General features: G+C 59.1%; 51 protein-coding genes and 6 pseudogenes (1 of these 57 running past the window's edge). 26 read left to right on the plus strand and 31 right to left on the minus strand.

The window, feature by feature from the left end; all coding sequences use genetic code 11:
- The 3 genes from NKI96_RS14380 to NKI96_RS14390 all read left to right on the plus strand — a co-directional run.
- A partial coding sequence (locus tag NKI96_RS14380) for a TadE/TadG family type IV pilus assembly protein (RefSeq protein ID WP_352804907.1) occupies nt 1-386 on the plus strand: 386 nt, incomplete at its 5' end.
- Nucleotides 387-1798: 1412 nt separating this feature from the next.
- A complete protein-coding gene (locus tag NKI96_RS14385; protein WP_023708224.1) occupies nt 1799-2044 on the plus strand; it encodes a hypothetical protein in 246 nt (81 codons plus the stop codon).
- 703 nt (nt 2045-2747) lie between these two features.
- The gene (locus tag NKI96_RS14390) at nt 2748-3122 is read left to right on the plus strand and encodes a VanZ family protein (protein WP_023709574.1); all 375 of its coding nucleotides are present in this window, start codon (nt 2748-2750) and stop codon (nt 3120-3122) included.
- A 659-nt stretch (nt 3123-3781) separates the two neighbouring features.
- Here NKI96_RS14390 and NKI96_RS14395 read toward each other — a convergent pair.
- Nucleotides 3782-4054 (minus strand): hypothetical protein, encoded by a 273-nt coding sequence (locus NKI96_RS14395; protein ID WP_023708226.1) that lies wholly within the window; start codon nt 4052-4054, stop codon nt 3782-3784.
- Between the two features lie 62 nt (nt 4055-4116).
- Nucleotides 4117-4266, minus strand: coding sequence for a hypothetical protein (locus NKI96_RS14400; RefSeq protein WP_245261115.1), 150 nt, complete (start codon nt 4264-4266; stop codon nt 4117-4119).
- A gap of 496 nt (nt 4267-4762) precedes the next feature.
- Between NKI96_RS14400 and NKI96_RS14405 the strand changes: the two genes are divergently transcribed.
- The 3 genes from NKI96_RS14405 to NKI96_RS14415 all read left to right on the plus strand — a co-directional run bounded on the left by NKI96_RS14405 (nt 4763) and on the right by NKI96_RS14415 (nt 7942).
- The gene (locus tag NKI96_RS14405) at nt 4763-5005 is read left to right on the plus strand and encodes a DUF982 domain-containing protein (RefSeq protein WP_023708228.1); all 243 of its coding nucleotides are present in this window, start codon (nt 4763-4765) and stop codon (nt 5003-5005) included.
- 1210 nt (nt 5006-6215) lie between these two features.
- A complete protein-coding gene (locus NKI96_RS14410) occupies nt 6216-7094 on the plus strand; it encodes a YihY/virulence factor BrkB family protein (protein ID WP_352804910.1) in 879 nt (292 codons plus the stop codon).
- A 563-nt stretch (nt 7095-7657) separates the two neighbouring features.
- Entirely contained in the window at nt 7658-7942 is a 285-nt protein-coding gene (locus tag NKI96_RS14415) for a hypothetical protein (protein WP_023708229.1), read from the plus strand.
- Nucleotides 7943-8076: 134 nt separating this feature from the next.
- Here NKI96_RS14415 and NKI96_RS14420 read toward each other — a convergent pair whose 3' ends face one another.
- The 3 genes from NKI96_RS14420 to NKI96_RS14430 form a co-directional block, all read right to left on the minus strand.
- Nucleotides 8077-8304, minus strand: coding sequence for a KTSC domain-containing protein (locus NKI96_RS14420; protein ID WP_081731378.1), 228 nt, complete (start codon nt 8302-8304; stop codon nt 8077-8079).
- Nucleotides 8305-8347: 43 nt separating this feature from the next.
- Entirely contained in the window at nt 8348-8542 is a 195-nt protein-coding gene (locus NKI96_RS14425; protein WP_155921714.1) for a hypothetical protein, read from the minus strand.
- Nucleotides 8543-8729: 187 nt separating this feature from the next.
- Nucleotides 8730-8918 (minus strand): DUF3606 domain-containing protein, encoded by a 189-nt coding sequence (locus tag NKI96_RS14430; protein ID WP_023822765.1) that lies wholly within the window; start codon nt 8916-8918, stop codon nt 8730-8732.
- A 124-nt stretch (nt 8919-9042) separates the two neighbouring features.
- On the opposite strand from NKI96_RS14430, the gene NKI96_RS14435 reads away from it, so the two are divergent.
- The 4 genes and pseudogenes from NKI96_RS14435 to NKI96_RS14450 all read left to right on the plus strand — a co-directional run bounded on the left by NKI96_RS14435 (nt 9043) and on the right by NKI96_RS14450 (nt 13642).
- Nucleotides 9043-10023, plus strand: coding sequence for an ATP-dependent DNA ligase (locus tag NKI96_RS14435; RefSeq protein WP_352804913.1), 981 nt, complete (start codon nt 9043-9045; stop codon nt 10021-10023).
- Between the two features lie 1327 nt (nt 10024-11350).
- The gene (locus tag NKI96_RS14440) at nt 11351-11563 is read left to right on the plus strand and encodes a DUF768 domain-containing protein (protein ID WP_023822769.1); all 213 of its coding nucleotides are present in this window, start codon (nt 11351-11353) and stop codon (nt 11561-11563) included.
- A 194-nt stretch (nt 11564-11757) separates the two neighbouring features.
- Nucleotides 11758-12460, plus strand: a pseudogene (locus NKI96_RS14445) (IS30 family transposase); the annotation flags it as partial.
- A gap of 642 nt (nt 12461-13102) precedes the next feature.
- Complete coding sequence (locus tag NKI96_RS14450; RefSeq protein ID WP_023822772.1) at nt 13103-13642, plus strand: hypothetical protein; 540 nt, start codon at nt 13103-13105, stop codon at nt 13640-13642.
- Nucleotides 13643-13662: 20 nt separating this feature from the next.
- On the opposite strand, the gene NKI96_RS14455 is transcribed toward NKI96_RS14450, so the two are convergent.
- The 10 genes from NKI96_RS14455 to NKI96_RS14500 form a co-directional block, all read right to left on the minus strand.
- Nucleotides 13663-14256 carry a hypothetical protein gene (locus NKI96_RS14455; protein WP_023708243.1) on the minus strand — a complete coding sequence of 198 codons (594 nt, stop codon included), beginning with the start codon at nt 14254-14256 and terminating at the stop codon, nt 13663-13665.
- On the minus strand, nt 14253-14852 hold the full coding sequence (locus NKI96_RS14460; protein WP_031198865.1) for a L,D-transpeptidase: 600 nt from the start codon (nt 14850-14852) through the stop codon (nt 14253-14255). The genes NKI96_RS14455 and NKI96_RS14460 overlap by 4 nt, the downstream gene beginning before the upstream one ends.
- A complete protein-coding gene (locus tag NKI96_RS14465; protein ID WP_023822774.1) occupies nt 14836-15999 on the minus strand; it encodes a CpaE/TadZ family protein in 1164 nt (387 codons plus the stop codon). The genes NKI96_RS14460 and NKI96_RS14465 overlap by 17 nt, the downstream gene beginning before the upstream one ends.
- Nucleotides 15996-16631 (minus strand): TadE/TadG family type IV pilus assembly protein, encoded by a 636-nt coding sequence (locus tag NKI96_RS14470; protein ID WP_023822775.1) that lies wholly within the window; start codon nt 16629-16631, stop codon nt 15996-15998. The genes NKI96_RS14465 and NKI96_RS14470 overlap by 4 nt, the downstream gene beginning before the upstream one ends.
- Nucleotides 16625-17122: a TadE/TadG family type IV pilus assembly protein gene (locus NKI96_RS14475; RefSeq protein WP_023822776.1), complete on the minus strand. Its 498-nt coding sequence runs from the start codon at nt 17120-17122 to the stop codon at nt 16625-16627. The genes NKI96_RS14470 and NKI96_RS14475 overlap by 7 nt, the downstream gene beginning before the upstream one ends.
- Before the next feature lie 4 nt (nt 17123-17126).
- Complete coding sequence (locus tag NKI96_RS14480) at nt 17127-18605, minus strand: TadE/TadG family type IV pilus assembly protein (RefSeq protein WP_031198868.1); 1479 nt, start codon at nt 18603-18605, stop codon at nt 17127-17129.
- A gap of 70 nt (nt 18606-18675) precedes the next feature.
- Nucleotides 18676-18957, minus strand: coding sequence for a hypothetical protein (locus NKI96_RS14485; RefSeq protein ID WP_023822778.1), 282 nt, complete (start codon nt 18955-18957; stop codon nt 18676-18678).
- A 4-nt stretch (nt 18958-18961) separates the two neighbouring features.
- Nucleotides 18962-20407, minus strand: coding sequence for a type II and III secretion system protein family protein (locus tag NKI96_RS14490; protein WP_352804919.1), 1446 nt, complete (start codon nt 20405-20407; stop codon nt 18962-18964).
- A 53-nt stretch (nt 20408-20460) separates the two neighbouring features.
- Entirely contained in the window at nt 20461-21498 is a 1038-nt protein-coding gene (cpaB, locus tag NKI96_RS14495; RefSeq protein ID WP_023822781.1) for a Flp pilus assembly protein CpaB, read from the minus strand.
- A 96-nt stretch (nt 21499-21594) separates the two neighbouring features.
- Nucleotides 21595-21807 carry a Flp family type IVb pilin gene (locus NKI96_RS14500; protein ID WP_023822782.1) on the minus strand — a complete coding sequence of 71 codons (213 nt, stop codon included), beginning with the start codon at nt 21805-21807 and terminating at the stop codon, nt 21595-21597.
- Nucleotides 21808-22347: 540 nt separating this feature from the next.
- Here NKI96_RS14500 and NKI96_RS14505 point away from each other — a divergent pair.
- From NKI96_RS14505 to NKI96_RS14525, 5 genes are read left to right on the plus strand one after another with little or no spacing between them, the layout of a single operon-like run.
- Nucleotides 22348-23730 carry a TadA family conjugal transfer-associated ATPase gene (locus NKI96_RS14505; RefSeq protein ID WP_031198870.1) on the plus strand — a complete coding sequence of 461 codons (1383 nt, stop codon included), beginning with the start codon at nt 22348-22350 and terminating at the stop codon, nt 23728-23730.
- Nucleotides 23730-24701: a type II secretion system F family protein gene (locus NKI96_RS14510; RefSeq protein WP_023822784.1), complete on the plus strand. Its 972-nt coding sequence runs from the start codon at nt 23730-23732 to the stop codon at nt 24699-24701. Before NKI96_RS14505 ends, NKI96_RS14510 begins: the two co-directional genes overlap by 1 nt.
- Before the next feature lie 18 nt (nt 24702-24719).
- A complete protein-coding gene (locus NKI96_RS14515) occupies nt 24720-25670 on the plus strand; it encodes a type II secretion system F family protein (RefSeq protein ID WP_031198871.1) in 951 nt (316 codons plus the stop codon).
- Between the two features lie 55 nt (nt 25671-25725).
- Nucleotides 25726-26274 carry a tetratricopeptide repeat protein gene (locus NKI96_RS14520; RefSeq protein WP_023822786.1) on the plus strand — a complete coding sequence of 183 codons (549 nt, stop codon included), beginning with the start codon at nt 25726-25728 and terminating at the stop codon, nt 26272-26274.
- A gap of 9 nt (nt 26275-26283) precedes the next feature.
- Nucleotides 26284-26823, plus strand: coding sequence for a prepilin peptidase (locus tag NKI96_RS14525; RefSeq protein WP_023822787.1), 540 nt, complete (start codon nt 26284-26286; stop codon nt 26821-26823).
- Between the two features lie 99 nt (nt 26824-26922).
- Here the strand turns inward: NKI96_RS14525 and NKI96_RS14530 are convergent, their stop codons facing one another.
- From NKI96_RS14530 to NKI96_RS14560, 7 genes are all read right to left on the minus strand, one after another.
- Nucleotides 26923-28122, minus strand: a complete 1200-nt coding sequence (locus tag NKI96_RS14530) for a phosphatase PAP2 family protein (protein ID WP_155921715.1) — start codon at nt 28120-28122, stop codon at nt 26923-26925.
- On the minus strand, nt 28088-29206 hold the full coding sequence (locus NKI96_RS14535) for a phosphatase PAP2 family protein (protein ID WP_352804926.1): 1119 nt from the start codon (nt 29204-29206) through the stop codon (nt 28088-28090). The genes NKI96_RS14530 and NKI96_RS14535 overlap by 35 nt, the downstream gene beginning before the upstream one ends.
- Before the next feature lie 356 nt (nt 29207-29562).
- On the minus strand, nt 29563-30768 hold the full coding sequence (locus NKI96_RS14540; protein ID WP_023822790.1) for a TadE/TadG family type IV pilus assembly protein: 1206 nt from the start codon (nt 30766-30768) through the stop codon (nt 29563-29565).
- 182 nt (nt 30769-30950) lie between these two features.
- On the minus strand, nt 30951-31874 hold the full coding sequence (locus NKI96_RS14545; RefSeq protein ID WP_023822791.1) for an alpha/beta hydrolase: 924 nt from the start codon (nt 31872-31874) through the stop codon (nt 30951-30953).
- Between the two features lie 87 nt (nt 31875-31961).
- Complete coding sequence (locus NKI96_RS14550; protein WP_196815276.1) at nt 31962-34139, minus strand: CapA family protein; 2178 nt, start codon at nt 34137-34139, stop codon at nt 31962-31964.
- A gap of 225 nt (nt 34140-34364) precedes the next feature.
- A complete protein-coding gene (locus tag NKI96_RS14555) occupies nt 34365-34817 on the minus strand; it encodes a hypothetical protein (protein WP_155921717.1) in 453 nt (150 codons plus the stop codon).
- 16 nt (nt 34818-34833) lie between these two features.
- Nucleotides 34834-37011 (minus strand): ATP-grasp domain-containing protein, encoded by a 2178-nt coding sequence (locus NKI96_RS14560; protein ID WP_352804931.1) that lies wholly within the window; start codon nt 37009-37011, stop codon nt 34834-34836.
- Nucleotides 37012-37254: 243 nt separating this feature from the next.
- On the opposite strand from NKI96_RS14560, the gene NKI96_RS14565 reads away from it, so the two are divergent.
- The 3 genes from NKI96_RS14565 to NKI96_RS14575 are packed head-to-tail and all read left to right on the plus strand — an operon-like array spanning nt 37255 to nt 41866.
- Nucleotides 37255-38844 carry a hypothetical protein gene (locus NKI96_RS14565; protein ID WP_023822794.1) on the plus strand — a complete coding sequence of 530 codons (1590 nt, stop codon included), beginning with the start codon at nt 37255-37257 and terminating at the stop codon, nt 38842-38844.
- A 14-nt stretch (nt 38845-38858) separates the two neighbouring features.
- Nucleotides 38859-40547 carry an ATP-binding cassette domain-containing protein gene (locus tag NKI96_RS14570; RefSeq protein ID WP_031198874.1) on the plus strand — a complete coding sequence of 563 codons (1689 nt, stop codon included), beginning with the start codon at nt 38859-38861 and terminating at the stop codon, nt 40545-40547.
- The gene (locus NKI96_RS14575) at nt 40544-41866 is read left to right on the plus strand and encodes an HlyD family type I secretion periplasmic adaptor subunit (protein ID WP_023723907.1); all 1323 of its coding nucleotides are present in this window, start codon (nt 40544-40546) and stop codon (nt 41864-41866) included. Before NKI96_RS14570 ends, NKI96_RS14575 begins: the two co-directional genes overlap by 4 nt.
- Before the next feature lie 123 nt (nt 41867-41989).
- Here the strand turns inward: NKI96_RS14575 and NKI96_RS14580 are convergent, their stop codons facing one another.
- Both NKI96_RS14580 and NKI96_RS14585 read right to left on the minus strand, forming a co-directional pair.
- Nucleotides 41990-42211, minus strand: a complete 222-nt coding sequence (locus tag NKI96_RS14580; protein WP_023708273.1) for a hypothetical protein — start codon at nt 42209-42211, stop codon at nt 41990-41992.
- A gap of 137 nt (nt 42212-42348) precedes the next feature.
- Nucleotides 42349-42738, minus strand: a complete 390-nt coding sequence (locus NKI96_RS14585; RefSeq protein ID WP_023822796.1) for a hypothetical protein — start codon at nt 42736-42738, stop codon at nt 42349-42351.
- 201 nt (nt 42739-42939) lie between these two features.
- Between NKI96_RS14585 and arsC the strand changes: the two are divergent.
- Both arsC and NKI96_RS14595 read left to right on the plus strand, forming a co-directional pair.
- A pseudogene (gene arsC, locus NKI96_RS14590) lies at nt 42940-43393 on the plus strand (arsenate reductase (glutaredoxin)).
- Between the two features lie 64 nt (nt 43394-43457).
- Nucleotides 43458-43798 (plus strand): annotated as a pseudogene (locus tag NKI96_RS14595) (NAD(P)H-dependent oxidoreductase); the annotation flags it as partial.
- Between the two features lie 2 nt (nt 43799-43800).
- On the opposite strand, the pseudogene NKI96_RS14600 reads toward NKI96_RS14595, so the two are convergent.
- Nucleotides 43801-43953: pseudogene (locus tag NKI96_RS14600) on the minus strand (arsenical resistance protein ArsH); the annotation flags it as partial.
- A gap of 26 nt (nt 43954-43979) precedes the next feature.
- Between NKI96_RS14600 and NKI96_RS14605 the strand changes: the two are divergent.
- The 3 genes and pseudogenes from NKI96_RS14605 (at nt 43980) to NKI96_RS14615 (ending at nt 46947) form a co-directional block, all read left to right on the plus strand.
- Nucleotides 43980-44300: an ArsR/SmtB family transcription factor gene (locus tag NKI96_RS14605; protein ID WP_023673340.1), complete on the plus strand. Its 321-nt coding sequence runs from the start codon at nt 43980-43982 to the stop codon at nt 44298-44300.
- Between the two features lie 43 nt (nt 44301-44343).
- Nucleotides 44344-45676 (plus strand): annotated as a pseudogene (locus tag NKI96_RS14610) (NAD(P)-binding protein).
- A 44-nt stretch (nt 45677-45720) separates the two neighbouring features.
- A pseudogene (locus NKI96_RS14615) lies at nt 45721-46947 on the plus strand (MFS transporter).
- A gap of 281 nt (nt 46948-47228) precedes the next feature.
- Here the strand turns inward: NKI96_RS14615 and NKI96_RS14620 are convergent.
- The 6 genes from NKI96_RS14620 to NKI96_RS14645 are packed head-to-tail and all read right to left on the minus strand — an operon-like array spanning nt 47229 to nt 53295.
- Nucleotides 47229-47591, minus strand: coding sequence for a EutQ-related cupin domain-containing protein (locus tag NKI96_RS14620; protein WP_023822801.1), 363 nt, complete (start codon nt 47589-47591; stop codon nt 47229-47231).
- Nucleotides 47592-47594: 3 nt separating this feature from the next.
- Nucleotides 47595-49028, minus strand: coding sequence for an NAD(P)/FAD-dependent oxidoreductase (locus NKI96_RS14625; RefSeq protein ID WP_352804936.1), 1434 nt, complete (start codon nt 49026-49028; stop codon nt 47595-47597).
- Nucleotides 49028-50206: a M20 aminoacylase family protein gene (locus NKI96_RS14630; protein ID WP_023820703.1), complete on the minus strand. Its 1179-nt coding sequence runs from the start codon at nt 50204-50206 to the stop codon at nt 49028-49030. Before NKI96_RS14630 ends, NKI96_RS14625 begins: the two co-directional genes overlap by 1 nt.
- Nucleotides 50203-51012 carry an ABC transporter permease gene (locus NKI96_RS14635; RefSeq protein WP_352804939.1) on the minus strand — a complete coding sequence of 270 codons (810 nt, stop codon included), beginning with the start codon at nt 51010-51012 and terminating at the stop codon, nt 50203-50205. The genes NKI96_RS14630 and NKI96_RS14635 overlap by 4 nt, the downstream gene beginning before the upstream one ends.
- The gene (locus NKI96_RS14640; RefSeq protein ID WP_023820706.1) at nt 51009-52208 is read right to left on the minus strand and encodes an ABC transporter permease; all 1200 of its coding nucleotides are present in this window, start codon (nt 52206-52208) and stop codon (nt 51009-51011) included. The genes NKI96_RS14635 and NKI96_RS14640 overlap by 4 nt, the downstream gene beginning before the upstream one ends.
- Before the next feature lie 31 nt (nt 52209-52239).
- A complete protein-coding gene (locus NKI96_RS14645; protein WP_023683358.1) occupies nt 52240-53295 on the minus strand; it encodes an ABC transporter substrate-binding protein in 1056 nt (351 codons plus the stop codon).
- A gap of 121 nt (nt 53296-53416) precedes the next feature.
- On the opposite strand from NKI96_RS14645, the gene NKI96_RS14650 reads away from it, so the two are divergent.
- From NKI96_RS14650 to NKI96_RS14660, 3 genes are all read left to right on the plus strand, one after another.
- Nucleotides 53417-54751, plus strand: a complete 1335-nt coding sequence (locus NKI96_RS14650; protein WP_352538258.1) for an aspartate aminotransferase family protein — start codon at nt 53417-53419, stop codon at nt 54749-54751.
- Nucleotides 54751-55488 (plus strand): GntR family transcriptional regulator, encoded by a 738-nt coding sequence (locus tag NKI96_RS14655; protein ID WP_352538259.1) that lies wholly within the window; start codon nt 54751-54753, stop codon nt 55486-55488. The genes NKI96_RS14650 and NKI96_RS14655 overlap by 1 nt, the downstream gene beginning before the upstream one ends.
- A gap of 77 nt (nt 55489-55565) precedes the next feature.
- Nucleotides 55566-56486, plus strand: partial view of an ABC transporter ATP-binding protein gene (locus NKI96_RS14660; protein ID WP_352804944.1) — the 5' portion only. The gene runs 108 nt beyond the window's last position; only the first 921 of its 1029 coding nucleotides appear in the window; it begins with the start codon at nt 55566-55568; its stop codon lies off the right edge, out of view.

Consider the following 56486-nt stretch of genomic DNA (forward strand, 5'->3'; position numbering starts at 1 on the left):
GGTGGCGCCGTGACTGCTCCGGCGCAGCCGGGCTGGAATTCGCCTTGATCGCGCCTTTCCTGGTGATGCTTTTGTTCGGAATCTTAGCCTTCGGCTGGGCCATGAATGCCGTGTCGACCGTCCGCTATACACTGGAAACCTCTTCCCGGGCGCTGCAGCTGAACAACACGCTTTCGCAGAGCGACATCCAGGCCATCGCCACGCAGAAATTGGTGAACCTGGGTCTGCAGAACGTCATTGTGTCGATCGCGATCGATCCTGCCAGCGGCGGCTTCAAGATGGCGCATCTGACCGCCAGCTATGCCTTCGTCATCGCTTTCCCGTATTTCGACCAGTATCCGATAAATTACGCCACGACCGTCACGGTGCCCCTGGTTGCCAGCTAGGATACGGCCGGCTTGGTTGAGTTGGCGGCCCTGTATTCAGCTTCCCAAGGCAATGCGTCGAATTCGGGCTTGTGCCCCGCTTCACGGTAGGCGGCCTGAGTGAGGAAACCTGCTTTGTCCCGCTCCACAACGCAGACAAACGGCGGATTCCCCGGGCACCTATAGACGCCTACAGCTTTTTCCATGCAACAGGTGTGCTACGGGTGCTCGAAGATGTCCTCCTTCATTGCGATGACAGAACAATAGAGAAGATCTAGCGGTCCGGCATCACTGAAGGGTGCGGGTTGGTAAATTCGTACAACTCTTTTCATTGCGGAGAGAGTTTCGGCGAGCTTATTAATGTGTCGTTTGCCATTGCCTTTTCTGGGAGGCTGCGATGGTTGCAACGCCCATAGATATCGCTCGAGCGGCCACTACGGCCACCTTGCTGATGCGCCAGAAGTCCATGGCGGAACCCGCCACATTTCGCCGGGACATATCAATCGCGCAGGGCCATCCGAGCCTCACGCGAACTGCTGAAGCGCCTTCGTCAACGTCGTCACGACGTGGCGCGAGGCTGGGAAGATGCCGACCCGTCTACTGTTGCCGTCTCCGCGTTTCAAGCCGACGTTCTCCGCTCTGCATTACGAGGCCTAGTAGGGGAAAGGGGTGCGCCTGAGTGTCAATGGCGCGATTTCGCTAAGGCCCTGGTGCGCGATTTCACTGGGTGCGAGCTGATCGAAACTGGCTTGGTGGATTGGATCGTCAGCAAGTAGCCGCTGCCCGCCAGCGGCCCAGCAGCCGTCTGCGGGGACTTTGCAGCGGGCGCGCTGGGCCTGACCGGTGGGGCGGTGTGGAATCCGCCGGCTGGCGAACGTATGCGCCTCCTGCCAACGCCAGCGAAACATCCAAACGAACGAGGCGATCTAACCGCGATCCAAGGCTAACACATAGGCCGATAGCAAAGGCTTATAATCGCTGAGAGAACGAAAATGGCCGACGCCATGGTTGGGGAACCCGGGTGGGTAGGCGCCGGCCACAAGCGGAACAGGCCCGCCGCACCACACACATGGCTGATTTGTCATCACGTGGTTATGGTGTGATCGCGTAGGGCTAGACCAGCGGAACCTAGTAAACGCCGCTTAGTAAGCGATCCTCGACGCGATCGTTCATCGCCACGACGACTTGGGAAACTTGACGGTTGCAGCCCTCTGCCATGTCGAGCTCAAGTCATGAACAGCGGCCCTCCGATCATGAGCAGGCATGCGCCCATCCTACCATATCGCGCTCCCGGTTTCGCAAGGCGCAGCAGCAAGGGGGAGGCGACCAGAGCCGATGTGAAGGGACTAGCCAAGCTAATATTCGCTTGCGCTAATTTAAATGTGCCGTAACGTCATGCTCAGCATTTTTGGGGAGGAGCAACGGTGGGGAGTATGATGAGAGTAGCTGTGTTTTGCGCGGCGATCGTGATCGCTGGGACTGGTGTCGCTATAGCCAAGGAGAAGAAGGTGGTGGTGAGTGACGCCACGGACCTTTGCTCTACGAAGCACTCTGCCAAGAAGCAGGTGCTCGAACTGGACTGCAGGCCGACCGGAACCGCCAAATTGCCGGCCGGTGGAACGCCGGAAAAGCCGCGCCTCGGATACGACACCGATCCGTGGCTGGTTAAAGGCCTTTAGACACCAGGCGACGGCAACACAGTGCGGCTAACGGGAATGTGCGCTGGCGGTGAAGCCTTCTTTGTTCTCTCGTCGGTGGAACATTGTCGCCTGGAAACGCTTCGGACGGTGCACTGCCCCATCAGTGCAACGTTCCCTTCCTTGTTTGCACTGGCCGGCTGCCGAAAGGTGGCCGGCTTTTTTGCATATAACCGCGACCTGATGTTTGGAGCTTGTTGATTGGACAGCAGCGAGTGGCCGCTGCTGGCTTAGCGTCCAGGATTGGAATCTGTAAAGGCGAGATCACCGAGGCAGGGATGACCAGTTTCGTCTGTTAGCCGCGACGCCGACGAAATTGAATTCAGAAGGGCGTCGGCCGGGCTGCACAGCCGGGCCAAGGCTGGAAAGAGTTCCGCTCCCGCCCAGCCGTGGCCAGCACGATACGCATCGCACCTGCGCGCAAGCCGTACCAATGGCCCGCCTATTCCGCCGCGCCTTTTCGGCAGGAAACCCTCGGCCTCATCACAATGGAGGGCGAAATTCGCACCGCCCTATGGAACCATCCAGAGTGACATAGGCTGTTTCATGGAACTTGCTGATGACATCAGGAGGCCCTGTTAAGCATGCCAGTTGTTCGCGCTCGAAGCTCAGATGCAGGTTGGAGCTCTGCCTACTGCACCAGTATGGCAAGCGAGAACTAGGAACCGGGAGTGCTACGAATAGATTGCCGCAGTCGAGCTTTTATCAGAGCATGGCAAGGGCTGCCTTTCTCTCCACGTTGGCAGTCGTCCTGCTGCTCGCGCTATTGCCAGACCACTTGCTGCACGCCCTCGGATTGGCCTTTACGTCTCATCACGACAAGCTCAACCACGCCGCCGCGTTCGCCACCTTGTCGGCTTTGGGTAGCCTCGGCTGGCCCCAACAGGTGGTCCGGCTGGCGGTTCTACTTGCTTTAACGGGCGCAGCGATCGAAATCCTTCAATGCGTCACAGGGCGTGACATGAGTGTCTTCGACTGGTTTGCCGACTGCGCCGGAATGGCATACGGGCTGAGAACCATGAGCTGGCTAAAGGAGATTCTAGGGGAACCGGTTATTTGATCGCCACAGGCTCCGCCTTACCGCCGCCGTCTTGGCCCACTTGCCAGCCTCACGCCCGGGGCCGCCTTCGAACCCTCGCTATTTTCAATTTCCGACGCAAAGGCCGACAGCAAGGCGAATGGGTCTCGGGCCGCTCACCATTTAGACTTAGGTCCGATTCTTTCGAGCAAATGGCCGAACCCGGAAACATTTCTCCTTGTACTTTGTTGCAGTGGCCGTGCCGCTGAGGAGAACATGCACAGTGCCTCTATCAAATGAACTGCGCGACGTACCTTTAGAATTCCAATGCCCCTCCTGTTCACGCCCTATGGTGAGAAGGGGATCCTGGCTGAAAACGATTGCCGGTTTCAAATGCGATAGCTGCAGGTCCAGAGTGCGGCTCGGCTACGAAGAGAAGGTGGCCATATTCGACCGGCACCTTAAGCGAGGCGCGCCGGATCTGGGCCGACGACCAATGGAGTGCGATCCCGGCAACAATTCCTGAGAGTGTGTCGGCAATTCAAGCTCCAACTGCTTGCGGTCTGCCGCAAGTCCAAGCTTTCATCTGGTCGCAGGGTCAGGCGGCTCTTTCGTCCGTACGGAACCGATGATGGCGAGAGGTTTCGATGCGGTCGGAGCACCGAGCAGGTCGACACGTTTTTCGTAGCGACCACCAATCTCTAGCTGACCGCTTCGACGCTCTGACGAGGTGCGAGCAACTTGATCTTCAATAGTCTTTTTCGAGCCAGCATGCTCGCCGCCTCTGCGATACGGTCTCCGTAAGCATCGGCGACGAATGATAGCGTCGACAGGTCAATAATGAGGTCGTCGATCGCGCCCGCCAAGACACTGGACCCGCGCCCAAATTGATGCACCAGCGCCCGCACTTCCTTAAGTGCCGTCGAGGCTTCACCCGCATCCAGCAGCGCCTCGATGTCATCGAAAACCTGCATCCCGACCCTCCCGCTTTAAAACGGTGGCAATTTCGCGCGAAAAGAAGCGCCTGCCAAGGTGCTCACGCTCGAAGGCGGCTATTGGCGGGCCTGACCGTCCCGGCCTTTTTGGGGATCACAATAGCCAGTTTGCCGGACCCAGCATTTTCCTTATCATGGAAGGTTTGGAAGTTCGCGCCTGCGACGTTGCGCCATTGGATCAACCCGTCCATGGGACGATCATCAGGCCTCTGCTCGAAAAGCCGGGTATAGAACTCCTCCGCTTTGTCCATCCTTGCCGTGGCGAACGGCGTAAATTCCTTGGATTTGCATCCACATGCCTCGTGCAAATTGATTCCACCAATAAAAGGGCATGGGCGGGTTCCGTTCCGAAATGCGGTGTTTGCGGCAACCTGCTTTGTACGTTTCCGACTCTTGCCTTTTTCGGAAAGTGACCCACAGAATAGCTGATGAGGTTCTATCTCTCTGGGAGGATGGGATGGACATTCAAGCACCCGTTCGGCCTACGCAGCAAACGGCCAAGGAGCTGGTCCGCGAGGTCCTGTTGGGCTCTCAACCCGGCGACATTATTTCCGTTTAAGCCACCATTGTAGCGGTCCGTGAGCGCGGCCGCGATGTTCTCGAAACTGACTGCCAGTTAGTCGAAATGATCATCAAATCAGCCTCCGTTTGGGGACTGTTCATCGCCTTTGACGTTCGAGAGGCGTGATGCCCCACCGTTGGTTCAACCCTCCGGTTTATGTGAAGACCGAGCGCCCGGGGCTTCGCCTTGGTGTGAACCGGGTTGATGCCGCCGCCGAGGAGCTCCTAAAGTGGTCCAATCGTGGCCCCAAGTGGCGGCTGGCGGCCGAGGCTTGCCTATCTGCGATCGATGGCAAAATGCCAGGTAATGACTTCCGGCTGCTGTTCGAAGCGGCAGCCGATGAAGAGGAGATGCTACTGCCGGATTAACAACGCTATACGGACGGGACCATTCCCGTCTGTTCGCGTTGGCGGTCGGCGAATTACTTGAACAATCTGACGCAAATGGCTGTGGCCATTGCTCTGTTTTGACCTTTGTGTTACCTATTGTGCTACCTAACGTCCTACAAATGGGGGCGCCAAAGCCAGCATCCCGACGTAGGTGGCCTCGCACTGCGGGCCAGCAGAGGTGTCCCCGATCAACATCGTAAATCCGCGTTCCCGAGCCTCCTTTTCGATCCCTTGAAGAATACCGGAAAGAACGGGTTCGCGATGTCCGACACCAGAACAATAAGCGCATCGGAACGACCCCGGCGAAAATCAATAGCTTGTCGATTGAACTGAAATCCGATCGACCTTGCAGCCTCGTTCACGCGGGTTCGGGTATCCTCCTTCACGTCGCCTGTACGCTCGAATTTCTGCTTTTGAGGCGCTTAGCCGACTGGCGGCTCATCACGAGAGCGGTCCGGCAGCTTTAGGAGTAGTCGATTTGTAATATGGGTGCCAACTATTCGTCCCAATTGGGACAGGCTGCGGCCGGCAAGCTGCGCCTAGGTCTCCCAAAAGGCTCAGGCGCTGGCATCGGAAAAGGGGCGGCTGCTAAATTCTGAATGACCGATATGAGGCGCATGCGGTCCGGCAGTATAGGGAACGAGAGCAGAAGGTCTGCTTCTGGTGCAAACCAGCGGAAAGGCGCCATTCCGCTGGTGGCGCGATCTTGGCCGCAACGACGTTGGTTGCCGCTGCCTGAAAGCAGACACGGTGATACCGCGTTGGCAGCTTTGGCGCCTCAGAGCGATATTGAGGCTCAGGACGGTTTTAATCTCACCTCGCGACCAATCAGCTTGGAAAAGCGGCATAGTCCGGATGCTCGTACCCCCAGCGGCCGGCGGAGATCGCATGATGCACGCCAGCTTCCTGCGCCGCCTCCAACACCTCCTCCGTGCTGTTGTCCTTGTCGGTGCAAACGAGCCAGCCTCCGCTTCTATGGTTTCCGAACGAATTAAAATGATCTTGAGAAAACCATTATCAAATGCGCGCCCGAAATGGGGGCGAAGGCGATGCCAGCGCATCGGAGCGGAAGTTCTATGCCGGCGACCCTCCGCGGAAGTCGGTGCGAAAACTCCTGCCACAGCCCGCAACCGGAACGTCAGATGTGCTGGTGCATTGCTAGTGAACGCCAATTCGACTGGGGCGCAAAATGCATCGCGCGATCACAAATGCATGGGCAATGGTGCGAGAAGCCGTCGTTGGGTTCGTCAACGACAATGCTCTCAGCCATGGCGCAGCAATCGCTTTTTATGCCACAACATCGTTGGCGCCAATTCTGCTCATCGTGGTTGCAATTGCGGGTCTCGCATTCGGTCACGAGGCAGCGCAAGCGGCATTGTCCGCCCAAATCACAGGGATGATGGGTACAGAAAGCGCAAACATCCTTCAAACCGCACTGAAGAGCGCATCCGAAAAGCCATCCGGCGGCACCTGGGCGGCGGTGATCGGCATCATCACCTTGCTTGTGAGCGCTTCCGGGGTCTTCGGCGAAATACAGCAGTCTTTGAACATGATATGGAAGGTCGAAGCGCAGGGCAGTTCGTTGTCGCGCCTGGTGCGCGCACGTGCGGTAAGTCTGGGACTGGTCACCGCACTTGGCTTCATGTTGCTCGTCTCTCTAGTCGCGAGCGCGGCGATTTCGGCCCTAGGCAACCTCATCAGCGCACAGTTGCCGTTCGGGACACTTGTCCTGGGCGTTATCAACGCGGTCGTTTCTTTTGTCCTCCTCGCAGCTATTTTCGCTGCCATCTTCAAGATCTTGCCTGATCGAACCCTGGAATGGCGGGATGTCTGGATTGGCGCTGTTGTGACCGCTGCCCTGTTCACGCTCGGGAAATCGCTTATCGGTTGGTATATAGGCTCCAGCGCGGTCGCGGCCTCATATGGGGCCGCCGGTGGGCTGCTCGTCATCCTGTTGTGGGCTTACTACTCGGCGGAAATTTTTCTTTTTGGTGCGGAAATCACTCGCGCCTACTCCATTCGACACGGCAGCAGGTCCGATCAGGAAGCTGTGCTTCACAATGCTTGACCTGCAAGACATGCCACTATCGCCGGCTGATCCCCGGTCCTGATCGCGTACTCTGATCAGGTCTAGGCTCGCCGGGATCGAGGTGGTTGGGGTCTTCGCCCGGCGAGCTGTCCACCTGCACGGAAAGTACTGGCCGTGGGTTTGCCCATCAGCCGTGACTTATCCAATATCGGTGCGGTTAAGCCCCACAAGCACGCCCAAGTGCTGGGGGGCTTTTTTGGGTCAGTCGGGAACATCCTCGCCCTGAGGCTGTTCAGTCACACCCGGCTCGTTCTTAAGCGGTCCTGCCGGTGACCAAGATGGCCCCTCACTCATCATGGTCGGCCCGCGCTCGGAAGCAAGCGCGGGCCATCCCTGAACAAGTCCGGGGCAACCGGCCAGGCAATTGCAGCATCGATGGTGGCCGGCCGCCTTGACCGAACTTGCGGGCCAATTCCTCCTAGGTTGACGACGAAATATCGGTAGCAATTTCTACAATTTTCAATTTGGCTGGAAACCCTTTCTACCCGCAAGCGTTGAATTAGCACGGCTGCATTAAAGCAGTTGCATTCGGAGGAATTTTGATGAATTCGAAAATGCTCATTCTCGGCGCGACATTTGCCCTTATGACCGGATCGGCCTTTGCCGGCAATTCCACTGGCACGTCTGCGCTCGACGATCCTGCAAGAATGTCTCCTTTCTTCACGGACAGCAGCATGAAGACCATGAAGTCTGAGGCCGAAGCGAAAACCGCTTGGTCGGCTATGTCTCAGGAGGATAAGGACGCGGTGATGAAGGACTGCGCTGACGCAGATATTGCGAAGGCCCATGAGAACTTCTGCAAAGCTGCGATGATGATGGGCAAATAGGCCCAGCACCTAGCTTAATATAATACGCGCCCGCTGGCCCCGGCCGGCAGGCGTTTTCATTTGCCCTCGGACCCTGGGCCAATTCGCACAGTTGCTCCCCTTGGATGGCGCGGGCCACTCGATCTGAGACTCTGTCAATCGCCCGTCGGGCCTGATGCCCTCCATGGCGCAAGCCGGAATGCATAACGATTGCGGATGTGGCTGTTAAAATAGACTCCCTTGGCAAAGGCAGCTTTGAACGCAGCAACGGCCTCAGCAGGTACGTCCAAGAACTCGTAATGCTTCCCGCTCGCTACAAACCAAACCGACAGAACCCTAGTGTTGGGGTCATATTCGAACTTGCGTATCGAGGTCGACGGCATGGTATGCCATTCAAAAACTCAGCTAGCCGAGTTGGATCGCCAGCTACAGGCTGAAACTGTATTCGAATATGTGGCCGCGCTTTTCGTCGGCAACCCTGATCCAGATGGGCTCGCTGGTGCGCAGAGTGACTTCGCGCTCTGTCGCTTCCCGCGCCGCCCTGATCGGCGTTGTCGCATGGACGATGTGGGTAGCCGTCACGGTATCGCCGTCCATTTCCTCAACGTGGAATTTCGGCACTTTTGGTCCTAAGCGTCCAGTTCGAGCGGCTCGTGCTCCGGATCGGCATGATAAGTGACCTGGCGAAAATCGCGCATATCAATCTGTTGCCCGCAAACAGGGCAGGGGAGGAAATGCGCGAGTTCGCTCGCGGGCGGTCCTTCATGTCGGTGCCCGATTAATGGTCTGCCGAGATCAGATAGCCTGGTCATTGTTTCCGCAGCGCCTTGGCTACCCGCTCTAAAGTCTCGCGTTGGTTGCCGTGCTTCGCGATCAGCTCTTTGACCTGCTGGGGTGTGATGCCGGTCTTTGTTGCGAAATATTCAACTTCATAATCCTCATCGGCCGAGACACGGTCCCGATCGCGAAAATCCCGCTTGGTCTTTTCATCGGCCATATCGTTTCCTCCTTCCCTCATCCCGCAACGTCGAGTTGACGTGTTTGTTGCACCAAAAGGCTGATTTCCGGTTTCGGAACTATTTTAGCTTAATCTTATTGAATCGCGGAGGGTGGGTCAGTGCATGCGTTTGAAGTTCATCGAGCCGTTGATGCCGACCCTTGTGGAGAAGCCTCCCGAGGGTGGAGGCTGGACCCACGAGGTGAAGTTCGACGGCTACCGTTCCCAGATGATCATCGATGAAGACGGCACACGCATTTATACGCGCAATGGCCACGACTGGACTGCGAAATATCGCGACATGGTGAGAGAGGCCAAGCGCCTTGGTGCCAAAAGCGCCATTGTCGACGGCGAGATAGTCGTTCTGAACGACAGGGGCCTTTCGGACTTCGCAGCGCTGCGCAAAGCCATCACCCGCCGGCAACACGACTTGTATTTTGTTGCCTTTGATCTGCTTCATCTTAACGGCCACGATCTGCGCGATAAGGCGCTAGAGGAGCGGCGCGAGATCCTGGCCAGCATGATCGAGCTCGGCGGGCGCATTCAATTCAGCGAGCCGCTGCCGGGCGAAGCGAAGGCCATCTTTCACTTGCTCGACAACGCTGGACTTGAAGGCATGGTGTCGAAGCGGAAGGACAGCAAATACTGCAGCGGTCCCTCGACCAACTGGCTGAAGGCCAAGTGCTATGCGATCGACGAGTTCGATCTGCTCGGCGTCGAGCGTGAAGCGGGCAAGCCGGCTTTCGCTCTGATGGCTGAGCGCGGCACCGGGCGTTATGTCGGAAGCGCATTCGTCACCTTGAACCGGGAAATGCGCGAGAGGCTATGGAAACGCGTCCAAGAGCACTCAGGCACGGCGCCCAAGGGCATCATGAAGCGGCCGGCCACGCAATGGGTCAAACCGGGGCTGATCGGCCGCGTGAAGCACCTGCGCGGCGAGGACGACCTGCGTCATGCCTCACTGCAGGAATTTCCGCGAGGAAGATTGAACGCTATATCGGGCCATGCCAGCAGCAGATCGCCTTACCGTCCGCTTCGCCTATCAACGAGGCTTTCAGGTCGTCGACGGCAGCGCAATTCTTCAGACGTTCGAGAAGCAGGATGAGGCGTTCAATTTCGTGCTCGGCCGGGGTGCTCGCGTGTGGCTGGCCTGGTCGAGGACCGTCATAGGAGGGCAGACGGCGCCCTTCGATTTCGCCGCAGCTTTCCAGCAGGAGAAGGTCGGCCGCATCCTGAAGACGATGCTACGGCCCAGCCGCAGGCACTTGGTTCTGGACCTGCCATGACGGCGGCGCGTGCGGAACAGTCAAAACGAAAGATGAGGCTGTTGTTGGAGTCGAGCCGGCATTCACGCGGCGCATCGCCGGGGCAAATCTACACTACCCAGCCAGCACCATTCCAAAGCCAACACCTAGGCCGATAGCGAGGCCCATGAACAGCTTGCCTGCCATACCGATGGCGAAGGCGCGCGGACAGGGCACCACACCTCCTGGCGGGGCTCTCTGAGGGCGTTCGCGATATCATCGAAGATCGCTTCCATGACCCCAGATTCTAGATCCAAATCGCGAATATTTGAATCCCCGGTTCGTTCCGTCAAAGTCTGACGGTCAGGCGAGCGCCCTGGAAAGCACGTGCAGTAACGGTTGATTCAACCATTGCTGGTAAATTGTGGAATGTGGGTGGCGGCTCCGACAGTTCGGGGTGGAACTCAATGCCGAAGCCGCCTGCGCAGCCAAGGTTGGGGTTTGACCGCGCCGTCCTATAATGGGACAGCGCGGTCAACGATTCGTTAAAACGTTCTGGAACTAATTAAGCACGCGCTAATTGACTCGCGGTCTCGGGAGTCAGTGCATATGCGTGAAGTTCATTCCTCCGATGGAGCCGATTTTGGCGGGACAGGCCTCCCGAGGGCATTGGACAGCGTCACGTACCGGCCGCCGTCTTCGTCTTCCCTCTTCCTAGAGATCCGCCATTCGTTGGGCGAATGGGTTGTTCGCCTCATAGGGAGGAACGGTGAAACCTATTCCCGAGCATTCGAATATGAAGCAGATGCCGTGGCTTTCGCCGGCGATCAGTCTTCTCGTCTAGGATTGGAAGCTCGCCCCAAGCGAGCAACTTGACGAAATCAGCGAGCGACGCGCTGAAGCAGAGCGAGACTATCTGTTTCGCGGTCTCGTCGGTCTCGTGTTCGAGCATTCCGATCATGGATTTCGCGCCGATCACTGGCCACTGTCGTGCATCATCTTTCAGTATGATCGATGACGCCTGTTCGGGGGTGGTATCATCCTCCAGGCCGAACTCACGGACTCCGATGGGGGTTCTTGCCTTACATCTCACACATGGATTTTCGGTGCGAAGCCAATTCAAAGCCTAGTCTATGACGTCGCCACCGAACAGCCGGAACCTAAGCGCCTAATGGAGCTTAAGGCTCCATGAGTACACGCGGTATAAATTTCCTCGATCGCTGGATCGGCAACAATCTCCCCGAAACGGGGAAGGCCGACACGGTTTCGATAAGCGAGTACACACACAAATTGTACGCCGGCAATAAGGCGCTCGGGATCAGGCGCGAAGAGATCGACGAAGAAGTTGACAGCCTATATCGGACGCTGGTCGATGCTGTGGTGCACTTGATCCTGGCTTGACCGAATGAGTGTTCGCGGAAGGAAGTTTCTCGACAATGGGTAGCCGGACAGTTGCCCATTGTGGCGCGGGGCGATCCGGTCGCCGCAAGCGACTTGGCAGATGAGGCTCATGCCAGTCGGCAGCAAAGGCTGAGGATGTCAGCAAAGACAACGACAAAGCAAGAAACAGCTTTTTCATAGGTGATCTCCGAGAGTACCCGGGCGATCCCATCATGCGGATATCTCATGAAGCGATCTGTCGCAGTCCTGTTCATCCAGTCGCGAGGGGTGCTCAAGAAGGAACTGACCGCGCATTTGCGCACCAGACGACAGATGCGCCTCGCCAAAGGCGCACAGAGCCAAACGGGGCAAGGACAAATCCTCGATAGGTCCCCATCCGCGAGCGCCCCGCCGAGGCGGTGGATCGTGCCATACCAGGCCATTGGGAGGGTGATTTGCTCGCCGGTGAGAACGACACCAACATCGCCACCCTCGTCGAGCGACACAGCCGGTTCACGATGCTTGTGAAGTTGACCAGAAGGGACTCGGCGACCGTCGTTGCGGCTCTCGCCCAAAAGATCGGCACATTGCCCGAAGAGTTACGACGCTCGTTGAGTTGGGGGCCAGGGCAAGGAGATGGCTCGTCACAGGAGCTTTTACCGTTGCAACCGACCTACAGGTCTACTTCTGCGATCCGCGCAGTCCCTGGCAACGCGGCAGCAACGAAAACACCAACGGCCTGCTCAGGCAGTATTTCCCCAGGGCAACCAACTTTCCCAAGTCTCGCAGGACCAGCTCGACGCCATCGCTCTGCGTCTCAATCAGCGCCCCCGAAAAACCCTGGACTTCGAAACGCCGGCCGAGTACGGAACGTGTTGCGATGACCGGTTGAACCCACCGCCTCATATCGGCCGTTGAGGCAAACCTTGCCTTGGTCTGGAAGTGAACGGTTTTGAATAGGATCTATGGGTGAGATCTTGCCTCCCAATCTCGTCGCTGGAAGCTTCATGGTTCCTCTGAGATCCATTTGACCTCGCGGCCGCGTCAGGAGCTGGAGCTAGGAGATGACGAAGGGTTGTCCTTAGGAAAGCTGAGGACGGGCAGGGCGCAGGCTCGAGAATCGTGATCGGGTTTACATCGGCGGGTCGCGACGTTGGAACCACTTCGCGGATTGAACGTTGCGAGCAGATGATCAGACGATTTGCCTACGCCCTTATCCTCGTTCAAGTATCTATGGCGACTGCGCTCGCCACGCAGGTATTCCTGTCGACCGCAGACGAAGCCGGTAACGCAGAACGCTCGCTCGCGACGGCGCCAGGCGAAGATCAGCGATGCGCCAAGGCGATGTGGCCCAATATTCCGGAACGATGTCTGCAGCGAGCCGAGCCTAAGGTGGTTACGCTCGTCCTCAGCCAAAACAACTAATGGCTGCGCCATACGCGAACGGCTCTTGCAGGCTGCCATGCCCGACTGGCCGCGCCACCACAGAATCACCACCGCTCCGTTAAGCCTCGCGTAATCTCTGCAATCTATGTTGAGGGCAAGATTGTGGAGGGTGACATGAAGCGCAAGTCGATAATGCTCTTTGCCTTCCCAGCTCTGATCCTGCTGATCTTGGCAGGGGAGCGCATGGCGACTTTCTTGCTGGGAGCATATCCGGCCAGTCCCACAATGTGGCGGTTTTGGCTTGAACTAAGGCCGCTGTCGACGATATTCTGGCAACAGGTCGATCTTTATCTCGGGTCGTCGATGGTCGTTGATGCCTCCATGCTGGCAGCCGCGTCGATCGTTTGCTGGTCGGCGTGCCGCACACGAAGGTCGGCTGCCTTCTTCTTTCTTGCCAATCACGTCGCCCTGCTTTTCGCCGGGTTGATGATCGCCGTCACCAGCCATTCCGAAACAGCGAGCACGATCGCCTCATTCACGGTACCCGGGGGGCTTCCCTTCTCGCTAATGGTCGATTTCACCTTGAAGAACAGCCTTGTACTGGTTCTAGGTCTGACAGCATGCGCCTACTGTCATGTTGTCTTTCTCAGGGAAGCTCAAGAGCGATCCGGGGCGCTGGCCGCGAGGCTTGTTGCTCTGCAGCGAGATCTCTAAGGCAGCCCATTTTTCCGACGTTAGTTGATCTTCCGGTAGTAAACCTTGCCGTCGGCCTGCTCTATGCGCTGGTAGTCGGGGCTTGGGGCAGGCGCTGCAGCTGCAATCCTCCTTTTGGGCGGACGCGGTGTATCGACGACGCTGGGCTCGGTGGCGTCTTCACCATCGAGAACAGCAGGCGCCTCCGCCATGCTGCTGGTCGTGTCGACGGAAGGTTCCGCTGCGCTTGACGTGATTTCGTCATGGACAATAGGCTGGTTCTGTTCCAGCCGGGCTATGCTCCGGTTGATTTCGCCAAAGCTGCTCTGCAATTGAGTGTCCAGTTTTTCAAATCGGCTCTGAAAACCGTTGTTGACCGTGTCCAACCGGCCGCCGATTCGTTGTTCGAACGTCCCGAGTTCCTCCAGCCGCCCTTCCAAAAACCGCATATCGCTGATACCGCGGTAGAGATAAACTGCGGCTACCATATTCACCAAAGTGAGCAGGGACGTGCCGATGATGACCGCGCCGATAATGCTTTTGTCGCTCGGTTTCACAACGGCAGCTTGCTCTCCAATGTGGGTTGCTGTCCCAATCTCGATTGCCGGCATGTCCGGTTCGCTGATCATCGTCATTGAACCACCACCTTTGCGCCGATCGCGACGCGCTTGAAGAGATCGACCACATCGGTGTTGGTAAGGCGAAAACACCCCGATGTTCCATCGAAGCCAACACCCTTGGGATCGTTGGTTCCGTGTATCCGATAGAGCGTGTCACGCCCGTTCCGAAGCAGATAAAGCGCCCTGGCGCCAAGTGGATTGTAAGGACCGGCAGGCACTATTTGCGGCAGGTCCGGCTGGCGGGCGCGCATTTCGCGGGGTGGGCGCCATTCCGGCCATTCGGTCTTCGCCCCCACCTCGACCACTCCGGTCCAGCCAAATCCGTCGCGTCCGACGCTGATCTGATAGCGAAGCGCCTGGCCTTGTCGGGTCACCAGATAAAGCGCTTTCTCGCCCTTGCGGATAACGATCGTTCCGGGCTGTTCTGTCGTCTCGAAGGCAACAGTCTTGCGCAGGCTGGGTCCCATTGCCGGCAGCGGCGGCCGATCCGAAAGTGGCGATCGTGCGCTGGCGAAATCCTGGACCAGCATCATCAGCGCAATGCTCATGACGCAGGCCAATCCCGGGCCAATCCGATACCTACTTGGCCGCCCCCTATTTGGCAGCGTCATCGAGCCGCTCTTTGAACATCCGCTTGAGGTCCTTGTTGAAGCGCGCACGTCCATCCACCTCGGCAGGCAGGATAGCACGGTTCAACGCATCGGTGAGAAGCGCATTGTCCAGCGCGACCGACTTGATGTGCGGCGCCTTGAAGATCTTTTCGAGTTCGCTGCGCGAAAAGTGGTTGCCGAACCATTTGCGCTTGTGCTTGTTGGCGACCAGCGTGATGCTGACAGCATTGCCACGCAACTCGCGGATCTTCTTGTAGAGCCGCTTGCCTTGTCGCAGCGAGGCAACGTTGAGTTCGAAGACGATGAAGATCTCATCGCTCGTCGACAGCACGGAATTGTGCCAGGGCGTCTCGATGTTAGGCAAATCGATGACGATGTCGTCGAAGCGGTAGGCGACTAGGTCCAGCAGCCGGAAGACAAAGTCACTGCCGTGCGGTTCGAAAGGCAATCGTGGCCTCTCGAAGGAATAGAGCGTCAGCCCCGACGGCCGCGAAAGCTTAATGACGTCCATCAGCTCGACGTCGAGCCTCTCAGGCTGGCCGATAATGCCGCCAAGATCGAACTGGTTGAACTGGTTGAGATAGGCGCCGCAATTGGCGCTCTGGAAATCGAGGTCGACCAGGCAGGTGGAAGCCCCGCGTTCCTTCGATTTCGACGCCAGGAATTCGGCCGCCGACAATGCAAGCGTGGTCGCGCCGGCGCCGCCGCTGGCGCTGATGAAGGTGATGATGCGGCTTTTCGTCCCCTGGTTGCCGGTGTCGTGGAAAGTCACTGCGTTGAGCAGTTCCTTGCCGTCGAGCGGCTTGTGCAGCCAGTCCGAAGCGTTCATGCGCACCAGCACTCGCGTCTGCTCCGACGACAGCTCGTCGGAGACCGCGATCAGCGGCACGGTCGCCCAAAGGGCGCGTGCTTCGACGATGCCCGGCCTGCCGAGCATTTCGCCATTGCCGAGGTCGAGAATGACGATGCCTGGGCGCGTATCCGCGGGAGGACCCCTGAGGAAATCGCTCGTCTCGGAAACCCTGACGTCGTAGATCGCCAGCGCGTCGAGCCGCGTCGCCACATCGCGCTTGAAATTCGGATCCGACGAGAACAGCGCCACCTGCTTTCGCTTGGTCGGTGTGACCTTGGTGTTGATGGCATTCATGGATAGCTGCTCTTCATGTCTTCGCCCGTGACCGTGCTCAGCATGGAGGGCATGGTGAGGTTTCCGAATCCGAGTAGTCCGCCCAGGAAGAAGAACTGGAATTGATGATTTACGATGCTGACCGTAATGGTCGGCACCGGTCCGTTCGGACGCGTCCAATATCCGAGGCCTGAGGCCTGGTATTGTATCCTTACCTCGGATTTTGGTAGCATCGGCAAGAACGTGTGCATTCCAGACCGGCTGCCGCTGCCAGTGTAAATGAAGTCAAAGGCAGCCTGACTTGCCGTGAGGTCCTGGCATGTAGCGCCCGTTCCGCAGGTGCAGGAGGCAACTCCCGCGGCACTAGCCGTGCAGATGTAATTATACGTGTTGGCGGGGACCGCTTTGCCGACGTCCAGCGAGTCGCCTGGCGTTTTTGCCTCGAGTGAGAGCCCGCTGGCGACCGGACCGGAAATTTGCGCCAGCCGTGCTCCGGCCTGCACTGCCTTGTTCGCGGCGTTCCATTGGTAGAAGGCATAGCCGAAGTCGACGAAGCCGAGCAGCAGCGTCAGCAGCAGCGGCATGGCGATGGCCATCTCGACCATCGTCGCGCCGGACTCGCTTGCCCAGAATTTGCGCCGCAGCATCACCATCCTAGAACACGCTCCTGATGGAATACCGATAGGCTGATCTGGCCGAAACCGAGATAAGACCAGAACCCTACACCCGCATACGGATATGATGTGCTGACCTGCACCACATCGACGTTGGCGGTGCTGCTGAGGTAGAGCTCAGTGCCGGTGCCGGAATCAATCGCTGGAGTAGATAATGACTTGCTTACGGTGACTTCGCCTGTGGTCCATCCCGTCACCCTTGCGCTGCCGCCAGATATGGCTCCATTCACTGCAAGGTTTTTTGCATACCCCGAACAAGTATCCCAGTCGCTGCTGCAGCGCGCCATATAGCGGGCCGCATCCTTTACGCCGGCGTCAAGGAGCATGCGTGTGTTCAGCATGTTCGAGAATTCGAACACGCCGGCGGCCAACAGCAGCACAAATGGTGTGACCATCGCCACCTCCACCAGGGCGACGCCATCCTCGTCGCCCTTGAAATGTCGAATGATTTTCCTGAGCGCGACCAGCATGGTTCTACCGGTAAAGCTGCGCTTCGTTGCGCTGAAGTTTCTTCAGCGTGCCTTGGCCGACGGTAGTGCTGATATCCTGGATCTCGCCGTAGATGTCGGCGTTAGGCGGACCACCGGCCGGTTCGGTGATGAACACGCTGGAGAAGGCCTGCACTGGCAGCGTTTGATTGCCGCCCTTGACCTGGTTGGCCACGCAGTCAATGATTGCAACATAGATTAGCCGACGGTCGGCGGTTTGCGTGGTTGTGTTGCACTGCGGCGGTGTCTTCTCCTGGCCGCTCTTCAAAGTTGGATTATCGATCTCATACTTATATACGCAGTACCGGCTGGGGCTGGCGCCGCATGCAGCCAACACGCCGGATGTGCTGGCATTGCCGTGGTTGACCGGCCAGTAGCTGTTTGCGGAAGTGTTGAAATCCCAGGAACCGTCACCGAGCACGCCCGCTTGTGTACAGCTCCCAGAGGTGAAGCAATTGTCCTTGGGGAGCTTTTTATAATTGCTTGCCTGTCCGCTGTTGGGGGCCTCATAGGTGCAATTGTTGCCAGTTTTCTTCGTTACCATACCCTTGCGAACATTCGGTGAGGGCGGCGCGCTGGAGGGGACCAGCTTGCCACTGTTGCCATTGGGAAAAATGTCGAAACGCGTGTTGATTCCGTCGTTTACCGGAGTAACGTTGCCTGGGCGGGTCTTGACCCCGTTCTGATCGTAGCAGGCGGGCGGGTTGGTCACCGCGAACATTTCCGTCAGTGCTTGCGCCGACTTGTCCCCCTCAGGCGAAGACAGAAACCCGTAATTGCCAGGCCCATATTGAGCGTTATTGCCGCCGGTCTGCTCCTTGAGCCAGATCATCGGCTTCTTTGTTCCAGACAGCGCCGTCTGCAGGGCGCCAAGCGACGCATAAGGATTGCAGATGAACATCGGCGTGAACTGACACAATGCGTTGGTGAACCCGGCAACCGCCTGCGGTTGTAAGTCCATCCTGTTGTTGCTGCCGACGAAGCTGGCTGGGAAGATGGTTTCGAAAGCGCCCGCGCCGTCCGCCAGACCGGAGGCGTTGATCGTCACCTCGGCAAATCTCACAGCCTTGGGGTCCGTGCTGGCCCAAGTCACCCCGTTGGAGTCGACGCCATCGGCGGTTAGCGTTGTGCTGTCACTAGCGGGAATCCCGGTCAAATACTTTACCGTGACGTCAGACAGAGCAAGCGTGTGGTCGCCTGCGGTCGAAAACTTCGTTGTGTTGGCGAGAAGATTGGCTACCGCCCGGTTGGCCCGGGTGATCGCATCCGAATTGCCGTCGAGTTCCGCCGCTGCTGCAAGCGCAAGCGCGTCCACACCTTTTTGAAGATCATTGTGCAGCCCAGTGGCGCGGCTCATGTCGATAGCTAGCAATGCGAGCCCAACGAGTGCCGGCAGCATGATTGCGACAAGAATCATCGCTATGCCGCGTTGATCATTCCAGAACGCCCTAATGGTCCCCAACATGACCTTACTCTCTGCTTCCTTTGCACCAGGCCCCTCGCTCGCCCGGCTCAATGCGACCGCATCCTTCTGTTCAATTCGCTCCGTTGGTCACACCCGACCCGCCGACATTGACCGTTATCGCTGGCGGTGGCGGTGGTGGCGGTGGAAATTTGTAGCCTTGGGCAACAGCGGCAGCCCGCGTGCCGTCGCCTTCGATATGTGTGTTCTTCGCGTTCGGATTGAACGGATCCACCGTCTGCAGCAGCGAATTGTATTTCTGCGTGTCGCCGGCGGCGAGCGTCACTGAATCGTAGTGGTTCAGATAGTCGGCGGCGCAGCCCGATAGGGCGCCGGCGCACAGAATGAGGATCAAGGCGCTATTTCTTGACATAGAGCATCTTGTCCTTCGATTTGAAGTCCAGCATGTGGCCATAGGGGCCAGTCACGCCGTCGCCCGTTTCGTATTTTCGGATCATGTCCTTGTTCACCTCGAGCTGACCGAGCACGAAGAATTCCGGATCGTTGGCCGGCCGTGTCTTGTCGAACGGGGTTGCCAGTTGTTCGCCGGGTTTCACCGGCCGCACGACGTGCGGCGTGACGATGACGACGAGTTCGGTCTCTTCCTTCTGGTTGCTCGAATTGCGGAACAGTGAGCCGATGACCGGAACCTGGCCCAGCCACGGCACCTGGTTCTGCAACTTGGTGGTTTTGGTGGACAGCAGTCCGCCGACCGCGAAGCTCTGGCCGTCGCGTAATTCGACGACGGTATCCAGCTTGCGGTTGGTGAAGATCGGGTCGCCGGCGGTGGTGAAGCCGGTGAGATCGCTGACCTCCGGCGCCAGCTTCATATGGATCTTGCCGTCGTCGAGTACGACCGGCGTGAACCGCAGATTGACGCCGAACTGCTTGTACGTGATGGTTATCTGGCCATCGGTGCCGATGACACGGATGGGCACTTCGCCGCCGGCGTTGAAGCTGGCCGGCTCGCCTGAAAGCGTCGTCAGGTTGGGCTCAGCCAGCGTGCGCACCACACCCTTGGCCTCGAGTGCTTCAATAATCAGGTCGACCTTGATGTTGCTGTCGATAACCCGGGTGATCAAAGCCGCAAATGGATTGCTGCCCGACAAGAGGCCGCTGAGCAGATCGCCCGGGCCAAGCACCACGCCATCTTCGTCGGCCGCTGCAACGCCCGTGCCTGTACGGGTTGTGCCGCTGCCATTTGTGCTCCTTATTGAAACACCGAGATCGCGGCCGGCGTTGCGCTTGGCCTCAAGCACGCGGACCTCAAGATTGACCTGCTGGCTGTCGTCGACAATGACGGAATTTATGATGGCATCGGGGCCATATTGCTGTGCCACTTCCAGGATCGATGCCAGCGTCGCGCCATCCTTGACGTGGCCGCCGAGCCTGACCTTGCCGTTGATCGAACCGATCTCGATGCGCGCCCTGGGCGCCACCTGGCGGATCGCCTGCGCCATGTCGCTGACGTCGACGCCGACTTCGATCTGGATGACGCCCAGCGAGCGCTTTTCCGGGGAGAAGAGATTCACCGTGGTGGTGCCGGCGCCCTTGCCGATGATATAAAGCGTCCGGTCGGTCATCGGCTGGGCATCGGCGATCTTCTCGTCGCCGACAACGATGTCGCCGAGATTGGCGCTCACCTGGAGCGTCACCGACTGGGACATCGGCAAGAAGATGCGATGGACGCTCGGGTTCGATACGTCGATGAAACGGTCGGCTGCCTCAGTCCCAAGGCTAGACGTCAGCAGCGCAGCCAAACAGGACAGTGTGGCCGCCGCTACCCTCATCCAAAACCCCTGCATCCCCATCTCCCAAACTGCTGCCGCCGGCAGCCCCCACTTCGCCGCGCGTCTTTTTATGGTTGTCGCGGCACGTCATACGATTCGAGCTTCACGCCGCGAAACACGCCCACTGTAACATTCTTCGGCGGTGCCGGCTCCAAATACTTGATAACTTCCTTGACGACTTCTTTTGATGCGGGTGCCGTCACCGCGGCCGGCACCGGCTTGACCTTGCTCAACTCGTCGAGCTGGCTTCCCACCCTGTCCACGGCCTTTTCCAATCCGGCGATCTTGTCAGCTGCGCGCTGGCGTTCGGCTGCGGCTGCGGCGTCGGCTGCGGCCTGCTTGTCCAGTTCGGCCTGCCTCTTTGCGACATCGTCCGGCGTCTCGCCATTCAGGTCGGAAAGCGTGACTCGTTCGGTTGTCTCGCCCTTGTTGGCGGCAGCTTGGCGCAGTGCAAGAGACAACTGCCCCGCACCGGCGGCCAGCGTCAGTTTCTGCGCGTCCTTTGTGGTGGCTTCAAGCGTCACCGACTTAACCACCGTCGGGTTGTCCTTGCTCACGTCAGCGACCTGGTCGACGGCGAGCACTTTCATGCTCTGCAGCAGAACGTCGACAAAACTCTTGTCCGCACCGTCATCGCCGCGGACCGAGCGCGTCAGCAGCACATCAACCCGGTCGCCCGGGAAGACGAAGCCGGCGACGCCAAGCACGTCGTTGACGCGGATGGATACGGCCTTCATACCTTCGCCAAGTACGGCCGAAAGCGTGGCGCGCTGGCCTGGACCGGTGATCTTGCTGCCGAGGATCGGCTCATTGGTGCTGATCGCTTGCAGCGCCTGCCTTGCCCCACTGCCGGCCAAGGCTTCCTTGGTGGTCTTGAACGCTCCAGCCGGGACTGCGCCCGCGGGCCAAGCGATCTCATGCAACTTGTCGGCGCTCAATGTGTCGCCGAACTTCAGCGGCAGTGCCGCGACAACGATCGTATTGCCTTTGCCGTTTGATTGAGCCAAAGCACTACGCTGGCCAGCGAGCCATATGTTGATCAGCACGACCGCCAGCACCCCGAAGACGCCGGCGAGGACTATCATAATAAGTGTGTTGGCGCGCATAACCCCAAGCCCCCAGCCAATAGAGCGGGAGTTCGCCCGCCACGACTAGATTCAGGCCCGGGTTTGGACAACCCGGGCCTGATGCCGATCAAACGATCAAGAACCGCTACCGTCGGCGCAATGCCCAATACCGGAGTCCTGCATGGCGGTGCAAAGGCCGGTGAAGCGGCCCGTAACCCAACCGCCGATACCGATGATGAAGCCGATAGAGGCCACTGCGATAATGCCGATCAGAATAGAATATTCGACCATAGCAGCGCCGTTTTCATCGTCGCGGAACTGCCGGGTCATCGTCATGAGCTTGTTCATGTCAATTTCTCCCTCTGGAGGTTTCAACCCGACGAGACAGAGCCAAGGATGAACCCCATACCCAAGCATCCCCCGTCACCTCAATCCTAGGTCCCGAGAAATTGGAGAGTCAAACGGGATTAACGGTCCTTTAACCTTCTAATACATGAATTTGCGACTTCGGCGCGATCTTGATTTCCAGCAAGAGCTTGATTCGTCTAATTTTTCAAGCGTTCTTAACCATTCGTTCACAATTGCCCCCCTGAGCTAATCAAGGCATGCCTACTTTAGCCAGATGGCATATTCCTTTATATCCAAGGCTTTGTAGCATTTATGAAGAGGATGCCCCGTGTCAGGGCACCCAAGGGGCGCCGGTAACGTGATAGCTTAGTGCGTCACTCGTGTTTGGCAGCGCGAGTGCCGGAAATAAATCGATATTTTTCTGGCGCACTCCTTAACTATGTTGAAAGTATTGGCCTCACGTGAGGTGCCCTGGCGCTTGTGCGCCGCTTGGTTAACGTTTAGTTTCGGCTCATGTGGGCTCGAGGGGTATAAGGCATTATGCTGGGGCGGTTTATTAAGGGACCGAGTGAGCCGCAGGCGCTGCAGCAGCTAGCGCCGGTGCCAGCAAGCGTGTCGGCACCAGCTCCGTCGGCTGAAGTGGAACCGCATGGCGACGATTTTCTGACGCTCAAGGTCGAGCTGCATCGACACCTGATTGACAGGTTCAATCTATCGGCTCTTGAAACAGCCTCCAAGGACCAGATTCTGAACGAGATCCGCCCGATCGTGCGTGAGTTCGTTCGCACTCGTGCCGTGCCGCTAAACGCCCGCGAGCTGGATCAGTTGACCAGCGACACCGCTGATGAGATGCTAGGCCTCGGGCCGATCGAACCGTTGCTCAAGGACGATTCCGTCAGCGATATCCTTATCAACACGCACGAGCGCGTGTTCATCGAGCGGCGCGGTGTGATCGAAGAGACGGCAATCCGTTTCCGCGACGAGGCGCATCTGTTGCGGGTTATCAACAAGATCGTCTCGGCTATCGGTCGGCGCGTCGATGAATCGGCGCCTATGGTCGATGCTCGCCTGGCGGACGGTTCGCGCGTCAACATCGCGGTGCGGCCGATTTCTGTAGATGGTCCGCTGGTGTCGATCCGCAAATTCTCCAAGAATCCCTATTCGCTTGAGCGCCTGATGGCGTTCAATTCGATACGCCCGCCAATGATCGAGCTGCTGCGGATCGCCGTCCAGGCCCGCAAGTCAATCCTGGTCTCGGGCGGCACCGGCAGCGGCAAGACGACCTTGCTTAACGCGCTCTCAAGCTACATCCCGGCTAGAGAGCGCCTGATCACCATCGAAGACGCGGCCGAGCTGCAATTGCAGCAGCCGCATGTCGGCCGTCTGGAGACGCGGCCACCGAATGTTGAGGGCAGAGGCGAGGTTCGTCAGCGCGAACTGCTGAAGAATGCGCTTCGCATGCGGCCGGACCGTATCATCGTCGGCGAGGTTCGCGGCGAGGAGGCCTTTGACATGCTGCAGGCCATGAACACCGGCCATGAGGGGTCGATGACCACTATCCATGCCAACACGCCTCGCGACGCTATTTCTCGTCTGGAGCAGATGGTCGGCATGGCCGGCATGCCGATGACGCACGAATCCATACGGGCGCAGATTGCTTCAGCCATCGACATCATCGTGCAGACGCAACGGCTCGCCGATGGCGGCAGGCGCGTAACGTCTATTTCCGAGATTACCGGCATGGAAGGCAACGTCGTCCAACTGCAAGAAATCTATAACTTTGTAAGGCGCGATGTAGCTGCGGATGGAATGATTATCGGGGATTTTCGCGCCACCGGTGTCCGTCCGCGCTTCGCGCCAGAGGCCGCAACGCTGGGGCTCCATTTCGCCAAGGATGCCTTCAACCCGCAGGTCGCTCTCTGATGCTTACCGGACAGGCGCTGCTTTATTTCATCTACATGCTTGCGGCAGCTTCGGTGATCCTTGCCGGCGAAGCCCTTTACCTTTCTCTGGCCGGTCGCCGCTCCCGACTCGTGGCGGTGAACCACCGGCTCCGCCGTCTTGCTGATGAAGCGCCGGCGGAACAAACCCTGCAAGGTTTGTTGCGAGAACGCGGCCTGACGGATTCAGGAGATTTTATCTTCGGCTTTGTCTCGCTGAACAGGCTTTATACCCAGTCCGGCATTACCGGAAACCCGATGACCTTCGCAGCGTCGTTTTTCCTGGCCGGCCTGGCATCGGCTTTGCTGCTCTGGCTTTTCCTGCACGTTGCAGCGCCGCTAGCCTTCATCATCTTTCTCGTGGTGGGCTTTGCCTTGCCTGTTCTTGTTTTGCGCCGGGCACGTAACAAACGGATTCAGAAATTCGCCAAGCAATTGCCCGATGCTCTGGACATGATCGTTCGTTCGTTGCGCGCAGGCCATCCTGCGTCAGTTGCGATAGGTCTCGTCGCCCGCGAGATACCTGACCCGCTTGGCACGGAATTCGGCATCGTCGCTGACGAGATTACTTTCGGACTCAGCATGGAGCAGGCCGTGCGGAAATTAACGGAACGGGTCGGCTTCGAGGGACTCAATTTGCTATCGGTGTCGCTTTCGATTCAGGCGAGGACCGGCGGCAATCTTACCGAAATCCTTGCCAATCTCTCAACCGTGCTGCGGGAACGCCAGAAACTGCGGTTAAAGATCAGGGCGTTGTCGGCCGAAGGCCGGGCCTCGGCCTGGATCATTTCCTTGTTTCCGCTCGTCATGTTTGGGTTGCTCTTGGTTGTAGCACCCACCTACTATGGCAAAGTCTGGAGTAGCCCTCTCATCACGCCTGCATTCGTCATCTTTGGAAGCTGGGCCCTATTGGGAGACTACATCATGTACCGAATGGTTAATTTCGATTTCTGACAGGAGCGCGTTATAAATCTGTTTTCGAACACCGACGACCTGACCTTTTTTGTATCCATCGCGGTCTTCGCGTCGGCGGTGGCGCTGTTCCTGTTTGCGGCGCTCGTCTTCCTGCCGGCACTGCAGACGCGAAAGCTGGTCGCGGACAGCCTTTTGGGCGAAGGCTCTGTCGATCCGCGATCCATCCTGGGACGGGACCGCCTGGCCAAGATCGCGGCGCAGAGGCCGGTCGACGCTTACTTCAAGTCTATCGAGAAAGAACGCACCGAGCCCAATGCTCTGGAGGCGAAACTCTTCCGCGCTGGATTTTATCGAGCGGGTGCGCCTGTCGTCTACACGGTTTGTCGCCTCGGCGCAGTTTGTATAGGCTTTCTGGCGATGTATGCCCTGCTGTCGTGGGTGCTGCCCCCACGACTGCCGGGATTCCTAACTTTCGGTGGCTCGGCCTTGTTTGGGTTAGGCTGCATCGTCATTCCCAGCATCATGCTGGACCGGTTCGAGAATTCACAGAAACAGATATATCGTCGCGCCTTCCCTGATTTCATGGATATGATGATCACTTGCGCCGACGCCGGTATGAGCCTCGAGGCGGCGGTCGAACGGGTAAGCCAGGAACTTGCGGCCACGCACAAATGGCTGGGAATTCAGCTGACGATCATGAATCTGCAACTGCGGGCCGGCAAGCCACTTCGGGAAGGGCTTCGCGAACTGGCTGACCGCATCGGCCTTGACGAGGCGCGGGCGCTGGCCGTGCTGTTCCGGCAATCGGAAGAACTAGGCACCAGCCTGACTGACGCCCTGCGTGTCTACAGCGCGGAGATGCGTAGCCAGAGGATTCTGCAGGCGGAAGAGCGCGCCAATTCCTTGCCTGTCAAAATGATGATCCCACTGGGGCTCTGCATCTTTCCGGTGGTGATGATGGTAATCATGCTGCCGGTGGTCATTCGCATGAAGGGCATTTTATTCTAGTTGCGCATATGCTTTGGTCCTAATATGTGGGTCGGGGGACTCACGGGGAGATGGTATGAAAAGGCCAATTGCAATCGTGGCCTGCCTGTTCATGGCGGCACTTGCCGGTTGCCAGACGAACGGGGCGGATACCGCCGACGGTGTCGTTCGCACCAACGAGCCGTCGAAAGGCGACGTAACGTCCTTTGGCGACGCGTTCGATGGGCTGAAGACGGTCGGTGACGTCGAATATTATGTCTCGGACCAGGCTGTCGCGGAGGCCAAGAACCAGTTTCGTGCGGAAAATTACGGCAATGCCGGCGCCCTGTTCTTCAAGGCGACGCAGCTCGCCCCCAATGATGGTGGGGCCTGGATGGGACTGGCCGCCTCCTGCGACCGGATACACCGCTTCGATCTTGCCGATCGGGCCTATGGCCGTGCTTTCAAGCTGGTTGGCGCGACGCCCGAATATTACAACAATGTCGGCTATTCCTTTCTGCTGCGGGGCAAGCTGCAGGACGCGCGCAGCAATTTCCTCAAGGCCTATGAACTGGCGCCCAATGATCCGACCGTGGTCAACAATCTGAAGCTGCTATCCTCCAGTGTGCAGAATATCGAGCGGTAGAGTCCCAACATGTTGCTTGCCGGGTCGCTACTGCTGAAGGCTCTCGCCTTCCCGCTTCTCGCGAGGATTGCATGGCTGGACTTCACGACACAGAAAATATCCAATCGTGACGTGCTGCTGCTTTTATGCCTCGGGCTGGGATCGCTGCAATTCCTGTCGATTCTATCCGGGTCGTGGTGGGACATGGGCCTGAGCGCGTTGGCTGGCCTCGTGCTGTTTATTGCGCTCTTTCCGTTCTGGGCGTTGCGTAAGGTCGGAGCCGGCGACGTCAAGCTGATGGCGGTCGTTCCGTTTCTGACCGGTGGAAGCGGTCTCGCCCTTTTCTCGGTGCTGCTGTTGGTTTTCGCCCTTGCCACCGCGGCGATCGTGAAAAACCCTTTCATGCTGCCGGCAGGCGCGTTTCGCCTCTATGTACAGCACTTGGACCGCAAGGGCGTCGTGCCCTTCGGTGTGCCGATTTCGGCGGCTGCCATCTGCACGATAGCGTTCCAGATTTACGCCAGTCTGGCCCTAGTGAGAAGCTCGGGGATACTGCAGCAGCTAAACTAGAGCCGGTCGAATCCACCTGAAATATGAATGCGGCTCTAAATCAAAGAGATAGAGCATGATGTCGTCCGAAAACCGCTTCACACTTTTCGACATCATGCTCTAGAGCGGTTCCCCTTTGATGGAATCGAAGGGGACTCCCGATTTGCCTGTTTTGTGACTCAACGAAATCACCTCCTCACCAACAAATCGCCCAACATATCGCCAGATCACTACGGTTCCGAGGATCGCCAAATAGCCGTCGATCGCATAATGCCAGCCGAAATAGACGGATCCGAACATGATGGCGGCAAAGTAAAATAGCCCCCAATATCTGTACAACCGGCCGAATTGAGACAGGAACAGCGCGTTGAGAAACGCCACGGCTACATGCAAGCTTGGCATTGCGGCTATGCCTGTTCCAAACACCGTACGGTCGTGAGCGTAGGACGAATAGAGATAGTTTGAGGTGGCGATCATCCCTCTGCCGGATCCGGTTGTGTCGAGGCCCGAAATGAGGTCAGCGAAGCGAGGATCACCGACGATCCTCTCGAAGAAAATCGGCCCAGCAGACGAGCCCAGGATCCTGACGACATTTCCAAGGACGATGGCAACGAGAAGGAACGAAAGCAAATAACGGGCTCGGCGCGCATGATCCGAAGTGAAGGCCGCCACAAGTATCATACCTACCATCTGGACAAACCAGACAGGTCCGTAGAGCACGAACAGAGCTGGCTCCAGCACATGGGGGAATATGGCGTGCGTGCCCTTCCAGGGATCGCCCATATGAATGGCAGCGTCCAGGTCCGCCAGGAACGGGTCGGCAAAAAAAGGGACATAGATCGGGGTGACATGTTTAAGTGTGGAAAACGCGGCCGCACCAAGAATGAACATTCCGGTGGTCAGCAACACGCCCTTGCCCCTGACGCGCGACTTCTCCAGGACGAACGTCAAAGGCGAAGAAGGCCGCGACAACACCGCTATGCCTGCCATTCCGAAAAATGCAAATACGGGGATAGCGAGCGAGTATTTCTTGAGCGTGTATTCCGTCAACATCTCGAAGTAGGTTGTTGGTGCTACCGCAACAGCCGCAGCAACATACGCGATGCAAAGCGCGGCCACGCCGGTCGTGGTCACACGAAAACGCCGCATTGTTGCCGTTTCTGAGACGTCCATTTCCCCCACGAAGCATACATGATCCTGCTCACCAAAAAACGCAACGCTGAAATCCAACCCGCGCGAAACAGCGCCTGTCGCTCGAACGGTGGCTCGTTCGAAATATAACGTGTTATTGCTTTGCGCCAGTAAGCTTTCCCGCACCACGCCAGATTAGCCACACCAGGATGATCGAGACATAGTCGTCAATGGCGTAGTGCCAGCCGAAATAGACCGAGCCGAACATGATCGCTGCGACGTACAGCCAGGCGAAGATGCCGGCCGTCCGGTTGATGCTGCCAAGCAGCAGCGCGTTAAGCGTGACCATGGCGACATGGAAGCTTGGCATCGCCGATATGCCGCTCCCGATCGAGGCCTGGCGGCTGGTGTAGGACGAATAGAGATAGTCGCTTATGCGCAGGATGGCCGGGCCTGCGTTGCTGCTTCGAAGCGATGCGGTGAGATCGTCAAACAGGTCCGGGTCAAACAGCCGATCGTAAAAAATCGGGCCTGCGGATGATGCCATTACCCGCACAACGATGCCGAGGATGACCGCCGTCGCCGTAAGCGACAAGAAGTATCGCTGGCGCTTGGCGGCGTCGTCTATCCAGGCGGCTGCGACGACCACGAAGGCGACCACCACGAACCAGAGTTGGGCATAGAGGACATAGAGGGCTTGATCGATAACACCTGGCAAGGGAACCGAGCGCGCCCATTTCCAGACATGGCCGAAATGCAAGGCCGCATCGATTTCTGCAAGCTGCCGGTCGGCGAAGAACGGCACCATCTGCGCAAGCTCATACTTGTAGGTGGTGAAGGCGGCCAGGCAGAGAATGAAGATGCCAAGGGTGAGGGTCGCGCCGCGCCAGCGGAAGCTGATCTTTGCGAGGAACCAAGTCGCCGGGGCTCGTCGGTCGCTGAAAGGTGCCGCGATGCCGAGCCCGAGCAGGATGATGAAGGGCAGCAGGAAATAGAGGATCAGCAGACGCCGCGTTCCCAGTGCCGCGAGGTAGGTTTCAGGGAACAGGCTAGCCGCCACACCAGCGTAGCAGAGGCCGAAGATCGCCAGTTTTGCCGATAGCCCTATCCTCGGTGCGGAAGTTAGGTCAGCGCTCGCCGCCATATTCGCTTCTTTGGGGGGGCCTTCTTCAGAAGGACCGGAGCGTCGGCCGCGACCGGAGCCGGTGGGGTAAACATCAAGTATTGGACAACGGTGACGAACCCACCGGCACCGGCGCTCGCAATCGCGCAAATCAGAAGCATTCTCAAAAAGCCCACGCGGAAATCGCTCCTCAAGCCGGGAGAGAGGATGCGCTCGACTTAGTTAAGAAGCAACTACTACGATGGCCAGAAAGGAGAGACCGATGGCTGTCTTGGAGCACCGATGGGCTAGAGGTCTTTGCAAATACCATCGCCAGCTTGCTGCACCTCGCTCGGATTCGCAGTCTCGGCGAATGCTCCAAAGGCGCGTAGATCGGTGAAAACGACGGTCACCCCGCGACGGTGACTTTAGAAGCGTGGTCGCATCCCGTTAAGGACTGCGTTTAAGAGTTCGCTAACTCAGCCGGAAGGGCACCTTCGAAGCCACGAAGCGGGTACCGTCTCCATCTATTGCAGCAACGCGATTGCTGCGTCTCCGAGACCCTTTGGGGGGGTGCCGCTGTAGCCATCCAGGTTGATGGTCGAATCTCCATTGTAAGAGAATTGCCAAGCAACAATCCATCCCAGGCCGGTTGCCAACCTCTTGTCATTGGTCCCTTTCATTTTAAGGTGGTGCATTGGCGAGTATATTGTACCGTTTACCGAGTAATTCTTATTTATTGCAAGCGATATAGTCGGCAACAATGGCAAGGCGGTACGCGATCCGAAGATGGCAATGCCGGTATAAACGCCGCTTGTAGGAGCGGAAAGTTCCATGGCGCCGTTACCACCTGCCTGTATGATGCTGGACTTGGAATCGACGAATATGGTGACTTCCTTGCCTGTGATTTTCGCATTGTTGCTGATGCCGACTATCGCATTGTGAAAGTAGTGAACGCCTGGGGAAAGCACTATTTTTCCACCGAAGTCGATGCTTCCGCAGAACACCCGCCCGGCCGGAATGGTGACATCCGAGAGCGCCTGGTTGCTGTAGTCGCAACCGGTCGGGGGAACCGGTTCTGGTGTGCTGACAAGTGGGTCGGCGAGGAAGGGCTGGTTCGTCTTCGGGGAAACGCTGTATCCGCCGCCTTCGTAATTGCCGACTACCGAGATTTTTGTCGCGGCGATTTTGCCGGCCCCAACGTGTCTCAGTGCTTCGGGGCTGGAAGAATTTACCTGAATGCCACAATTTGGCACCGACACCTTTCCTAAACCGGTCACACTCAGCGCTCCGGTTGACTCTGGATCGAGAGCATAGATGCAATACTCCGGGGGGGCCTTTCGTGCCTTTGCCGTGACGTGAAGGCTGATCGCCTGAATGCCGGCAAGATTCATAAAGTCCGTCGGCATTGTTGCGGCGATTTCAACTGCTGCCTCCCGCGACACGGGAGTCGGCGTTGTGATGTCGACTTCAACCACCGCTCCCACCGCAAAAGAGCCGTTACCAAGCGCAATGTTCTTGGCGGCCGCGACGGCTTCCTCGTCTCCACCGTCGCTCTCTATAGCCGCCAGAGCCGCTGAATCGGCCAATTCTTGCAGTCTGGACTTCCAGGTGACGGCACTGGTAAGGTCAATGGCCACGCCCAAGACCAAGCATAGCGGTAGCGCCACCAACGCCGCTGCCACGGCAAAGTTTCCGCTCCTATCGAGCAGCAGGTCCTTCAGCTTTCGCATTGAGATGCCCTCGCAAGGAAGCAGGCTAGATCGAATCGCGTTTAAACTTTGCTAAATTAGAATATCCTAATTAAATTGCGTGCCGCCGCAGGCTGCGCAAACTTTGGCCAAGCGAGTCGCGCTAGGCTATCTCGCTCATCGAGGTGTCTACATCTTGCCGAGCTACAGGACCGCAGATCCCGCTATTTGAGTCCGAATGCGCTCGCTGCCTGATCCGAACCCAACATATCACTTGCCGAATGCCCGACGCCCGGCAAGATCACAAGACGCCAGTTAAAGGGCCACCCGTTGGCGGTCGCGACAGCTTGCGCTAACTCGTATGTGTACTGGCCCCGTTCCAGGCGTGTCGCCCCCTGGCGCATAGCGGCCGCGCCTTCGTTCAGCTCGGCATCGCCTGTATCCTCTTCTCCAAGATAGATCGTCAGCGGCAAGGCCAGATACGCTTTCATCTCCTCGGTGGCTTGATCCGGCGTATAGACGCATCCCGAGGAGACGCAGCCGAGCCCGTAGGCCACGGATTCCGCCAGCGAGGGCAGAACATATGATGATGGGTTGGCAACCACCAATCTCTTCGCGTCGGCCAAGGCGAACGCGGCAACACGAGACGTAAATTGGCCGCCGGCGGAATGTCCGAAAAGGTAATACTGCGCGTTCGGCAATCCCTCTCGTGACCTCGCCCAGTTCACCAGGCCCTTCACATACCAGACGGTCCATCGTTCTCGCGGCTGAATAGCGCCGCTGTTGATGATCCCCCCACGTTGATAGCTCCAGCTTGGGAACCTTTCCAAGTCAAAGAGTGGCGCCATGACGATCAGGCAGTTTCGATCAGCGAGAGACTGCGCATAATCCCTGTAGGAAGACGCCGTTCGGCTCAACCCATGGAAGACGAACAGAATCGCGGGATTGCTGCAGCTCTTGGGGTGGTAGGTATAGACCGTCAGCTTCGTCCCGTTGATGGTTGCTGTGGTCGTACCCTTGCCCACCTTCCAGGCAAGCACCGGGCCTGAGTAAACCAGGCTGCAGGCCATCACCGCCGCAGTCAACAGACGGATTGGAAATCGCACCTGCCCCTCCTTATGACGATTGGCATGATTGCCATAGTTCATTAGAGACTTCTAAACAAATCAAAACCGCCTGGGCGGTAAAGACTTCGTTTCAGTCATGGGGACTTGGCGCTTGCTGAAGGCTGGCCGTCAGCACGAGGGGATAGACAATTTGAGGCATCTGTCCTGGACATCGGCTACTGCACTGCCCAGTCCAGGCGACAAATCGAGCAGCCGATCGATCGTCGCCCGGCCGGCCGCCCCTCCCATTATTTTTGGTTGGTAGTCGAGGCGCGGATCTCTGTTTTGAGCGTAAACGGGGTATATATCCAGACCTATCTGCCGCGCACCAAAGTGGAAGCATGGCAAGATAGACTCACCCCGGCTGCTTCCCGACCCAAAGGCGAAATTGCCGACACTGTATAGTATCGGCCGATCTTTATAGATCTCGATCGGCTGGAGGATATGTGGATGATGGCCGATGACGGCGTCGGCGCCGAAGTCGATAAACTGCCGTGCTTTCACGCGGTCTTGCTCGGCAGGATGGCGCTGGTATGTAATATCGCCCCAGTGCACCATCACGGCGATCCGATCGACCAACGGCCGCAGCCGTGCGAGATCTCTCTCGACGAGTTCGGGAAGATCCTGGGCGGAGCCCGGGAGGTCGTCACGAGCCGCCGTTCGGTCGTTCCAGTAATATCCGAGCAGTCCGATGCGGATATCCACGCCGTCAAAAATCGCCGGATCGTGGGCCGAGTTCTGGTCCCTACCGCCACCGTACGGTTTGATAGAATGTCGCTCCAGCGTCTCCAGCGTCTCAACTACGCCGCTTGGGCCGCAGTCCCGAATGTGATTGTTCGCAATGGTCATGGCCGCGAAGCCGGCGCGGCGTAAGACCGGGGCCGATTTGGGGTCGACCTTATATGAGTATTTCCGAGTGGTGTCCAACCGCTCGGATGTGGAGGCGAACGGTCCTTCAAGGTTTCCCGTTATTAGCGCGCTGCGCCTGAAGATCGGCTTGACCCAAGCGAGGGGGTAGTCTGGGCCGAACCTTCGAATACGATGGCGCATCCGCATACCTGTCATGACGTCTCCCACTGCGGCGAGATGGTATGGGGGGGTGGTAGACGACGAGAGGAACAGTTCAAGTTGGTCCGGGTCGAGGAGATCGCCATCGTCCGGAATTATGACTTCCGGAAACTTTTCGCGAATTTTGGCAACATGGCGCTGCACGTCTAGAGAGCCGCTGAGGCGGTGAGGGAGAGGCGGAACTGACGGCGCGAGCAGCATGTCGGTCACAAGCGAACTAAAACCGATCCCGCGCTTCTCGAAGATCTCCCGGATCGGCGTTTTGTAAAGCCCGCCGGACGCCACGCTGTCCGTATGAAGAAGGCACGAGACAAAGCTGCGTGGTGATGATCTGATAGACCTGGTTTTGACCCGGGAGGGAGCGAAGGGGCTGTCAGATAGTCGCCCAAGCTCCAAAAGGGCACCAACAACCAACTCCATGCAGGCAAATTCGTGCCCGAGAAATACTTTGTGCAGATCCCACATCGCCCCCGCGAGGGCTTGTGCGACCAGCGCCTCCTGCGGCTGCATTTCGTCATCGTCAATGCGGGTCTCATTGGCAAGGCTGCCCGCAGGCACAAACTCAGCATCGTGACGAGCGTGCCAGCACCCGACGTGGGGGCTCGATAGCATGGAGGCGGCCAGATAAGTGCTCACGGCATATTCAAGGGCACCCGGTCTGCTGAACGCGGCACGCGGTGCACGCAACCTGTCGGCCTGCACATCAGCGGTATGACGCACGACGTGAAGCCCGAACGCCTTGTATATTTTGCCGGCGTCGTGGGATGGGTCGCAGCGATAGGTGCCGCCTGAAATTCGTGGCAGCCACCCTTCCGCGGTGACCCCGTGCCCCGGACCGAAAAGTAACTCTCCGCAAAGCGGAATTGAAAAGTCGTCGAGATTTTCCGTTCTTGCTGGGTAACGATATCTGGCCCCTTTGACCGGCACCCAGCTGCTGGTGTCCTCAGGACTGCCCGGTCGTGGGCTCGGCCGACGTGCATTGACGATCGCCCTGACTTTCGGCAGGGAGCCTATTCCAGATGAACGAAGTGCATCGTTGATGCGCTGGCTCATCAAGGAGACGTGGTAGTAGACGTTGACCTGGCCAAAGCCCGCGGCGGCCTCGCGGCTTTCCCATCCACCGCAATCGCCATCGCCGGACGGCTTGAAAGAAAAATTGCCATACTCGTCGGGCGACACCTCGCCCATCTGGCCAGTCGGCCAATCCTCTTCCATGCCTGGATGGCTGATGACGTCCACGTACCGCCCCCGCAGGCCCCGCCTTCCAGCGCGCTGGGAAAGATAGGGCAATTCGACGTCCGCCAGATACACGCGGCCGCCGGTAAAGTCCGAGTCACATGGCTCCCAGACGTAAACAGAGCCAGTCGCCATATTTACTCCCTTGTCGAGCTTACTGCTTTCGCCGTCATGCCGTGCGCAAAGCAGTAACTGCTGCCCCGAGGTGCCTTCACCCTCGCTTTCCCGTCAATGCGTGTCTATCGGACTACTGTCTTTTTTCTTGTTCCCGGTCGACCCATTGCGGGCACCTGATGCGTCGGTAGCCTCGCCAAGCTCTCGCCGTGCATTGTCCAGCACTTCCGAGAGCGATCCCTCACCGATCAGCTTGAGTTCCTTCGCGACCACATTCGATTTTGTGAGCGGCCATTTGTCTAGGGACGCTGCGCGCACGAAGCCATACGCCGACGGCATGCGGACCATCAGCCAGCCCAGGTTCACCATCTCCGCAGTGAACTCCCGCACAAATTTTGCCCCCCCTATACGACGCCCGGTCAAGCGCCTGAATGTCTCGTAAGACATCCTTGCACGGGTTCTAGGCTCCCCCGCCTTGTTCTTGGTGCGTTGCAGGGCCAAGGCGACGAGTGCTGCCGCGTCGCCTTGCGAAACATTTGGTGTCGCAGTTGCTAAAACAGTATCCATGAACGCTACTCCCTTTTTACCTCAGCAGAGAAACTCCTGCCTGCTGCTGAACTCCATTTGCGTAAGGTCGATTCGAAGGTGGCGACGCCACCTCATCGAACCATGCATCCCGTTTTGCCAGATACGAAATTGCCATTGCATGCATGGCAGCCTTGAGCTGCGGCGGTCGCGACGCAAACGTGGCAGGTTCCGCAACCAGCTCGCCAGATCCCGATGCAAGCGTCATCTTGGCTCCGGACCCATCGGTGCTCCACCGCATCGATAGAGCCAATCCACCGCGTTCTAGATGTCGCCGCAAATCAGGGCCAAGCTCAGTCTCGGCACTTGTCAGAATCAATCTTTCAGCAGGCAGCGCCGACAACGCCTGGCGGGATACTAAATCCTCATTGTGGACTATAAAACAGCCCCGGTTACCGGCGTTCAAAACTGCTTTGGCCAGGTTTTTGAGAAGCTCGCAATTCTCGACGTCCGTCGCCGTCACCGACACGGCGTGGCAAGCGCCCAGACCAAGACCGTTCTCCGAGATTCTTGCTGGAGAAGCGGCATAAACCAGCGCTTCCAATAAAGGATCCCTGGCCAGCATTTGCGGTGTTGCTCGCTGGCTGAATTCTTGCGGTGCGGTGTTGATGTAGGCGCCTTTCTTCGACAAGAGGCCGATGCTCCGCCCCTCTGCCATGAACCGGTGCTCGATCGCTTTTGCCACCATGCTGGTATGCCGGTCGCCAAGGACGAGCACCGTGGCAACTTCCGATGAAGCCGGATCGTCGTACATATTGGCCAGGATTATCTCGCTCACATCCCTTGCCGTGCCGGCCCGCGGCCAAAGATGAAACTCGATCCCTGGTCTAGCGTTCACCTCGATGACAGTGCACCCGACATCTTTGTGAGATTGCGCAATGTCGGGCATGATCAGATCCAACCCGGCAATACTGAGCCCAATGACCCTGGCGATACGTTCACATAGCTTATGATTGTCCGGATGGACGGAGCTTGTAACGTCGACCGGTACGCCTCCGCGTGCGAGGTGACCGTTTGGTCGCAGAACCACCTGCTGCCCGGCAATCGGGATAGTCTCCATCGTAAGATGGTGCAATGACAGGTGTCTAAGCAGGTCGTCATCGATTTCCAGACGCGACAGACGCCTGCCGTCCCTGTCGGGTTCCCGATTCAAATCATCGATCAAGTGGCGCAGCGTTTTTTCGCCGTCGCCAGTAACCTGCGGCGGGCAACATAGGACTGCCGCCACGACACGAAAATCAACAATCGTCGCTCGATACTCCGGGCCGGCGATGAACTCTTCTACCAGCACGCCATACCGTTCAGACTGAGCCACCTGGCACGCTATGTCGAACGCGGCTTCAACAGCGCGGCGTCCCCGCAGCTTGACTGAAACTCCGCGCCCCTGATTGCCTTGGGCGGGTTTCACCACCACAGATTTGCCCAGCTGCTTGGCGGCAGCGACCGCCTCGGATTTGCTGCGAACCGTAAGCTGGCGCGGTACGGGCAAGCCGGCCTGCGCCAAAAGCCTGTTGCCCAGTCTCTTGTCGAGGGCCACTTTCGCGGACGCAAACGATGTCGAACCTGATATCGTTGAGAAGAGCTGCTTTTGGTTTTTGCCTTGGCCGAGACGAAGGTGGTTGCGCGCGACAAACTCGAACGGGATGCGGTTCCTCTTGGCGGCCGCAACCAGCACTGCGGTCGAATTTGAAAGTCGCCGTTTCTTTGCTCTTTCGAGGTTCAATTCCCGTGCGAGGGAATACTTCGATGTGGCATCCCCATCTCGCGTTGCCTCGCTGACCGCATGAACGACAGCCGCCGCGGCCGCGCGCGACATTTGCGGGTCGTCCGACTCCCAGACGATCACTGAATTGCTCTCGGACGGATCGCTCACCAACGTGGCCACAGTTGGAAACGAATAAAAATTCATCGCGCGGCGAAGCTCGAGGTCCGCGGCCAGGATCGCATCAGCAAGATACGAAGCTACCAAAGCATCCTGCTCGCATTCCGGAAAGAGACCGGAAAGCACCAATCGGACCTCATCAGTAAAACCGGACACGCGGGCAGTAGCCAGTTGCCCTAAATTCAGCGTCAATTTAACGACTGTATTCGCGTTATACACGTTGAGGCCGGATAGCGTCTTGAACCCGGTGATCTCAAACGGCTCTAATTCCCCAACTGGGCATACTATAGCCATACATTTTGCCCCCCGAATTAACCTTCCGTCTGCTTTACGAAAGGTTCCTGCCTCCATCGCTTGCGCGCAACCCTCAGTTATATTATGGTTAGCTAATGGTTAAGGCAACAAAAAAATAAAAGAAGGTTGGAGCCAGAGGAAAATAATTCTTAAATAAAGTTTTAAATAAAAAGACTCGGACTGCGTAATTGAAGTAGCGTTGGGGTGGGTATCATGTCTGTTTGTAGAATTCAGCGCGGGCGCATGAAGAAAGCCAAGCGTTCGTTCGCGACTCGCCGGGTCGCGGCCTCGCATATGCGCACGTTGATCACAGGTTCCTTGCAGCCGGTCGCAGGCGATCTTGTCCTGGCTCGTGTGGACAAACTCGGCAATCACAGCAGATTGGAGCTGATCAACGGGAGAAAGGCGATCATGTTTCCGGGCGATGAGATAATCATTTGCTATGGAAACAGATACGCACCGGACCAGTTCGAAGCTGTTATTGGCCCTGATCTCGGACCATGTGACCTAGTGGCGGGGGGAGGCATCGCAGCGTGTGAGCTTTCCAGACATGATCGCATGATCGCGCCAACGAAGATCACCCCTCTCGGACTGATCGGGGACAAGTTCGGTCGCCGATTGAATGTTTGGGATTACAAGGTCAGCTCCGACGACCTTCGCCCCTCTCTGCCGATTGTCCTGTCGCTGGGAACATCCATGAACGCGGGAAAGACATTGACGGCGACGTCGTTGGTAAGAGGTTTCAAAAGAGCAGGGCTTAAGGTTGCCGCGCTGAAGATTACCGGAACCGGGTCCGGTGGCGACACCTGGATTGTGCGCGATGCGGGCGCTGACATCGTTCTTGATTTCACCGACGCCGGGTTTGCAACCACTTATCTTGCCTCGGTGGAAATGATCGAAAAGGGCGCTTTCCGCCTGCTGAACCATGCAGCCGAAAATGGATGCGACGTTGCTGTCATCGAGATTGCCGACGGGCTGCAGCAGAAGGAAACGTCCGAGTTAATTCTGGCGGAATCATTTCGCAGCATGGCTCTTGGCACAATATTCGCGTCCTACGACGCGATGGGTGCAAAGTATGGAGTGGATACGTTGCGCGCTGCCGGCCACAAGGTGCTGGCCATCAGCGGCAGACTTGGCCGATCACCGCTTGGCGTGAGAGAGGCTGAGGAAGCTACCGGGCTGCATTGCTATTCCCCGTGGGATCTCCAGGATGGCGCGCTCGGTCCTGTGTTTAGGGCCCGCGCTGCGGAAAAACTGTCCAACGGACAGAGCAACAACCCGTACCTGCGGCGCATTGCGGCATCGTCGGAGGCAGCCATGCCGCTCGGCGTGGATCGAGCCCATTCTCACCAACTCCGGATTGATTTCTTGGCAAAGGTCGCGCGCGAGTTGATTGTAGCCGAACTGGGAGAAGTAAATGCCAATGGCAGCCTGGCGACGTGGCCCAGTCCATTCGGAAGCATCTTGGTCACGCTGCCTGAGCGGCCTTCCCAGGGTTCCCAGGGTTCTATCCCCACATTCATGTCGGTGCAGGCGCCCGCGGAACTAGTAGAGGCAGCAGTGCTGGCAAAAAGCCGCGGTGCCCTCAAGTCGTCGCTCTGCGGCATCTTGCAGACCCTCGGCTGCGCTCCGCTCCCGGCTGCCCGGATGTCCTACCTGCTGAATGAAACCTGGTCAATGTTTGAGGCGGCCGACCATCACGACAGACCTCTGCAAAACGCACTTGAGGCGCCGCCGTTGGATGCTCATGATGACATTGATGCGGTGATCATGAATTTCTCTGGCCTCTTCAATGAGCATTCTGATCAGCACGCTCCCCTTGGACGCGCGTGAAAGACGGTGTCCCGATGAACACACGAGGCAGGCGTCGGGATAGCGGCCCCCTCAGCGAAATGTGGAGAAAGTCGATACCCGGCCTTGCGGCTCTGGTGGTATTCAGCGTGTTTATCAATGTTTTGCGCTTTGCCGGCCCGCTCTATCTCATACAGATATTCGACCGGGTCATCTCGAGCCGCAGCGTTGAAACCCTTGTCATCCTGACCCTGGCTGCCTTGCTCGCCCTGGTAGCCGGCGTCGCACTGGAAACCATTCGCCGTCGCATGCTTTCGCGTTGGAGCGTATGGATCGAGCACCAGTTGACCAGCCAGTCCGTGAAAGCCGGATTGACGTCAGGTGTCGCCAATCCGCCGCTGCTGGCCAGCATCGAGAAAGTCGCGGGCTTTATTGAGCGCGGGCTATCTCCCTGGTTGGACGTGGTTTGGGCGCCGATTTTCCTGTTGTGTGTGTACTTCATCCATCCGATTCTCTTCCTGATCGCAATAGCAGCCACACTTTTGCTGATTGGCTTGGGCCTGTTGAAAGAAAATTTCACGCGAGAGCCCCGCCAAGCGGAACGTGATGCCGTCAAGCAGGCAAAAGAGGTGTTGGTCTCGGCGGATAGGCATAGAGACGTTGTCAGCGCGTTCGCAATGGCGGATGCGATCGCTGGTCGCTGGGGCAGGAACCGAGTGGACGGCTTCTTGCAACGAGACCGGCTCAACGCCCGCGGATCGAGCCTCGATGCTGCGATCCGGGTGCTGAACCGTAGCCTTTACATTATTCTGCTGGCCTCCGGCATATGGCTGTTCCTGAACGATCAAGCGTCGCTCGGCGGCCTATTTGCAGCCCGACTCATTGCCAATTTTGCCTACAGGATAGTGGGCAAGGCGGTTGGAGAGTTCAGAGGCTTCAGGGAAGCGCGGGAAGGATATGCAAAGATCAAGGCGGACCTTGCCAAGCCGTCGGACGGGGGCCCGTCCTTGCTGCCTGGAACTTCGCGCGGCACACTAATTCTTGATGAAGTAGCGTTCAGGCACGCGGGATCGCGAGAAGACGTATTCAGGAAACTGTCGCTGTCGCTGGCGCCAGGCGAGTTGCTATTGGTCATCGGGCGCGCAGCGACCGGCAAGACAACGCTCTCCCGCCTCCTGATAGGCTTGCTCAAGCCACGAACCGGACAGGTTCGCCTGGGAGACATGAACGTCACTCGGCTTCCGGATCATGTTAGAGCCGAGGCCATTGGCTATTTGCCACAGCAGGTCGAACTGTTCGAGGGAACCGTCGCCCAGAATATTGCCCGGTTTCAACAAAGCTCCATCGATGATGTGGTTTCTGCTGCAAAAATAGCAGGAATCCACCATGTTATTATTCGCCTGGACCAAGGCTATGACACAGTGCTTGACGACACGATCGGGCTGTCTGGCAGCGAACGGAAACGGATTGCGCTTGCAAGGGCGCTGTTTCGCGCTCCGAGACTTATCGTTCTGGACGAGCCATTCGCCAATTTTGACAGTTCGTCGAGAAGGGCGCTTGAAGCAGCGGTGAAAGTCATGAAGGGATCGGGATGCTCTGTAGTCATTACCATGTCGGGACAAACCAACCGTCTTGTCGGATTGATCGACCGGACGCTGATCCTGGGCGGCCGAACGCCTGAGCTCTCCGATCCCACGGAGCGCGCGGTTCGTTCCGTGAAAACTGAGTTGCGGAGTGTAAAGTGACAGTCCCGCTCGCCGTTGGCGCCAAACAACCCGGAGACGATCCTGCGCCCTTTGGTAAGAACTTCATTGTTCTCGGTTTCGCGATAATCGCAATTTTTTCGACCCTGACCGGCATGTGGCTTGTTGCGGCTCCAATCCAGGGCGCCATTGTTGCCAACGGGTTGGTGGAGGTAGCCTCAAACGTAAAGACAGTGCAGCATCTCGAAGGTGGGATTGTATCCGAGATATTGGTTCAGGAGGGCGATCGCGTATCGGCAAGTCAGGTCCTGGTACGACTGCAGAGCACTGCTTCTACGGCCGCTGCGAACGAGATCAAGGCGCAATGGTACGAGGCGAAAGCTACCGAGGCACGGTTGATCGCCGAGAGAGACGGCAAGGACTCAATCGAGATTCCGCCAGAGTTAAAGGAGCCCGGTAAAATGGCGGCCGAGGCTGTTTCCGGCCAGGAGAGTATCTTTCGAACACGTCAGACCTTGCTTCGTGAGAGACTTTCCTTGCTGCAGCAAACGACCGGAAGCCTGCATAAGGAGATAGAGGGCTATGAAGGGCAGGTGGCTGCGGCCACACGGAAACTGGAGTTGATCGAGGAGCAGCTGGGCGATGTTCGTGCCCTTTATCAAAAGAAGCTGGTGGTAAGGACGCGCCTGACAGATTTGGAGACTGAAAAGGCGGATGTGGGAGGCGACCTGAGCGGCTATATCGCGTCAATTGGCGTTGCCAGGCAAAAAATGGAGGAGACGAAGTTCAAGGTTGCTGAACTTAACGCATCCACGGCGGCCGACATTGTCGCTGAGCTTGGGGTGGTGCGTGCCAAGATATATGAATCCGCTCAACGAATAGCCGCCGCCGATGACGTGATGACAAGAACCGAGATCCGCGCTCCCATCGGAGGCACCATAGTGGGGCTCAAGATTCACACCATTGGCGGGGTGATAGCAGCAGGCGATCCTCTGATGGATATCGTGCCCGTCGACGACAACTTCGTCGTGATTGCCAACGTGGACCCGCTCGACGTCGACCAGGTGAAAGTGGGGCTGCACGCGACCATCTGGCTCAGCGCGGTGGGCAGGCGGTATCAGCAGCCCATGAACGGTGATGTCCGCACCCTTTCAGCAGACCGGCTGGTCGATCCGCGCACTGGCAAGGCATTTTATGCAGCTCGCATCGTTCTGACACCTCAGTCCCTGAAGGCAACGCCCGTGGCATTGCAAGCCGGGATGAACACACAAGTGATGATCGAGACTGGAGCGAGGTCAGCATGGGAATATCTTAGCGCTCCGGTCTACGCTGCCATGGGTCGGGCTCTGCGCGAACAATAGGATTGGCTATCGGGGCAGCCGTCGTTGGGGTGGATAGTGAGCGGTGCGCAAGCTCAGCGCCTCCACATCTTAAAAGATAGCGTGCACCTGCTGGGGTGAGAGAAGAGCCCATAAGCGCTAACTTTACACCAAGACGGCGCTTCTTGCAGCGGCGGATTGGCTTTTGCGCCGTCTTGGTGGATCGCAGACGTGACGAATGATTTCAGTGACGCGGGTGAGGATTTTTCCCGGCCGCATCACCATCAGCATGGCGTTGAGGATTTCAGAACGCAGGAGACTATGCAGCCTGTGGGCCTTTTGCGTGGCCTTCTCATCCTTGCGCTTGACGATGAGCCTTGTCGGCAAGGGCGCTTGCCTCGTCCCTTGCGACCCGAATGCTCCACGAGCACGTTCATCTCGCAAACCTCACCAGGCTGCATGGGCTCATAGATGGCGTTCCAGTCGACCCGTTGCCCGTCGGGCGTGGTCAGCCGAACACTGGTCTAGCCCGTGCGCACGATGAAGTCGGCACCCGCCGACACCACCTTTTCAAGGGATGGAGCGCGGGCGTAGCCGCGATCGCCAACAACAATGTCGCCTTGGCGTAGCGGAACACGCAAGAAGCTTTCACCCCCGCGCACGTCGCTGATCTCCAGATGCGTGAAGCGTGCGAGCGCCGGTTCGTAGGTGGCATGCACCCGCCAGTCCGTGCCGGCACTGCCAGGGCGCGAGATCGAACTGCCATCGACGCGCAGCCGGCGCCCCGTCGGCGCGGCGCTTTTGGCGCAAGCCTTTTGGAGCAAGGCGCCGGCAATGTCGCCGAGCCAATCGGCGGCTGCGCGCAAGCGCTTCAAAAGAGCAACGTCGGAAAGGCTCGCAAGAATGTCGGCCAAATGCAGAGGCCGTAGACCGCGGTTCCAAGAAGAACCCCGTCATGCAAACCCATGCCGCTATCGCCTCTGCCGATTAGCCAAGCCATTTGGGCCCGTTGACCCAGCAGCCGCGGTCGAAGTCGTCACCGATCGGGCTGAGTCGCGTGCCGGGGTTTATCGTTGCCGAATTGCTGGGAGCAAGCGTCGCCATGGCTTGGCCGGATGGCTGCTCGCCGAGCCCGAACCAGTCACATCAATGAAAGCATCACCATCTATCACAATCCCGATTGCGGCACTTCGCGCAACACGCTCGCCATGATCCGGCAATCCGGCGAGACACCGGAAGTCATCGAGTATTTGAGAACCCCGCCATCACGAGAAAAGCTCATTGGGTTGATCGCCGCCACGGAAACCACGCGATTTGCTGCGCGAGAAAGGCACGCCCTATGCCGAACTTGATCTGGTCAATCCCAAGCGGACCGACGACGAAATCCTTGATTTCATGCTGGCGCATCCGATCCTGATCAACCGGCCGATCGTGGTCACACCTCTTGGCGTGGTTCTAGGCCGGCCCTCGGAAGCGGTTCTCGACATCCTGCCTAATCCCGATATCGGGCCGTTCGTGAAAGAGGATGGCGAAGTCGTGGTCGACAACAAGGGTAAGCGCATTGGCTGAAAAGAACCACGCGGCCGATGACACGTTGCCGAACGTCGACGACGAGCAGTCTCGGCCGATCGAAATGCAGGCTCTGCTGGACGCGCCCCGCTCCATTCACAAACCGCGCGTGCTGATGCTCTACGGATCTTTGCGCGAACGGTCCTATTCCCGGCTCGCTACGGAGGAGGCTGCCCGTATATCCTGCGCCGTTTGGGTGCCGAGGTGCGTATCTTCAATCCCTCGGGCCTGCCGCTCCCCGATTCGACATCTGCCGATCATCCGAAGGTCCAGGAACTGCGGGATCTGTCGATTTGGTCGGAGGCCCAGGTCTGGTGCTCTCCGGAACGGCACGGGTCTATGACAGGAGTAATGAAGGCGCAGATCGACTGGCTGCCGCTCTCGATGGGCGGGATACGCCCGACGTCTCAGATTGACCGTTGGCTCACCCGCTTGGCGACCTCCTCCGCGCTTTCGACACGCTCCGAGTAGCGGTCCGTCAGGTAGGCGGAACGGTCGCGCAGAAGGAGCGTGAACTTCACCAGTTCCTCCATCACGTCGACAATCCGGTTGTAGTACGCGAGCTGCCACGGTTATTCCTATTTCCATGAAACTCGAACAAGCAGCATCCCAGCTTGAAAGCCTCGGAAATCCGACGCGGCTCCAGCTCTATCGCATATTGGTCAGGGCAGGGGACGAAGGACTGCCTGTCGGCAGTATCCAGGAGAGACTCGAGATCCCGTCTTCAACGCTGTCGCATCACCTCAAGCGGCTGGTCGATACGGGACTTGTCACCCAGGAGCGTCAGGCGACGACGCTGATCTGCCGCGCCAACTATCCCGGCATGAATGCGTTGATCGGCTATTTGGCTGACGAGTGCTGTGCCGACGCAAAATGTGCGCCCTCGACCACCAAAGTCGTCGCCTGATTTTTTGCCCGAATAATTCGAAGATACTGGAAGGATCGAACAAATGAACGACATGGCAGATCTCCCGGTGGCAGTGATCGGCGCGGGGCCGGTGGCTCTCGCCGCGGCCGCTCAACTGATCAGCCGTGGACTGAAGGTGAAGGTTTACGAGGCTGGTTCGCACGCGGGTTCGAACCTGTTGGACTGGGGGCACGTTCGCGTTTTCACGCCCTGGCGCTATTGCGTTGACGCGGTCGCTCGACGGCTGCTCGAGGGCCATGGATGGACAATGCCGGAGCTCGAGGCATTTCCCACCGCTGATGAGATGGTCAACCAATACATCGGCCCGCTCGCGCAGCTTCCGGAACTGGCACCGTCCATCGAGACCAATGCCCGCGTCATTGCCGTGTCCCGCTGGGGCGCCGACAAGGTCGTCAGCAAGGGGCGTGAACTGAGGCCCTTCATGCTGATGGTTGAAACCACGAGTGGACAGCGCCGGGATACTGCCCGGGCCGTCATCGATGCGTCAGGCACATGGCAAACACCGAACCCGCTCGGCGCCGGCGGCCTGTCCGCTGAAGGCGAGAGCGAATTCCGCGACCGGATCGCCTACGGCATCCCTGATGTCCTGGGCCGGGATCGCGACCTCTACGCTGGCCGCACTACACTCGTGGCGGGAGCCGGTCATTCCGCTGCCAATGCCTTGCTGGAACTGGCCAAGCTGTCTGAAAGCGCTCCAGGCACCTCTGCAATCTGGACGACACGCAGCACCGACCTGGTACGGATCTACGGTGGCGGCGATGCTGACGCTTTGCCCGCACGCGGTGAACTCGGCTCCGAAGTCAAGGACCTTGCCGAAAGCGGCCGCGTTCGTCTTGTGACCGGCTTTGCCACCACAGTTATCCGTGAGATAGATGGTCGCCTGCTTGTGGACGGGCAAACCAAAGATGGTGTTCTGACCATCGGTCCTGTCGACAGGATTATCGCGGCCACGGGCCAGCGCCGGACCTCGCTCTGACCCGGGAGCTGCGGCTCGATCTGGATCCATGGCTTGAAAGCGTAAAGGCCCTCGGCCCTCTCATCGATCCCAACGAGCACTCTTGCGGGGACGTCCCCCCGCATGGCCACCGTGAACTCAGCCATCCGGAACCGGGGTTCTATACGGTCGGAATCAAGAGCTATGGCCGTGCGCCGACGTTCCTGCTGCTGACGGGCTACGAGCAGGTTCGCTCCGTCGCTGCGGCGATCGCCGGTGACATGGCGGCGGCCGATGCCGTTCAACTGGTGCTGCCGGAGACCGGCGTCTGCAGTGCCGGCATTCCGGCTCAGCTTCGAAAGGCTGCTCCGGTGGCCTGGCGGCCGAGGCGGTTGACGCCTGCTGTGTCGCGGACGCGTAAGCGAAGGAGGGTGGCAAGGCTGGCTGCGGCTGCAGCGCCGCGGCATGACCTTTTCGCCTCAGCCGATTGCCGTCGTGCGCGGGCGTCGCACGATCATCACGACGCTCGGCGTGACACAGATCATGGCGTGGGCATCATCGTATTATCTCCCCGCTGTTATTGCGCCGTCAGTCGCTGCGGATACAGGCTGGCCTCTGCCCTGGGTCCTCGGAGGCCTGTCTCTCGGATTGCTCACGGCGGGAGTTATCTCGCCGCGTGCCGGGTCTTCGATCCAACGGCACGGTGGCCGCAACGTTCTGGCCTTCAGCGCTCGCTGCATCGGGCTCGGCCAGGTCGGACTTGCGGTAGCCCCCAATCCGGCCGCCTACATCGTCGCGTGGCTGGTTATCGGCCTCGGCATGGGGGCAGGTCTATACGACGCTGCTTTCGGCACCCTTGGCCGGCTCTACGGCCATGGTGCGCGCTCTGCTATCACGACGCTCACTCTGTTCGGCGGCTTTGCGAGCACGATCTGCTGGCCGATCTCGGCCTTTTTGCTGGGGGAGATAGGGTGGCGCGGCACGTGCCTGGCCTACGCCGCTGTCCAGCTCTGCCTCGCCTTACCGCTTTACCTTGTGATCTTGCCTCGCGGCCTGCCGCAATCGCTTGTCAAGGCCGCATCGAGTGCGGCAGTGACGCCTGCTCTCCAAACCGGCTCCAATCTACCGATCATGGTCGTGCTCGCCTCGACCCTGACCCTTGCCGCCGTGATCTCCTCGACCCTGTCGGTGCATCTGCTGACGATCCTGCAGAAGGGCGGCATGACGCTTGCGGCGGCGGTGGGCTTGGAGCCCTTGTCGGTCCGTTCCAGGTGGCTGCGCGGACAATCGAGATGGTGATCGCACGGTTCCATCACCCGATCTGGACCAAGTTCGACTTCGGTGACCTTCGTTGCGATCGGGGTGTCTGCTCTCTGGCTCGGCATGCCGATCGTTCCGTTGGCACTCGCATTCTACGGAGCAGGCATTGGCCTAGAGTCCATCGCGCGTGGAACACTCCCGCTCGCGATGTTCGGCTCTAATGGCTACGCCAAGCTGATGGGCCGCCTTGCCATGCCGAGCCTGATTGCCCAAGCGGCGGCGCCCTCCCTAGGCGCGTTGCTTCTAGAGCGCTTCGGTGCCTACGGCACACTGGCGACACTTTCCGCCCTTGCGCTGATTAACGTCGCCCTGGCATGCGGTTTGGGTTGGCTGATTTTCAGTCGACGGAATTTTCAGGTGCAACCGCAATAGTGTGGCTAGCGGTGGCGGTTTCGCGCTAAACTTGTTCACATTGTCCGCGAATGATAGCGAGAGAGCGCTACCGCCTTTCCCCCCACTAGTCGAGCTACCGGTTCCTGCTTAGGTGGTGCGGGTGAGCTGTGTCGCTGCTATCTGCCGCCAGACATGCGCGCCAGCATGACATATGATGAAAGTGACAACCCGAGGAGTGGGAGCCGGAGTCGATGTCTGGACGTCCGGGTTCGGAACTGCGCTGCGGATGGCCAACGCATGGAGAAGGAGTGCCTGTCAGTTCAGGGTTCTACCGTTCCCTGCCGTGCTGCCCAGTCGAACGGGTAAAGGCAATAGAAATAACCGGTCCGTTCGGTGGCGATGTATTTCAGATGGGTGCCGTTGGGCAGCCACACGATGTCGCCCGGATTGCACTCATGGCGGCCATCGTCAAGTTCGATCGTCAAGGTGCCTTCGTGGATGAACAGCACCTCGTCATAGGTCACGGTCCAGTCGATCGAGGCGTTCTCGAGATACTCGATGCCGCCGCCCATTGTCCGACTGATATCGGCATTGATCACGCGGGCAATCGAGGATGTGCCGGTCGGCGTGACCGACGGCTTCAGGGTCAATTCGCTGTGCTTGAATATCTTGGCCTTGGACACAGTTCATCCTTTCCTTGCGCGGAGGTTGGCTTTCGAAGGGGTGACGCCTGACGGGGCCAATCCCGCCAGCCATCTGGTCACGAGGCCGGGCTTGCGGCCGGCATGTTCGAGATCGTCGCGCCGCCGCACCGCGCCGCGGACGAAATGCGCGCCGACAAACCGGAATGGTTCTGGTGGAAAGCCTCGCGTCACGGGGCGCACGAGCACCGAATGGGTGAGTTCGGATTCCCCGCCGGTCAACAGGCTGGTCAGGATCTTGCCGCCAAGATAGGCCACCGTCGTGCCGTTACCTGAAAAGCCGTAGCCGTAGACGATATCGCTGTTGGCGGGAAAGGCGCCAAACAGCGGCACGCCGCTGACTGTCCGGTCGATCGGGCCGTTCCACGAAGTCTCGAGCGGAAAGTCGGCGAGCGCCGGGTGACCGTCCCGCAACGCGCGGCGCATGTCGGCGACCCGCGGCGATGGACCGTGAAAACGCCGATCGACGACGCCTCCGAGGCCGATGACGCCGCCACTGACGCCGACAGACAGGCGGCCATCGCGCGTCGGCGACCACCCTCCAACGAAGACGCGGGAATCGATCATCAGCGGCGCACGGCGGTAGCCGACCTTGTCGAGAAGGTCCGGAATGGGTTTTGACATGGCGTCGTCGCTGGAGATGTTGAAGATTGCCGGCGCCAGTTCCGGAATGGAGCCTGACCAGGCATTCATGGCAAGCACGATCTTGCCGCAGGACACTGTTCCTTTCGCCGTTTCCACCGTGAGCTTGCCCCGTCGGGAAAACCGCTTCATCGGCGACTTTTCATAGATCCGAACGCCGCGCTTTAGCGCTGCCCGACGCAGGCCGCGCACCAGGAACCCTGGATGCACGGTTGCCGACGACGCATCGAACGCGCCGCCGAGGTGGCTCGTCGTGCCGGCCATCGCCGCGATCTCGTCGCACGAAACGCGTCGTGCAGGCACGTAGCCATGCGCCGCCAGCTTGTTCAATGCGTCGTCCCATGCCCCCAGCTGGGCTTCGCATGTCGCGCCCCAGATCCAGCCGATGCGATCGAACCAGCTGTCTATTCCCTCGGCCTTGCAGAAGGCGTCGATGCCGCCGATCGCGGCTTCGGACGCCTTGATGATCGAAAGCGCATCGTTGCCCTCGCGCAGCGCGGCAAGCGCGCTGTATTTCGTCCATGCCGAAAGTACCATTCCGGAATTGCGGCCGCTCGGGCCACCGCCGCAAATGTCGCGCTCGATAATGACAATGTCGAAGTCCGGATTGTGCTCCTTGAGGCGAATGGCGGTCCACAGTCCGAGATAGCCGCCGCCGACGATGCAGATGTCGGCCTGCGTCGCCTCTTCGAGCGGAGGCGCAAGGTTCGGGTCCTCGGGCAGGGCTTGCCGCAGCCAGTGGCTTCGCCAGACGATGTCCTTTTCCGGCAGCTGCATCACGATGCGCCTGCCGCGGACAGCCGGCGCTCCACCAGCCTGACCCAAAGGCTCGCGCCGATAGGCAGGATAGCATCGTTGAAATCGTAGTTGGTGTCGTGCGCGGCGGCCTGGTGCGCAGCGTCCGCCTGGCCAAGCAGGAAATAGCAGCCCGGCCGCTGTTCCAGCATGTAGCAGAAATCTTCAGAACCCATCTCGGGAGGCGGATCGATGACGAGACTTGCCGGTCCCATCACCTCGTTCACAATCGCGATCATCGCGTCGGCTTGCGCCGCAGTGTTTATCGTCGGTGCGAAGGGCGTTTCGTAGCGGATGTCGACGCCGGCGCCAAAAGCTTCAGCTTCGTTTTTCGCGATGCGGCGGATTGCCGACTCCAGCGCCTTTTGAACCTCATGGTCGAAGGTGCGCACGGTGCCGGTCAGAAACGCCGTATCGGGGATGGTGTTGAAGGCTTCGCCTGCACGCAGGCTGCCAACGGTGACGATTGCGGGAGAATGCACATCGGTGACGCGGCCGGGCAGGGCTTCGATTGCCAGCAGGATGCGCGCGGCGATGGGGAGTGGATTGATCGCCAGATGCGGCATCGCCGCATGGCCGCCCCTTCCGTGGACGACGATCTCGAAGCGATCGGCCGCCGCGGCCACCGTTCCGCGGTGGACGGCGATCTCGCCGAGCGGCCGTTCGCAATTGTGCAGCGCGTAGACTTCATCGCAGGGGAAACGCTCGAAAAGGCCCTCGTTCAGCATGGCAAGCGCCCCACCTCGACCCTCCTCGGCCGGCTGGAAGATGAAATGCACCGTGCCGGCGAAGTCGGGCGAGCGAACAAGCGCCGAGGCTGCGCCGAGCAGCATAGTGGTATGGCCGTCATGGCCGCAGCCATGCATCCGCCCGGGGGTGCGGGACGCATGCACCAGCGGCCGTGCCTCAGTCATCGGCAGGGCATCCATGTCGGCGCGGATGCCAAGGCTGCGACCAGCGCCGAGCCTGCCCCTGAGCGTGCCGACGACACCTGTGCGTCCGACGCCTTCGGTCGTCTCGATGCCCCACGCGCGCAGTTTGTCCGCCACGAAACGGGCCGTCTCGAACTCTTCGAAACCGAGCTCGGGATTGGCATGGAGATGCCGCCGCCACGCCGTCATCTCGGTCTCGAGTTGCTGCACCGACGGAACCAGTTTCATGCCGATGCCTTTGCGCGGAGAGCTTGCGAGCGGCTCTGCAGGATGGCGATGACCCCAAGCAGGATCGCCGAGAAAGCGATCAGCAGCACGGCGACGGCCGCGATGGCAGGGCTGATGGACTCGCGAACCCCGGAGAATATCATGCGGGGCAAGGTTCGCTCCGCGCCCGTCGAGAGGAAGCTTGCGACGACGACTTCGTCGAAAGAAATGATGAAGGCGATGATGGCTCCTGTAACGAGGCCCGGCGCTATCAGCGGCAGCACCACCTTGAAGAAGGTGCGCATGGCGCCGGCGCCCAGCGATGCCGCCGCACGAACCAACGTCCGGTCGAAGGTCGAAAGGCTGGCGACGACGGTGGTTAGCATCACAGGCACGGCCATCGCCGTGTGCACCAAAATGATCGATAGTTTGTTGCCAACGAGTCCCAGCGTGGCGAAGAATGAAAAGGCCGCGACGCCGACGATGACGACCGGCGTCACCAAAGGCGCGGCGATGATCGCGTAGAGGATCCGTTTCCCGGGAAAATCACCCCAGGCAAGCCCGATCGCCGCAGGTATGCCGAGCAGCAAAGCCAGAACCGTGGTGGATAGCCCGATGATGACCGAGTTCCACAGCGCGTTCGGCCAGCGCTCGTCGACCCACAGTTCGGCATACCAGCGCAACGACCAGCCCGGCGTCGGAAATGCCAGCGAATTGCTCGAGGTCAGCGACATGGGGACCACGATCAGCAGGGGCAGGATGATGAAAGCCAGCAACGTCGCCGCATAGGCATACATCAGCCATTTCCGGAAGCGGTCGGCGCTCATGCGACATGCGCCTTGCTGCGGAAGAGGACGGATGCCGTCCAGAACAGGAACGCAAACAATACGAGGATCATCAGCAGTTGCAGGGAAAGCGCTGCGCCCATGCCCCAGTTCAGCGTGCTGTTGGTGTAGAAGGCTATGTAGCTGGAGATCATCTGGTCTGTCGGCCCGCCGACAAGCGTCGGGGTGATGTAATAGCCGAGAGCGAAGACAAAAACGATCGCCCCGCCGGACAGGATCCCGGGCAGGATCAACGGCAACTGGACGCGGCGCCACGCCGTGAGCCACGGCGCGCCCAACGACAGCGCCGCGCGCATGTAGGTGGTCGGAACCCGCCGCATGACGGCGACGACGGAGAGGACCATCATGGGCAGCAGAACCTGAACCATCGCCAGATACAGCGAAAAGCGAGTGTAGATGAGGTCGAGGGGTTCGCTGACGATACCCAATCCGAGCAGTGTGGAATTCACGGGACCGTTCTTCTGCAGCACGATGATCCAGATGACGGTGCGCACCAGCAGCGATGTCCAGAGCGGAAACAGGACCAGCGCGAACATCAGCTTCGACCAGGCAGGCGGCGCGCTGACGATCGCCTGCGCCAGCGGCACGGCGAGGACCGCGCAGATGACCGTCACCACCATGCTGATCCAGATCGTACGCAGCAGCGCGTCGACGAAGATGGCGCGGTCGGCCGAAACGGCTTCGATCGAATTGTCCGCGCCGCGCTTCAGGTCGAGGCTCGCAAGCAGATAATAGTCCGTTCGCGCGCTTTGCTGACGCGCTATGACCTGCCAGAGATCGATGTTTTTCCAGCCGGCCTGTTTGGCGAGCACCTCGTCGCGCACGGGGCGCATGCCGAGCTTGCCGTCGGCCGCATCCTTTGCCGTCTTGATGACGAGGAAACGGCTACCGACAACGCGCTGGTTCACGAGTTGCGCCAGGACGCCTTCCTTCCCGGCGCGCCGCGCGTCGGCCAGGTCCTCGACGAGTGCTGCAAAGACGGGTTCGCCAGGCAGGCCGCTCTCTGCTTTCCAGCCGGCCAGAGCGGCAATTGTGCGCGGCAGGTTGTTCGAGAAATCCGAGTTGTCGACGGCCAGAGCGAGGAAGCGCGCCACCGGCCACAGAAACAGAATGACGACGAATAATATAAGCGGAGCCGTCAACAGGGCGAGCATGCCGCCCCGTTGGCGTCGCTTCATAGCCGGTTTTGTCCCGACCAACATGCCCAAGTTACTTCGCGAGCCAGGCCTTGAAGCGTTCTTCCAACGCTTCCTTGTGCTCGGTCCAGAAGTCGTTGTCATAGGCGGCGCCGTACTGGAGGTGCTCCGGCGACGTCGGCAGGTTGGCCTTCCAGTCCGCGGGAATGAGGTCGGCGGCTTCCTTGCGGCCGGTGCCATAGGCATAGAGCTTGGAGAAGCCGGCCTGGTTTTCAGGGATGGAGAACCACTTGAGGAGATCCAGCCCCCCCTGCTGGTGCGGTGCGCCCTTCACCACGGCCCAGTAGTCGGTGCCGTAGAAGAAGCCGGCGTCCCACGCGATGGCGTAGGGCTTCTTCTCGTTGATGGCTTCGTTGGTGATGCGTGCATTGAACGCGTCGCTGAGCGTCACTTCGCCGCTGTCGAGGTTCTGGATGCCCTGCGTGGTGGTGGACCACCAGACGACGTTCGGCTTGATCTTGTCGAGCATGGCGAAAGCCCGGTCGACACCTTCCGGCGTGGCCAGCACCTTGTACATGTCTTCGCGTTTCACGCCGTCGGCCATGAGCGCGTTCTCCAGCGTGAACTGCGCTTGCTGGTAGAGGCCGCGCTTTCCCGGAAATTTCTCGACGTTCCAGAAGTCCGCCCAGCTCTTTGGCGCTGCGTCGCCCTTATAGACATCCGTGTTGTAGGCAAGAACCGTTGCCCATGTGTCGGACGCGACACCGCATTCGTGCAGGGTGCCTGGAAGATAATTCGCCGCGTCGCCGGTGATCTCGGGCGTCAGCGGGACGAACAGGCCTTCGGCGCAGCCGACTTCCATGGCGGGCGCTTCCACCGAGACGACGTCGTAGGTAATGTTGCCCGCCTGCACCTGGGCACGCACCTTGGCGACCTCGCCGCCCCACTCTTCCATGACGATCGGGACGCCCGTCTTTTCGGTGTACTTGTCCCAGACTCCATCCTTGTAGGCCTTGTCCCATGTACCACCCCAGCCGACCACCGTGACGGGATCGGCCGCGGACGCGGCAAAAGTCGAGGTCGCGAGGCAGATCGCGGCGGCAGATACGGCTTGCAGATAAGTCCTCATCGCAGTTCCCCTTTCCTATTCTTGTCGATTTGATCAAATTTCAAACGCAAAATGGATTGATTAGCAACAGGAATTTGCGATAGAGTGAAAAAAAGTTAAAAAGACAAGGAGATTTGATCGAATGCTGAAAGGCACTAGAGACGTGCGCGCCAATGTCAGTCTCGCTGCTGTTCTGGACGAGGCGCGACAGCGTTTCGCTGACGCCAACCCGAACAGCCTGGCGCGTCAGAACGAGGCCGCGGCATCGTTGCCGGGCGGCAATACGAGGGCTGTACTTTGGTACCCGCCATTCCCTGTTTCGTTCGTCTCCGGCCAGGGCTGCAGGGTCACCGATCTCGACGGCCATACCTATGTCGATCTGGTCTCGGAATACAGCGCCGGCTTCTACGGCCATTCCGACAAGGCGATTTCGGCGGCCCTTGTGGACGTCATACAGGGCGGCATCATGCTGGGTGCACCCAACCGCTACGAGGCGCGCCTGGCAGCGGCGGTGGTCGAACGTTTTCCAGCCATCGAGCGCGTGCGCTTCTGCAACTCGGGCACCGAGGCGAACATCATGGCGATTTCCGCCGCTCGCGCCATCACGAAGCGTTCGAAGATACTCGCCTTCCGGGAAGGCTATCACGGCGGCGTACTGACTTTTGCGCATGGCGGCTCACCGCTCAATTTGCCTTTCCCCTTTGTCTTCGCCGACTACAACGATAGTGCAGGCGCCGTGGCGCTCATCAAGGAACAGGGCGGCGAGCTTGCCGCCGTCATCGTCGAGCCGATGATGGGCGGCGGCGGCTGCATCCCGGCCACCCGCGAGTTCCTGCAGGCGCTGCGCACAGCGACGAAGGAGACAGGCGCGCTGCTGATCTTCGACGAGGTCATGACCTCGCGCCTCGATTATCGAGCGCTCCACGGCGCTCATGAAATTTTTCCCGATTTCGTGACGCTCGGAAAGTACATCGGCGGCGGTGCGAGTTTTGGCGCATTCGGTGGACGCGCCGACCTCGTCGACCGCTTCGATCCGGCTTTGGCTGGTGCGTTCTCGCATGGTGGGACGTTCAACAACAATATTCTCAGCATGGCTGCTGGTTTCACCGGTCTGACGCAGGTGCTGACACAAGAGGCGAGCCGCGCCATCAATGCGCGCGGCGATCGCTTGCGTGAAGCGATGAACGTCTCCCTTGAACGACATGGCGTCGAGGGGATCGTCATAGGGCGCGGGTCGTTGATGAACCTGCATTTCGTCAGGGGGCCGGTGGACACGCCGGCGCGGCTCGACGATGCCGATCCATCGGTGATTGCGCTGTGGCATATCGAGATGCTGTTGCGAGGGTACTACGTGACGCCGCGCGGCATGCTGGCGTTGTCACTGCCATTTGGCGACGCCGAACTCGACGGCTTCGCCGCCGCATTCGACGATTTCCTGTCGAGCAACCTCAAAATACTGCCCCGCCGGACAAACTGATGCTCGATCGCAAGGATGCCACCGCTGGCTCGGCCGCGCAAAAGACAGCTCATGTTCGTGTCCATACGGGCTTGAAGGAAGCACTGATGAACGGTGACTTCCTGCCCGGCCAAAGACTGGTCGTGCGACAGCTTGCCGAACAGTACCGGACCAGCGCCATGCCGGTGCGCGAGGCCTTGCGGCAACTCGTCAGCGACGAGGCGATGTTCGACCACCCAAACCGGGGCGTCATCGTCCCCGAGGCCACGGTGGCGCGTATTTCGGATCTCGTGCGTGTGCGCTGCAGCGTCGAAGGGACGGCGGCCGAATGGGCTGCGACGACCATCACGCCCGAAGAACTCGATGAATTGGCGAAGCTGAACAGGCTGATGCGCGAGTGCGTCGAGAGCAACGTCATGGCTAACTATCTCGGCCTGAACAGGCGCTTTCATTTCACGATGTACCATGCCGCGCGATCACCTCTCATCCAGCAGATCATCGAGAAATTGTGGCTGCAGGCAGGACCGTTTTTGAACATCGTCCGCTCGGACGTGACCTACGGCCTGGGCCTGGACCATCACGACGAAATGCTCGCCGCGCTGCGTCGCGCCGATGGCGCGGCTGCGCGCAAGGCCCTGGTGGCCGATCTGCGCGAGGCCGCCGACATCATTCTTCGCGCCGCGGCGGCGGCTGAGGCGCAGCCTGCTCGCAAGCGCCCGGCCTCGGTACGCCGTGATCCGAAGGCGCAGCCGCGGTGATGGGCGGATCTCCGCGTGGGCCGGTTCACGTCGAGTTTCGCGGCGTCAGCAAGCGCTACGGGCATGCGGTCCAGGCGGTGCGCCAGCTCGACCTGGAAATCATGCGCGGCGAATTCCTGACGCTGCTAGGCCCTTCCGGGTCCGGCAAGACGACGGCGTTGATGATGCTGGCAGGATTCGAAGATACGACTGAGGGCGAAATTCTCATTGACGGTCAGCGCATCGACAACGTTCCCGCCAATCGTCGCGGCATCGGCATGGTGTTCCAGAACTACGCGCTTTTCCCGCACATGACGGTCGCCGAAAATCTGGCTTTCCCGCTCGAGGTCCGCAAACTTGGCCGCGAGGAGGTCAGGCGACGTGTCGGGAACGTTCTCGACATGGTCCAGTTGCCCGAATTCGGCAATCGGCGGCCAGCGCAGCTTTCGGGCGGGCAGCAACAACGCGTGGCGGTTGCCCGGGCCCTGATTTTCGAACCAAATCTTGTCTTGATGGACGAACCGCTTGGCGCCCTCGACAAGCAGCTGCGCGAGCAGATGCAGTTCGAGATCAAGGATATTCACGCCCGGCTGGGCGTGACCTTCGTCTACGTCACGCACGACCAGACTGAAGCGCTGACCATGTCGGACCGGATCGCAGTGTTCAGCGCCGGCCGCATCGAGCAACTGTCGACGCCGCGCGAACTGTACGAGCGTCCCGCGGCGAGCTTTGTCGCAAGTTTCATCGGCGAGAGCAACCGCATGTTGGGTGCCGTGCTGGCCGGGAGCGAGGATGGCGGCGTATCCGTCCGCCTCGACGGCGGCGACGTTGTGTTGAACGCCATGTCCTGCGGTGCTGCGCTTTCTGCGGGTGTCAGGGTGACGCTGTCGATAAGGCCCGAGCGCCTGTCCGTTCTGCAGGACGGCGTCACGGCGCTCAACGAGATTCCGGCGACGGTCGTTCAATCAATCTACGTCGGCGATCATGTCCGGCTCGTCGCCGCGACCGCGAGCGGCCAG

The sequence above is a fragment of the Mesorhizobium sp. M0292 genome, assembly GCF_040321695.1.
Taxonomy (GTDB): Bacteria; Pseudomonadota; Alphaproteobacteria; order Rhizobiales; family Rhizobiaceae; genus Mesorhizobium.

Excerpts from the sequence above, each read along its gene's own strand:
- NKI96_RS14460 (WP_031198865.1), bottom strand. The coding sequence starts at position 14,852 with ATGACGCTGCCAAATAGGGGGCGGCCAAGTAGGTATCGGATTGGCCCG.
- NKI96_RS14545 (WP_023822791.1), bottom strand. The coding sequence starts at position 31,874 with ATGAACTATGGCAATCATGCCAATCGTCATAAGGAGGGGCAGGTGCGA.
- NKI96_RS14640 (WP_023820706.1), bottom strand. The coding sequence starts at position 52,208 with ATGAAGCGACGCCAACGGGGCGGCATGCTCGCCCTGTTGACGGCTCCG.
- NKI96_RS14400 (WP_245261115.1), bottom strand. The coding sequence starts at position 4,266 with ATGGACGGGTTGATCCAATGGCGCAACGTCGCAGGCGCGAACTTCCAA.
- NKI96_RS14565 (WP_023822794.1), top strand. The coding sequence starts at position 37,255 with ATGAAGAAAGCCAAGCGTTCGTTCGCGACTCGCCGGGTCGCGGCCTCG.
- NKI96_RS14500 (WP_023822782.1), bottom strand. The coding sequence starts at position 21,807 with ATGAACAAGCTCATGACGATGACCCGGCAGTTCCGCGACGATGAAAAC.
- NKI96_RS14490 (WP_352804919.1), bottom strand. The coding sequence starts at position 20,407 with ATGCAGGGGTTTTGGATGAGGGTAGCGGCGGCCACACTGTCCTGTTTG.
- NKI96_RS14410 (WP_352804910.1), top strand. The coding sequence starts at position 6,216 with ATGCATCGCGCGATCACAAATGCATGGGCAATGGTGCGAGAAGCCGTC.
- NKI96_RS14455 (WP_023708243.1), bottom strand. The coding sequence starts at position 14,256 with ATGACGATGATCAGCGAACCGGACATGCCGGCAATCGAGATTGGGACA.
- NKI96_RS14505 (WP_031198870.1), top strand. The coding sequence starts at position 22,348 with ATGCTGGGGCGGTTTATTAAGGGACCGAGTGAGCCGCAGGCGCTGCAG.
- NKI96_RS14475 (WP_023822776.1), bottom strand. The coding sequence starts at position 17,122 with ATGCTGGTCGCGCTCAGGAAAATCATTCGACATTTCAAGGGCGACGAG.
- cpaB (WP_023822781.1), bottom strand. The coding sequence starts at position 21,498 with ATGCGCGCCAACACACTTATTATGATAGTCCTCGCCGGCGTCTTCGGG.
- NKI96_RS14420 (WP_081731378.1), bottom strand. The coding sequence starts at position 8,304 with ATGCCGTCGACCTCGATACGCAAGTTCGAATATGACCCCAACACTAGG.
- NKI96_RS14480 (WP_031198868.1), bottom strand. The coding sequence starts at position 18,605 with ATGTTGGGGACCATTAGGGCGTTCTGGAATGATCAACGCGGCATAGCG.
- NKI96_RS14430 (WP_023822765.1), bottom strand. The coding sequence starts at position 8,918 with ATGGCCGATGAAAAGACCAAGCGGGATTTTCGCGATCGGGACCGTGTC.
- NKI96_RS14465 (WP_023822774.1), bottom strand. The coding sequence starts at position 15,999 with ATGAATGCCATCAACACCAAGGTCACACCGACCAAGCGAAAGCAGGTG.
- NKI96_RS14435 (WP_352804913.1), top strand. The coding sequence starts at position 9,043 with ATGCGTTTGAAGTTCATCGAGCCGTTGATGCCGACCCTTGTGGAGAAG.
- NKI96_RS14655 (WP_352538259.1), top strand. The coding sequence starts at position 54,751 with ATGCTCGATCGCAAGGATGCCACCGCTGGCTCGGCCGCGCAAAAGACA.
- NKI96_RS14555 (WP_155921717.1), bottom strand. The coding sequence starts at position 34,817 with ATGGATACTGTTTTAGCAACTGCGACACCAAATGTTTCGCAAGGCGAC.
- NKI96_RS14650 (WP_352538258.1), top strand. The coding sequence starts at position 53,417 with ATGCTGAAAGGCACTAGAGACGTGCGCGCCAATGTCAGTCTCGCTGCT.
- NKI96_RS14470 (WP_023822775.1), bottom strand. The coding sequence starts at position 16,631 with ATGGTGATGCTGCGGCGCAAATTCTGGGCAAGCGAGTCCGGCGCGACG.
- NKI96_RS14540 (WP_023822790.1), bottom strand. The coding sequence starts at position 30,768 with ATGCGAAAGCTGAAGGACCTGCTGCTCGATAGGAGCGGAAACTTTGCC.
- NKI96_RS14440 (WP_023822769.1), top strand. The coding sequence starts at position 11,351 with ATGAGTACACGCGGTATAAATTTCCTCGATCGCTGGATCGGCAACAAT.
- NKI96_RS14395 (WP_023708226.1), bottom strand. The coding sequence starts at position 4,054 with ATGCAGGTTTTCGATGACATCGAGGCGCTGCTGGATGCGGGTGAAGCC.
- NKI96_RS14450 (WP_023822772.1), top strand. The coding sequence starts at position 13,103 with ATGAAGCGCAAGTCGATAATGCTCTTTGCCTTCCCAGCTCTGATCCTG.
- NKI96_RS14625 (WP_352804936.1), bottom strand. The coding sequence starts at position 49,028 with ATGCAGCTGCCGGAAAAGGACATCGTCTGGCGAAGCCACTGGCTGCGG.
- NKI96_RS14635 (WP_352804939.1), bottom strand. The coding sequence starts at position 51,012 with ATGAGCGCCGACCGCTTCCGGAAATGGCTGATGTATGCCTATGCGGCG.
- NKI96_RS14570 (WP_031198874.1), top strand. The coding sequence starts at position 38,859 with ATGAACACACGAGGCAGGCGTCGGGATAGCGGCCCCCTCAGCGAAATG.
- NKI96_RS14560 (WP_352804931.1), bottom strand. The coding sequence starts at position 37,011 with ATGGCTATAGTATGCCCAGTTGGGGAATTAGAGCCGTTTGAGATCACC.
- NKI96_RS14630 (WP_023820703.1), bottom strand. The coding sequence starts at position 50,206 with ATGAAACTGGTTCCGTCGGTGCAGCAACTCGAGACCGAGATGACGGCG.
- NKI96_RS14605 (WP_023673340.1), top strand. The coding sequence starts at position 43,980 with ATGAAACTCGAACAAGCAGCATCCCAGCTTGAAAGCCTCGGAAATCCG.
- NKI96_RS14405 (WP_023708228.1), top strand. The coding sequence starts at position 4,763 with ATGCCCCACCGTTGGTTCAACCCTCCGGTTTATGTGAAGACCGAGCGC.
- NKI96_RS14385 (WP_023708224.1), top strand. The coding sequence starts at position 1,799 with ATGATGAGAGTAGCTGTGTTTTGCGCGGCGATCGTGATCGCTGGGACT.
- NKI96_RS14645 (WP_023683358.1), bottom strand. The coding sequence starts at position 53,295 with ATGAGGACTTATCTGCAAGCCGTATCTGCCGCCGCGATCTGCCTCGCG.
- NKI96_RS14520 (WP_023822786.1), top strand. The coding sequence starts at position 25,726 with ATGAAAAGGCCAATTGCAATCGTGGCCTGCCTGTTCATGGCGGCACTT.
- NKI96_RS14415 (WP_023708229.1), top strand. The coding sequence starts at position 7,658 with ATGAATTCGAAAATGCTCATTCTCGGCGCGACATTTGCCCTTATGACC.
- NKI96_RS14510 (WP_023822784.1), top strand. The coding sequence starts at position 23,730 with ATGCTTACCGGACAGGCGCTGCTTTATTTCATCTACATGCTTGCGGCA.
- NKI96_RS14525 (WP_023822787.1), top strand. The coding sequence starts at position 26,284 with ATGTTGCTTGCCGGGTCGCTACTGCTGAAGGCTCTCGCCTTCCCGCTT.